The organism is Vibrio sp. 10N.247.311.51, assembly GCF_041467855.1.
Classification (GTDB): domain Bacteria; phylum Pseudomonadota; class Gammaproteobacteria; order Enterobacterales; family Vibrionaceae; genus Vibrio; species Vibrio coralliirubri.
The window spans coordinates 57672-112511 of record NZ_JBFSVK010000020.1; the positions used below are offsets into that span (position 1 = coordinate 57672).

46 protein-coding genes and 1 pseudogene (1 of these 47 cut by a window edge) are annotated in these 54840 nt (G+C 43.5%); 25 read left to right on the forward strand and 22 right to left on the reverse strand.

The annotated features are described in order from the left end of the window. From AB6E85_RS17245 to argR, 3 genes are all read right to left on the reverse strand, one after another. On the reverse strand, positions 1-289 hold the start of the coding sequence (locus tag AB6E85_RS17245) for a TRAP transporter permease (protein WP_048609642.1). The gene continues 2291 nt to the left of window position 1, outside the view; only the first 289 of its 2580 coding nucleotides appear in the window; it begins with the start codon at positions 287-289; its stop codon lies off the left edge, out of view. A 255-nt stretch (positions 290-544) separates the two neighbouring features. Beyond that, the gene (locus tag AB6E85_RS17250) at positions 545-1513 is read right to left on the reverse strand and encodes a TAXI family TRAP transporter solute-binding subunit (RefSeq protein WP_017061374.1); all 969 of its coding nucleotides are present in this window, start codon (positions 1511-1513) and stop codon (positions 545-547) included. Positions 1514-1855: 342 nt separating this feature from the next. After that, on the reverse strand, positions 1856-2326 hold the full coding sequence (gene argR / locus AB6E85_RS17255; RefSeq protein ID WP_004740827.1) for a transcriptional regulator ArgR: 471 nt from the start codon (positions 2324-2326) through the stop codon (positions 1856-1858). Between the two features lie 332 nt (positions 2327-2658). Between argR and mdh the strand changes: the two genes are divergently transcribed. Together mdh and AB6E85_RS17265 are read left to right on the forward strand one after the other, a co-directional pair. Continuing rightward, on the forward strand, positions 2659-3594 hold the full coding sequence (mdh, locus tag AB6E85_RS17260; protein ID WP_372143350.1) for a malate dehydrogenase: 936 nt from the start codon (positions 2659-2661) through the stop codon (positions 3592-3594). 124 nt (positions 3595-3718) lie between these two features. Continuing rightward, positions 3719-3910 carry a hypothetical protein gene (locus tag AB6E85_RS17265; protein ID WP_017061375.1) on the forward strand — a complete coding sequence of 64 codons (192 nt, stop codon included), beginning with the start codon at positions 3719-3721 and terminating at the stop codon, positions 3908-3910. A gap of 109 nt (positions 3911-4019) precedes the next feature. Here AB6E85_RS17265 and ispB read toward each other — a convergent pair whose 3' ends face one another. Next, positions 4020-4991: an octaprenyl diphosphate synthase gene (ispB, locus tag AB6E85_RS17270; RefSeq protein WP_017061376.1), complete on the reverse strand. Its 972-nt coding sequence runs from the start codon at positions 4989-4991 to the stop codon at positions 4020-4022. A 268-nt stretch (positions 4992-5259) separates the two neighbouring features. Between ispB and rplU the strand changes: the two genes are divergently transcribed. From rplU to folA, 6 genes are all read left to right on the forward strand, one after another. After that, positions 5260-5571, forward strand: coding sequence for a 50S ribosomal protein L21 (gene rplU / locus AB6E85_RS17275; protein WP_004740823.1), 312 nt, complete (start codon positions 5260-5262; stop codon positions 5569-5571). A gap of 19 nt (positions 5572-5590) precedes the next feature. Then, on the forward strand, positions 5591-5848 hold the full coding sequence (gene rpmA, locus AB6E85_RS17280) for a 50S ribosomal protein L27 (protein ID WP_004735905.1): 258 nt from the start codon (positions 5591-5593) through the stop codon (positions 5846-5848). A 323-nt stretch (positions 5849-6171) separates the two neighbouring features. Further along, positions 6172-7344, forward strand: coding sequence for an Obg family GTPase CgtA (gene cgtA, locus AB6E85_RS17285; protein WP_017061377.1), 1173 nt, complete (start codon positions 6172-6174; stop codon positions 7342-7344). A 327-nt stretch (positions 7345-7671) separates the two neighbouring features. Then, complete coding sequence (locus AB6E85_RS17290; protein WP_048657975.1) at positions 7672-8439, forward strand: threonine/serine exporter ThrE family protein; 768 nt, start codon at positions 7672-7674, stop codon at positions 8437-8439. Beyond that, positions 8439-8912: a threonine/serine exporter family protein gene (locus tag AB6E85_RS17295; RefSeq protein ID WP_017062945.1), complete on the forward strand. Its 474-nt coding sequence runs from the start codon at positions 8439-8441 to the stop codon at positions 8910-8912. Before AB6E85_RS17290 ends, AB6E85_RS17295 begins: the two co-directional genes overlap by 1 nt. A gap of 36 nt (positions 8913-8948) precedes the next feature. Continuing rightward, the gene (gene folA, locus AB6E85_RS17300) at positions 8949-9428 is read left to right on the forward strand and encodes a type 3 dihydrofolate reductase (RefSeq protein WP_065676151.1); all 480 of its coding nucleotides are present in this window, start codon (positions 8949-8951) and stop codon (positions 9426-9428) included. Between the two features lie 56 nt (positions 9429-9484). Here folA and AB6E85_RS17305 read toward each other — a convergent pair whose 3' ends face one another. The 6 genes from AB6E85_RS17305 to lptD all read right to left on the reverse strand — a co-directional run bounded on the left by AB6E85_RS17305 (position 9485) and on the right by lptD (position 16265). After that, the gene (locus AB6E85_RS17305; protein ID WP_372143351.1) at positions 9485-10288 is read right to left on the reverse strand and encodes a symmetrical bis(5'-nucleosyl)-tetraphosphatase; all 804 of its coding nucleotides are present in this window, start codon (positions 10286-10288) and stop codon (positions 9485-9487) included. 29 nt (positions 10289-10317) lie between these two features. After that, positions 10318-10698 carry a Co2+/Mg2+ efflux protein ApaG gene (gene apaG, locus AB6E85_RS17310; RefSeq protein WP_372143353.1) on the reverse strand — a complete coding sequence of 127 codons (381 nt, stop codon included), beginning with the start codon at positions 10696-10698 and terminating at the stop codon, positions 10318-10320. 88 nt (positions 10699-10786) lie between these two features. Next, complete coding sequence (gene rsmA / locus AB6E85_RS17315; RefSeq protein WP_017062942.1) at positions 10787-11602, reverse strand: 16S rRNA (adenine(1518)-N(6)/adenine(1519)-N(6))-dimethyltransferase RsmA; 816 nt, start codon at positions 11600-11602, stop codon at positions 10787-10789. Then, positions 11599-12591 (reverse strand): 4-hydroxythreonine-4-phosphate dehydrogenase PdxA, encoded by a 993-nt coding sequence (pdxA, locus tag AB6E85_RS17320; protein WP_050651960.1) that lies wholly within the window; start codon positions 12589-12591, stop codon positions 11599-11601. Before pdxA ends, rsmA begins: the two co-directional genes overlap by 4 nt. Further along, positions 12578-13876 (reverse strand): peptidylprolyl isomerase SurA, encoded by a 1299-nt coding sequence (gene surA, locus AB6E85_RS17325; protein ID WP_050651959.1) that lies wholly within the window; start codon positions 13874-13876, stop codon positions 12578-12580. Before surA ends, pdxA begins: the two co-directional genes overlap by 14 nt. Positions 13877-13919: 43 nt before the next feature. Continuing rightward, positions 13920-16265, reverse strand: coding sequence for an LPS assembly protein LptD (gene lptD, locus AB6E85_RS17330; protein ID WP_372143355.1), 2346 nt, complete (start codon positions 16263-16265; stop codon positions 13920-13922). A 149-nt stretch (positions 16266-16414) separates the two neighbouring features. Between lptD and djlA the strand changes: the two genes are divergently transcribed. Together djlA and AB6E85_RS17340 are read left to right on the forward strand one after the other, a co-directional pair. Next, complete coding sequence (djlA, locus tag AB6E85_RS17335; RefSeq protein WP_372143357.1) at positions 16415-17269, forward strand: co-chaperone DjlA; 855 nt, start codon at positions 16415-16417, stop codon at positions 17267-17269. A 56-nt stretch (positions 17270-17325) separates the two neighbouring features. Next, positions 17326-17871 (forward strand): DUF924 family protein, encoded by a 546-nt coding sequence (locus AB6E85_RS17340; RefSeq protein ID WP_372143358.1) that lies wholly within the window; start codon positions 17326-17328, stop codon positions 17869-17871. 95 nt (positions 17872-17966) lie between these two features. Here AB6E85_RS17340 and AB6E85_RS17345 read toward each other — a convergent pair whose 3' ends face one another. From AB6E85_RS17345 to leuA, 5 genes are all read right to left on the reverse strand, one after another. Further along, a complete protein-coding gene (locus tag AB6E85_RS17345) occupies positions 17967-18749 on the reverse strand; it encodes a DUF547 domain-containing protein (protein WP_372143360.1) in 783 nt (260 codons plus the stop codon). Positions 18750-18905: 156 nt separating this feature from the next. Beyond that, on the reverse strand, positions 18906-19508 hold the full coding sequence (gene leuD / locus AB6E85_RS17350; protein WP_017061388.1) for a 3-isopropylmalate dehydratase small subunit: 603 nt from the start codon (positions 19506-19508) through the stop codon (positions 18906-18908). A 14-nt stretch (positions 19509-19522) separates the two neighbouring features. Next, complete coding sequence (gene leuC, locus AB6E85_RS17355) at positions 19523-20935, reverse strand: 3-isopropylmalate dehydratase large subunit (RefSeq protein WP_059021564.1); 1413 nt, start codon at positions 20933-20935, stop codon at positions 19523-19525. Positions 20936-21052: 117 nt separating this feature from the next. Further along, positions 21053-22144, reverse strand: coding sequence for a 3-isopropylmalate dehydrogenase (gene leuB / locus AB6E85_RS17360; protein ID WP_017061390.1), 1092 nt, complete (start codon positions 22142-22144; stop codon positions 21053-21055). Positions 22145-22241: 97 nt separating this feature from the next. Further along, positions 22242-23789 carry a 2-isopropylmalate synthase gene (gene leuA, locus AB6E85_RS17365; protein ID WP_048614879.1) on the reverse strand — a complete coding sequence of 516 codons (1548 nt, stop codon included), beginning with the start codon at positions 23787-23789 and terminating at the stop codon, positions 22242-22244. A gap of 568 nt (positions 23790-24357) precedes the next feature. Between leuA and AB6E85_RS17370 the strand changes: the two genes are divergently transcribed. The 10 genes from AB6E85_RS17370 (at position 24358) to AB6E85_RS17415 (ending at position 39418) form a co-directional block, all read left to right on the forward strand. After that, positions 24358-25017, forward strand: coding sequence for a TetR/AcrR family transcriptional regulator (locus AB6E85_RS17370; protein WP_048609655.1), 660 nt, complete (start codon positions 24358-24360; stop codon positions 25015-25017). Then, the gene (locus AB6E85_RS17375) at positions 25017-26354 is read left to right on the forward strand and encodes an efflux RND transporter periplasmic adaptor subunit (RefSeq protein ID WP_372143363.1); all 1338 of its coding nucleotides are present in this window, start codon (positions 25017-25019) and stop codon (positions 26352-26354) included. The genes AB6E85_RS17370 and AB6E85_RS17375 overlap by 1 nt, the downstream gene beginning before the upstream one ends. Continuing rightward, on the forward strand, positions 26351-29458 hold the full coding sequence (locus tag AB6E85_RS17380) for an efflux RND transporter permease subunit (protein WP_372143365.1): 3108 nt from the start codon (positions 26351-26353) through the stop codon (positions 29456-29458). The genes AB6E85_RS17375 and AB6E85_RS17380 overlap by 4 nt, the downstream gene beginning before the upstream one ends. Before the next feature lie 316 nt (positions 29459-29774). After that, positions 29775-30299: a phosphatase PAP2 family protein gene (locus AB6E85_RS17385; RefSeq protein ID WP_017068816.1), complete on the forward strand. Its 525-nt coding sequence runs from the start codon at positions 29775-29777 to the stop codon at positions 30297-30299. A gap of 54 nt (positions 30300-30353) precedes the next feature. Then, complete coding sequence (locus AB6E85_RS17390; RefSeq protein WP_048609658.1) at positions 30354-31409, forward strand: MJ1255/VC2487 family glycosyltransferase; 1056 nt, start codon at positions 30354-30356, stop codon at positions 31407-31409. Between the two features lie 346 nt (positions 31410-31755). Beyond that, positions 31756-32715 (forward strand): transcriptional regulator LeuO, encoded by a 960-nt coding sequence (gene leuO, locus AB6E85_RS17395; RefSeq protein WP_019826889.1) that lies wholly within the window; start codon positions 31756-31758, stop codon positions 32713-32715. Positions 32716-32916: 201 nt separating this feature from the next. Beyond that, entirely contained in the window at positions 32917-34725 is a 1809-nt protein-coding gene (locus AB6E85_RS17400; protein WP_372143367.1) for a long-chain fatty acid--CoA ligase, read from the forward strand. 460 nt (positions 34726-35185) lie between these two features. After that, positions 35186-36925: an acetolactate synthase 3 large subunit gene (locus AB6E85_RS17405; protein WP_048618189.1), complete on the forward strand. Its 1740-nt coding sequence runs from the start codon at positions 35186-35188 to the stop codon at positions 36923-36925. 1 nt (position 36926) lies between these two features. Continuing rightward, positions 36927-37421, forward strand: coding sequence for an acetolactate synthase small subunit (ilvN, locus tag AB6E85_RS17410; protein ID WP_008219984.1), 495 nt, complete (start codon positions 36927-36929; stop codon positions 37419-37421). A 113-nt stretch (positions 37422-37534) separates the two neighbouring features. Further along, the gene (locus AB6E85_RS17415; RefSeq protein ID WP_372143369.1) at positions 37535-39418 is read left to right on the forward strand and encodes a diguanylate cyclase; all 1884 of its coding nucleotides are present in this window, start codon (positions 37535-37537) and stop codon (positions 39416-39418) included. 583 nt (positions 39419-40001) lie between these two features. Here AB6E85_RS17415 and AB6E85_RS17420 read toward each other — a convergent pair. Both AB6E85_RS17420 and pykF read right to left on the reverse strand, forming a co-directional pair. Next, the gene (locus AB6E85_RS17420) at positions 40002-40673 is read right to left on the reverse strand and encodes a GntR family transcriptional regulator (protein WP_080582236.1); all 672 of its coding nucleotides are present in this window, start codon (positions 40671-40673) and stop codon (positions 40002-40004) included. Positions 40674-40849: 176 nt separating this feature from the next. Beyond that, the gene (gene pykF / locus AB6E85_RS17425) at positions 40850-42262 is read right to left on the reverse strand and encodes a pyruvate kinase PykF (protein ID WP_017061403.1); all 1413 of its coding nucleotides are present in this window, start codon (positions 42260-42262) and stop codon (positions 40850-40852) included. Positions 42263-42691: 429 nt separating this feature from the next. Between pykF and AB6E85_RS17430 the strand changes: the two genes are divergently transcribed. Continuing rightward, entirely contained in the window at positions 42692-43462 is a 771-nt protein-coding gene (locus AB6E85_RS17430) for a DeoR/GlpR family DNA-binding transcription regulator (protein ID WP_248384559.1), read from the forward strand. 107 nt (positions 43463-43569) lie between these two features. Beyond that, the gene (gene glmS, locus AB6E85_RS17435) at positions 43570-45402 is read left to right on the forward strand and encodes a glutamine--fructose-6-phosphate transaminase (isomerizing) (protein ID WP_048614889.1); all 1833 of its coding nucleotides are present in this window, start codon (positions 43570-43572) and stop codon (positions 45400-45402) included. A gap of 102 nt (positions 45403-45504) precedes the next feature. On the opposite strand, the gene AB6E85_RS17440 is transcribed toward glmS, so the two are convergent. Both AB6E85_RS17440 and AB6E85_RS17445 read right to left on the reverse strand, forming a co-directional pair. Further along, positions 45505-46773 (reverse strand): O-acetylhomoserine aminocarboxypropyltransferase/cysteine synthase family protein, encoded by a 1269-nt coding sequence (locus AB6E85_RS17440; protein ID WP_372143370.1) that lies wholly within the window; start codon positions 46771-46773, stop codon positions 45505-45507. An 819-nt stretch (positions 46774-47592) separates the two neighbouring features. Beyond that, the gene (locus tag AB6E85_RS17445; protein ID WP_372143371.1) at positions 47593-48753 is read right to left on the reverse strand and encodes a hypothetical protein; all 1161 of its coding nucleotides are present in this window, start codon (positions 48751-48753) and stop codon (positions 47593-47595) included. A gap of 618 nt (positions 48754-49371) precedes the next feature. Here AB6E85_RS17445 and AB6E85_RS17450 point away from each other — a divergent pair. Then, complete coding sequence (locus AB6E85_RS17450) at positions 49372-50049, forward strand: inovirus Gp2 family protein (protein WP_372143372.1); 678 nt, start codon at positions 49372-49374, stop codon at positions 50047-50049. 75 nt (positions 50050-50124) lie between these two features. Then, positions 50125-50307: an AlpA family transcriptional regulator gene (locus tag AB6E85_RS17455; RefSeq protein ID WP_372040552.1), complete on the forward strand. Its 183-nt coding sequence runs from the start codon at positions 50125-50127 to the stop codon at positions 50305-50307. Between the two features lie 444 nt (positions 50308-50751). Here AB6E85_RS17455 and AB6E85_RS17460 read toward each other — a convergent pair whose 3' ends face one another. The 3 genes from AB6E85_RS17460 to AB6E85_RS17470 form a co-directional block, all read right to left on the reverse strand. Beyond that, on the reverse strand, positions 50752-51414 hold the full coding sequence (locus AB6E85_RS17460; RefSeq protein WP_333012274.1) for a DNA alkylation repair protein: 663 nt from the start codon (positions 51412-51414) through the stop codon (positions 50752-50754). A gap of 144 nt (positions 51415-51558) precedes the next feature. Next, positions 51559-51927, reverse strand: coding sequence for a VOC family protein (locus AB6E85_RS17465; protein ID WP_333012272.1), 369 nt, complete (start codon positions 51925-51927; stop codon positions 51559-51561). Between the two features lie 694 nt (positions 51928-52621). After that, positions 52622-54142, reverse strand: coding sequence for an ISNCY family transposase (locus tag AB6E85_RS17470; protein WP_372143375.1), 1521 nt, complete (start codon positions 54140-54142; stop codon positions 52622-52624). A gap of 481 nt (positions 54143-54623) precedes the next feature. Between AB6E85_RS17470 and AB6E85_RS17475 the strand changes: the two are divergent. Then, positions 54624-54840: pseudogene (locus AB6E85_RS17475) on the forward strand (DUF1611 domain-containing protein); the annotation flags it as partial.

Consider the following 54840-nt stretch of genomic DNA (forward strand, 5'->3'; position numbering starts at 1 on the left):
AATCGACTGCGGGGATGCGATCCCTAGGCGAATTCTTCATGGCTGGATAAGCGGTAAAGGCTAGGAAAATAGCAAACGTGAGGTGAATTGCTCGAGCTTCAGTGTCGTTTAAAATTGCGAAGTTAAAAATGAACGGCAGCGGAGATGCATACCAAAGTTGGAACAGTGACCAACATAGAGGCACAAACCATAAAATACGGCCTTGGATACCACGAGGGCTACGCGCACCAGTATCTGATTGTGCCACCATTTCTTGCACATCTGGAGACGGTGATGTTGTCTGCGTCATGTACTTTATCCTTATTATTGATGGTCTGCCTTTTCTTACGAACAACCAAACGTTATTTATTTCCTATCTAGTGTAGTGAATGGATAGGGAAATGCGTTTTTTGTTCGTCTTTGTCTTAGGCTTGATACGAAGGTAAGTCCTCCAAATTGGAGAAACTTAAAGGGCTGTTCTTTTCACTTAAATTATTTTTATAAAACGTGAAAAGCCAATAAGGAGGGCTAGCCTCCTTATTGGTGTAGTAGGCTTAAAGTAGAGTTACTTTAGAAGGCCCACTTCTTTGTAGTATTTTGCTGCGCCTGGGTGAAGAGGGATAGAGATACCCGCTTTAACCATGTCTTCTTTTTTCAGGTTAGCAAATGCTGGGTGTAGGCGTTTGAAAGTGTCAAAGTTTTCAAATACTGCCTTAGCAACGTTGTATGCAACTTCTTCAGAAACGTCTGAAGTTGTTACCATAGTTGCTGCAACACCGAAGCTGTTTACGTCAGCGTCAGTACCACGGTACATACCAGCAGGAACTGTGCTGTAAGCGTAGTATGGGTTTTCAGCTACGATCTTGTCGATCTGTGGACCTGTTGCTGAAACCAGTTTTGCATCACAAGAAGTTGTTGCTTCTTTGATTGATCCGTTCGGGTGACCAACCATGTAGATGAATGCATCAATCTTGTTATCACAAAGTGCTTGTGAACGCTCAGAACCTTTAAGCTCAGAAGCAAGCTTGAAGCTGTCGTTAGTCCAGCCCATAGCGTCCATTACAACACCCATCGTTGCACGGTCACCAGAACCTGGGTTACCAATGTTTACACGCTTACCTGCTAGGTCAGACACATTGTTGATGCCAGCATCAGTACGAGCGATGATGTTGAACGGTTCTGTATGTAGAGAGAACATCGCGCGAAGTTTCTTGTATTCGCCCTGATCTTTGAACTTACTTGTACCGTTGTAGCCGTGGTATTGCCAGTCCGATTGAACAACACCGAAATCTAGTTCACCAGCACGGATGGTGTTAACGTTGTAGATTGAACCACCAGTAGACTCTACAGAACAACGAATGTTGTGGTCTTTGCGGCCCTTGTTCACTAGCTTACAAATCGCACCACCAGTTGGGTAGTAAACACCCGTAACTGAACCAGTACCAATTGTGATGAACTCTTGAGCGTTAACAGCGCCAGCGCCCATTACAGCAGCTGCAATAGCACCAACTTTAATAAGTTTGGTAAATGCCATGAATTTCCCTTCCTTTATTCATTATTAACCCTGAAACAAGTGTAGTTGCTTCTGGAGTTTCCTATTTGGAAACGGCACCTTTTTCAATCCATGTGATGAAAAAGTGGCTGAATAATATCAAAAATTGGCAGAAAATTACTCGAATGTTAAAAGATATAGCTAAAAAATCTAACAAATGATGTCTGGATCTCGTGTTTGATTTGCTACTGAGTTTTTTAAAATCAATAGTTTAGTGTGATTTTAGAAGGGAGGTATGGATATTCTAGGATGTGATTTGGATCACGAAGCGAATAGATGCTCGTGATCCATTAATAAGGCTGATAGTTATGAAACAGCGATCAATTATCCAGCGTATTCAAACAGTTCGCACACTGAATCAAACAGTTGCTTAGTGGTAACCGATAACGTTGGAGTAATGAAGATAGTGTCATCACCTGCGACTACGCCCAGTATGCCTTCCGACTTACCTAGTGAGTCTAATAAACGAGCAATCAGCTGCGCCGCACCAGGGCCTGTGTGTATCACCACCAATGCATTGTTGTGGTCAATATCTAGTACTAATTCTCTTAGAGAGCTAGAAACGGTCGGAACACCTAGCTCAGCAGGAAGACAGTAAACCATCTCCATTTTTGCGTTACGAGTTCGAACGGCACCAAACTTGGTTAACATACGCGAGACTTTAGATTGGTTGATGCTTTCAAAACCTTCGTGTTTTAGGGCATCCACAATTTCGCCTTGTGAGCCAAAACGTTCTTCTTTTAGTAAGGCTTTAAATGCACGAACTAAGTTGTCTTGCTTTTCTGTATTGCGCATATGTCATTCTTATTCATTAACAAAGATGTTTGCATATTCTCGCATACATATTCAATTTTAGCCAAAACATCCCTGTAATTTGTTAGTCATATCACTGTAAATATTTAATAGAATAATGTGTTATTTGCGACGACTTATTTTGTTATTTCAGTCGATTATCGCCATAATGCGAACTTGCTGTGTAGCACGGTTTTATTGACTTGCGCGAAGTCGCAAAGCTAGCGTTAATTGATTGTAATCACTTTGTGATTAATATAGTTTTTTAACTTAGATTTAGCTCAAGAATTACCCTACAAAGAATCTATAAGAGAAAGCTCTCAAGGAGAATAACAATGAAAGTAGCTGTTATTGGTGCCGCTGGTGGCATCGGTCAAGCCCTAGCCCTACTACTCAAGAACCGCCTACCTGCTGGTTCAGATCTTGCACTTTACGACATCGCTCCGGTAACACCGGGTGTTGCTGCCGATCTTAGCCATATCCCAACGCCTGTTTCGATCAAAGGTTACGCGGGTGAAGATCCAACACCAGCACTAGAAGGTGCGGATGTTGTGCTTATTTCTGCGGGTGTTGCTCGTAAGCCTGGTATGGATCGTGCGGATCTTTTCAATGTGAACGCTGGCATTGTTAAGTCTCTTGCAGAGAAAATCGCAGTTACTTGTCCGACTGCTTGTGTTGGTATCATCACGAACCCAGTAAACACAACTGTGCCAATCGCGGCTGAAGTACTGAAGAAAGCGGGCGTTTACGACGAGCGTCGTCTATTCGGTATTACGACTCTTGATGTGATTCGTTCTGAAACGTTCGTTGCTGAACTAAAAGACAAAGATCCAGGAGACATCCGTGTTCCTGTTATCGGTGGTCACTCAGGCGTAACGATTCTTCCACTACTTTCTCAAGTTGAAGGCGTAGAGTTCACTGACGAAGAAATCGCAGCACTAACGACTCGTATCCAAAATGCAGGTACAGAAGTAGTAGAAGCTAAAGCTGGCGGCGGCAGTGCGACACTGTCTATGGGTCAAGCGGCTTGTCGTTTCGGTCTTGCTCTAGTGAAAGCGCTTCAAGGTGAAGAGAACGTGATTGAATGTGCATACGTTGAAGGTGAAGGCGAGCACGCTCCATTCTTCGCACAGCCAGTTAAACTAGGCAAAGAGGGCGCTGAAGCGATCCTTAGCTACGGTGAGCTGAGCGACTTCGAACGTAACGCTTTAGATAGCATGCTTGAAACGCTAAATGGCGACATCGAGATTGGTGTTGAATTCGCTAAATAAGCGAGACGCTATTTAACTCAGCCTTAAGCTAATTAATAAAGGCCGGTCATTATGATCGGCTTTTTTGATCCTGAAGTTCAAGCTACTCGTATTTAGCTTTACAACTAATGTAAAGGTAAATGTTATGGCTACTGTTCAGAAGGGTATGAATGTCGAATATTTGGGGCACTTAGGAAAAGTATTGGTAATTGATGAGCAAGAGCAGTACGCGTTAGTAGAGACTTACAACGGACATGAGCAATACGCAGTGCCAATGGAAGAGCTTGAAGAAATTGAAGCTCAACTGCCGTTATCATTAGAAGCGAGCCGATATTGAATTTGGCGCTCTTACAAATATTTGTTCAAAACCGAAAAAAGAGCCCTGAGGCTCTTTTTGTTATTTATATAGAAACTAGAAGCTAGAAGCGAGTTGTCTATTAACCTGCTTACTTGCTGCGTTTAACAGCTAAGTGTGCGAGCGTGGTTAGCGCTTGCTTATATTCAGAGTCAGGAAGTACAGAAAGCTCAGCGATGGCTTTATCGGCCTCTTCGTAGGCTTTATTTGTTGTGTACTCTAAAGAGCCTGTCTCTTTCATTACAGCCATAATGTCGTCAAGACGTTCCATGCCGTTCGCTTTTTCAATCGCTTCACGAATCATGCTTGCTTGTTCAGGAGAGCCATTATGCATTGCGTAAAGCAGAGGCAGTGTTGGTTTGCCTTCGGCAAGATCGTCACCAACGTTTTTACCCATCTCTTTACCATCTGCAGTGTAATCCATCACATCGTCTATCAGCTGGAATGCGGTGCCTAGGTATTTACCATAGTTCTGCATTGCTGTTTCGATCTCTGGTGATGACTCAGTAAGAATCGCACCGATTTGGGTCGCAGCTTCGAACAAACGAGCAGTTTTAGAGTAGATCACCTGCATGTAGCTTTCTTCTGTGGTGTCTGGGTTATTACAGTTCATTAATTGTTGAACTTCACCCTCGGCAATCACGTTTACCGCTTCACTCATTAGCTCAAGGATCTTTAAAGATCCTAGCGTTGTCATCATTTGGAATGAGCGTGTGTAGATAAAGTCACCCACCAAAACGCTAGCGGCATTACCAAAAGCGGCATTGGCCGTCGCTTTACCGCGTCTCATGTCCGATTCATCGACAACGTCGTCGTGAAGCAGGGTTGCGGTGTGAATAAACTCGATAAAGGCTGCAGAGGTGATATGAGCTTCACCTTGGTAACCGAGTGCGCGAGCAGATAAAAGAGCAAGCAAAGGGCGTAGGCGTTTGCCACCACCGCTAACGATATAAAAACCAAGCTGGTTGATTAAACTTACGTCAGAATTAAGTTGGGCTTGAATTGTTTCATTCACTTTTGCCATATCATTGGCAGTAAGCGTTTGGATAGCTTTAAAATCCATTGTTCATCCGGCTGAAGTTAGACCCTGTAAGGCTTATACGTTGTATTTAATTGTTGAATAATACACTAAAAAACGTTGATTAATACATCGCTAAAGGGCATGATTGCCGCACTTTTCTTTGGCGAACAGGTTTTCGCCAATTTTTTAAAAATATGGCTTGTCATAGCGCCATGATTCCCGTAGAATCTGCGCCCTATTGATTAGTTTAGCGCACACCCGAGTTGTACAATTAACAACCATAGGCTGTGCGGAAAAAGCGGAGTAAAATATGTACGCTGTTTTCCAATCTGGTGGCAAACAACACCGAGTAAGCGAAGGTCAAACACTTCGTTTAGAGAAATTAGACGTTGAAACTGGTGCAACTGTTGAATTTGATAAAGTTCTTCTTGTTGCTAACGGCGAAGAAATCGCTGTTGGTGCACCTCTTGTTGAAGGTGGCAAGGTTACTGCAGAAGTAGTACAACACGGTCGTGGCGATAAAGTAAAAATCGTTAAGTTCCGTCGTCGTAAGCACTCGCGTAAGCAAGCTGGTCACCGTCAGTGGTTCACTGAAGTGAAAATCACTGGCATTAACGCTTAAGTATTAGGAGAGTTTAACAATGGCACATAAAAAAGCTGGCGGTTCTACTAATAACGGCCGCGATTCAGAAAGCAAACGTCTTGGTGTTAAGCGTTTTGGTGGTGAATCTGTTCTTGCAGGTAACATCATCGTTCGTCAACGTGGTACTAAGTTCCACGCTGGCACAAACGTTGGCATCGGTAAAGACCACACTCTTTTCGCTCTTACTGAAGGTAAAGTGAAATTTGCTGTTAAAGGTCCTAAAAACCGTAAGTTTGTAAGCATCGAAGCTGAGTAATTTAATCTTTAATTAGATTATTTTATTAGCTTTCAAGCTGAATTCAAAAGCCCTGCCGATTCGGCAGGGTTTTTTATTTATAGCAAGAATAAAAAAGCAGACGCTCTTGTTTTGGTTTTGAGAAGCCGTTTTATTTTTTGATAAACAGATTAGTTTTTAAGAAGCCGTTTGTTTTTAAGAAATAAGAAGCAAAGAACCTCTCCTTATTTGTTCCTTGGTTGCAGGTCGGCCTAGATCTTAGGTGATCGATCTAAACACGGATCTGCTAGAATTTATATCACTCCTTGATGAGTGGTAACGCAACGTAAGTGCGGAGTTAAAAAATGAAATTCGTTGATGAAGCGGTAGTAAAAATAGAAGCCGGTGATGGCGGTAATGGTACAGTAAGCTTTTGGCGCGAAAAATTCGTCGCTAAAGGTGGTCCTGATGGCGGCGACGGCGGTGACGGTGGTGACGTTTATATCCAAGCGGATGAGAACTTAAACACGCTGATCGATTATCGTTTCCAACGTTTTTACAACGCAGAGCGTGGTGAGAACGGTCGCGGTGGTAACTGTACTGGCAAACGTGGTAAAGACATTACACTGAAAGTGCCTGTAGGTACTCGTGCAGTTGATATCCACACCAACGAAATCGTTGCTGAAGTTGCTGAACACGGCAAGAAAGTGATGGTTGGTAAAGGTGGTTGGCACGGTCTTGGTAACACGCGTTTTAAATCGTCTGTTAACCGTGCTCCTCGTCAAAAGACAATGGGTACTAAAGGCGAAGTTCGTGAACTGCGTTTAGAGCTTCTTCTATTAGCTGATGTTGGTATGCTTGGCCTACCAAACGCAGGTAAATCTACTTTTATTCGTTCAGTATCTGCTGCGAAACCAAAAGTGGCTGACTACCCGTTCACTACCTTGATCCCAAGCTTGGGTGTAGTGAGTGTTGTTCCTGAAAAGAGCTTCGTTGTTGCCGATATCCCTGGTCTAATCGAAGGCGCAGCTGATGGCGCAGGCCTTGGTATTCGTTTCCTTAAGCACCTTGAGCGCTGCCGTGTTCTTCTGCATATGATCGATATTATGCCGATCGATCAATCTGATCCTATTCAGAATGCACTGACGATCATTGATGAGCTTGAGCAATACAGTGAAAAAGTTTCACAAAAACCTCGTTGGTTAGTGTTCAACAAAGTTGACCTAATGCCAGAAGACGAAGCAGACGAAAAGATTCAAGAAATCATCGATGCTTTGGGCTGGGAAGGCGAGTACTTCAAGATATCTGCAGTGAATAAAATCGGCACCAAAGATCTTTGCTTCAAACTAGGTGAGTTTATGGAAAACCTACCTCGTGAAGTTGTAGAAGTTGAAGAAGAAGAGAAAGTAGACTTTATGTGGGATGACTACCATAAAGATGCGATGAGCGGCAAGAATGTCGTTACTGAAGATGACGACGATTGGGATGATTGGGATGACGAAGAAGATGACGGTCATGTTATCTATGTTCGTGACTAACCCCTCTTAACTTCTCATAAATCATCGGTCGCTTCTTCCAAGTAGACTGATAGTTTTATTAAACCGCAATGAAAATTGCGGTTTTTTTGTATCTAAATCATTATGTACTGTCGAATTTTAATGCAGAATTTATTTCTAGATAATTAATACCAATCGTAGTAAATAACTGGTCACCCTAGCTTGTTAAAACGCTCGATAACTGCGTTAGAGGTTTTGATTGTAGAATAACTATTTATCGAAAATCTCTGCCTTGTTCTCAAGCTTTTTCCTGCGCTATTTCTGAACACTTACTTACTGTGATGGTATAACGCCTATGGGAAGGAAATCATGGCATCAAAGCAAAGAGCGATCTCAAGACTTGTCGCTCAATCGGGACAAATGTTACTGGCTCACGGGGCTGAGAGCACACTGGTCGGCGATATCATGCGCCGTATCGGCATTGCTTGTGGGGTGAATGAGGTTGAAGTCGCACTGTCAGCCAATGCGCTTGTTGTTACTACTGTGATGGATGATCACTGTATTACCACCACTCGAAGTTGTGCTGATCGTGGCATTAACATGCAGGTTATCACTGACATTCAACGCATTTGCATCATGATGGAGAAGGGAATTCTTGATTATGATTTGGCGTATAAAAAGATTCAAAACATCAGCCCCGAGCGCTACAACCGTTGGCTAGTGGTTGTGATGATAGGATTATCATGTGCCTCTTTTAGCCGTCTTGCGGGCGGAGATTGGCAGGTATTCATGATGACTTTTATTGCTTCAGCCTGTGGCATGATCGTCAGACAAGAAATTGGCCATCGTCATTTCAATCCTTTATTAAATTTTGCGATCACCGCATTCGTTACCACTACCATCTCTGCTCAAGCCGTACTTTACAATATTGGCGGACAGCCCACGATCGTGATGGCTTCATCGGTATTGATGTTAGTACCCGGCTTCCCTCTGATTAACTCTGTCGCTGATATGCTTAAAGGCCATATTAATATGGGGTTAGCGCGCTTTACCATGGCCAGCTTATTAACTTTGGCGACGAGCTTGGGTATTGTGGCAGCGATGAGTTTATCTGATGTTTGGGGATGGGCGAGCTAATGAGTATTTTCGAACTGTTTTTAGGTTTGCTCAATGATATGTTTTTCGCCGCGATTCCTGCGGTTGGATTCGCATTGGTGTTTAACGTCCCGCAACGCGCTTTAATTTATTGTGCACTTGGCGGCTCTATCGGCCATGGTAGCCGTTATCTGATGATGCACTTTGGTATTCCAATCGAATGGGCAACGTTCTTTGCCGCGACGGTGGTTGGCATGATAGGGGTTCATTGGTCACATAAACTGTTAGCGCATCCTAAGGTATTTACGGTTGCAGCCTTGATTCCTATGGTCCCAGGCGTGTTTGCCTTCAAGGCAATGATTGCTATGGTAGAGATTAACAGGGCAGGCTATACGCCTGAGTTACTGGCAATGTTGATGGAGAACTTTTTGAAATCAATGTTTATTATCGCTGGACTGGCGGTTGGCTTAGCTGTACCAGGGCTGTTATTCTACCGACGCAGACCTATCGTCTAGCGTTAATTTTCTTTTTAGGGACAGGACTTTCGATTTATGATCATCAGTATGATTGCAGCAATGGCCAATAACCGTGTAATAGGTAAAGACAACCAGATGCCTTGGCACTTGCCTGCGGATTTTGCATGGTTTAAACGCTCGACTATGGGTAAGCCTGTAGTCATGGGGCGTAAAACCTATGATTCGATCGGGCGTCCTTTACCTGGTCGATTAAACGTTGTGATTAGCCGTGATGCGAGCTTGGAAATTGAAGGGGTGACGACTGTTACTTCGATTGATAAAGCACTAGAGCTGGTCAACGATGTCGATGAAGTGATGATTATCGGTGGTGGTTCAATCTATGAAACTTGCCTACCTAAAGCAGACAAGTTGTATCTGACTTATATCGATTTTGATGTCGATGGTGATACGCAATTTCCAGACTGGGGAGAAGGTTGGAAGCAGAGCTTTAACGAGAGCTATCAAGCTGACGAGAAAAACAAACACAACATGGAGTTTGTGATTCTCGAGCGTTAACTCCTAATTTAAAAACACTTGCGCTGCTGCACGAGTAGCGCAAGTGTTTCGTATATCTATAACGCTTTTTGAGTAAAAAACTGTTTGTCTTCCCAGCGAAGTGCGGTTAAGTCTCCTCCCCAAACGCAGCCAGTATCTAGTCCAATCACGTCTTTTCCGTTATAGCCTTCAAGTGCAGCCCAGTGTCCAAAAACAACGGTTTTATCGAGCTTTATGCGTTGTGGAAGGTCAAACCACGGTACTAATGGTTCATCGGTAATTTCATTGGGTGGTAGCTTACATGCCATGTCGAGTCGACCGTCTTCAAAACAGAAGCGCATTCTTGTAAGGCTATTGATTGCATAGCGATAGCGCTCAATATCATGTAAATCCTGATGCCATAAATCAGGCGTGTTGCTGTACATGTTTTCGATAAGCCATTGCCATCTTTCCGACTTCAGCAAGGATACAACCTCTTGATTTTCGATACGTGCTGTTTCTATACTCCATTGCGGCGAGATACCCGCATGGCACATCACGAACTCCGGGTGTTCCTGAAGCAAAGGTTGTTGCCTTAACCATTCGAGTAGTAGTTCACGATCTTCAGCATCAAGAATCGTTTGAGTCTTATCTTTTGGTTTCGCTGGAAATAGCCCTAAGGACACCGCCAGAAGGTGCAAGTCGTGGTTGCCTAATACAACCTTAGCTGCGTCACCAAGGGTACGAATAAAGCGTAGAGTTTCCAATGATTTTGGGCCTCGAGCGACTAGGTCTCCAGCTACCCATAAGGTATCTTGGTGTTTATCAAAGTTAATAGCTTCAAGCAGTAATTGAAGTTCGTCGAAGCACCCTTGGATGTCTCCGACAATATAATTCGACACAATAATTTCCTGTAGATACGGATGTAAGGCTAATTAAGAATATTAGGGATTGCGAGTCTGAATGGGTCAACTTCGGTAATAAAATCAATGCCCTTGTTATCGGTCATCATATAGTGACCTTGCATAACGCCAACAGGGGTTTCGATGACAGTGCCACTTGTGTAGGTGTATTCGTCGTTGGCTTCAATCACGGGTTGTTGCCCAACCACACCATCACCCTCAATGGTGAGTTGCTTGCCGTTAGAGTCGGTAATTAACCAGCGGCGAGACATAAGCTGTACCGTTGTTTTACTTAGGTTTTTGATGGTAATAATGTAGGCGAAGACGTAACGATTCTTCGTTGGCTCAGATTGTTCTTCTATGTACTTAGAGTGAACCTGGCATTTGATACAAGGCGTAGATATATCCATATTCGCACCTTTTGTTGTTGATATACTTAATGTAATTAAAGTATTACATAAAAAAGGCTCCTAACCGAAGTGTAGGAGCCTTTTTTATTTATTTGTCAGCGTTGTGACTGTCGTACAACCAGTTTGCCATGTCGACAAACTGCTCGAGCGTTAAGTTCTCAGGGCGCATGCTTGGGTTGATACCAAGCTCTTCCAGTACTTCCTTATCGATCAAGCTCTTGTAGCAGTTACGAACCGTTTTACGACGCTGGTTAAAGCCTTCACGACATACGCGATCAAGCCATTTCAGATCTTTTGCCGGGTAAGGCAGCACTTCGTATGGCTGTAGGCGAACAACTGCAGAGTCTACTTTCGGTGGCGGAACGAAGGCCGTTGGTGGCACTTCTAGCACAGGTGTCACTTTACAGTAGTACTGAGCCATCACAGTAAGACGGCCGTAAGCTTTACTGCCAGGGCCAGCGGCTAGACGGTTAACCACTTCTTTTTGAAGCATAAAGTGCATGTCTTGTACGTCTTTATGGAATTCAAAAAGGTGGAACATCAATGGTGTAGAGATGTTGTATGGCAAGTTACCAAAGATGCGTAGCTTATTGTTCGGTTTAACCAGTTCTTGGAAATCGAACTTCATCGCATCGCCTTCGCGGATCGTTAGCTTGTCCGCAAGATCTGGATGGTTACGCAGACGTTCTGCAAGGTCTCTATCCAATTCGATAACGGTAAATTTATCGACAAGCTTACCCACAGGCTCAGTAATTGCGCCTAGACCAGGGCCGATCTCTACCAAGTTTTGACCTGGTAGTGGGTTAATGCTCGATACGATGCCATCAATAATGTATGGATCGTTAAGGAAGTTTTGACCAAAACGTTTACGCGCTTTGTGCCCTAAGTGGACATCATTTCTCATTGCTTTTTCTCTACTAATTCAATGGCGTGCGTGAGCGCTGTTCTAAAGCTCCCTGTATCGGCTTGGCCTTTCCCTGCCAAGTCTAAGGCGGTACCGTGGTCGACTGATGTGCGAATAAACGGTAAGCCAAGCGTGATGTTCACTGAGCGACCAAACCCTTTGTATTTCAATACCGGGAGTACTTGGTCGTGATACATACCTAAAACAGCATCTGCATCTTGCAAATATTTTTCATTAAAGATGGTATCTGCTGGCAATGGGCCAACTAAATTGATGCCATCTTTTTGGCGAATTTTTTCTAGCGTCGGGGTGATGGTTTCAATTTCTTCACGCCCTAAACAACCATCTTCACCAGCATGTGGATTCAAGCCACATACGTAGATAGTTGGTTTCTCAATCGCAAATTTCTCAACCAAATCTTTATTCAGAATAGCAATAATTTGTTCTAATCTGTCTTCGGTCACAGCTTGAGATACATAAGCTAGTGGGATGTGCGTTGTTACTAGCGCAACACGCAGCCCTTCAGTTGCCAACATCATCACCACCAGTGGTGTATTGGACTTCTCTGCAAAGAACTCGGTATGGCCGCTAAAAGCAACGCCAGCTCGGTTAATTACACCCTTGTGAACGGGGCCGGTGACAATAGCATCAAATTCATCATTCATACAGCCAATTGCTGCGGTTTCTAAAGTATTTAATACGTAATGACCATTAGCCTCGTTGAGTTGACCTGCAACTGCCGTTTCAGCAAGTGGAACGTGTTTCACTACCAGTGTACCAGCGCGTTGCGGTTGCTTAGTTGCGTTTGCGTCATAATCTAGCAGATCGACTTCGATACCAAGAATTTTAGCTCGCTCGGATAGCAGTGTTTTATCAGCACAAACCACGAGTTGATGAGGCCAACTTTCTTGAGATAGAGCCAGAGTTAAATCTGGACCTATCCCTGCTGGTTCACCTGCGGTTATGACAATACGTTTAGTTGTTGTCATCTTGGTCGTCCTCAACCATTTCAACAAAGGCACTTGCTCTTACTTCTTGCAGCCAAGCACCAGCTTCTTCGTTGAATTTACGGTTAAATAGAATTTGGTAAGCCTTATTTTTCAGAGCTGAATCGGTGCGGTCTACTTCGCGACGGTCTAGTACTTCAACAATGTGCCAACCGTGTACTGTTTTGAATGGTGCACTGATCTTGCCTTCAGGCAGGGTTTCTACTTGGTGTTTGAACTCTGGTACATACAAATCTGGTGTTTGGTAGCCTAGCTCACCATCTTGTACTGCAGAACCTGGATCTTGGCTGTATTGCTGTGCAAGGTCGCCAAAGCTCGCTTCACCTGCGTTTACGCGGCGTGTGATTTCTTCAAGTTGTTCCTTCGCGCCATCGTCACTCAAGATGACAGTTGGCTTAATCAGGATATGACGAGCATTCACTTCCGTTACTGCTACGGTTTCTAGGCCTTTCACATCTTCAATTTTCAGGATGTGGAAGCCTACACCGCTGCGGAAAGGACCGATGATGCTGCCTTTATTCTGCATTTTGATTTGGTCAGCGAAAATGGTTGGCATCTCTTCTTTACGCATCCATCCCCAATCACCACCTTGCAGTGCTTTAGGACCCTTAGAGTAAGTATACGCCATGGTGCTGAAATCTTTGCCTGAGTTCAGTTCTTCAACCAGCTCAGTAGCTTGAGCCTCTAACTCTTCTTTGGTTTGGTCATCATTAAAGCGCAGCTGAATGTGGCCAATTTTGTATTGAACGGTCGCGTTAGTCTCTTGAGCTAAGATATCCGCTAGGTTATCGACCTCCGCAGGAAGAATATTGATACGGCGACGAACTAAGGCGTTACGAGCTTCACTTGCTGCAATCTCTTTTCTTACTTGCTCACGAAATGCATTGTAGCTAAGGCCTTCTTCCGCAACCGATGCGGTAAGTTGTTCAACTGTTTGGTTGTTGTCTTTCGCGATGCCTTCGATTGCTTGATCAAGTCTAGCATCATCAATACGAACGCCAATACGTTCCGCTTCTTGAGTTTGAATAGTATCGATGATCAGTTTTTCGAGCACTTGCTCATTGAGCACGTCTTGCGATGGCAGTGTTTGACCGCTTTTTTTAGCGTTTGCGCGCAGCGTCTTCATCGAGGCATCGATGTCGCTTTGTAAGATAACGCCTTCGTTAACGATAACTTTTACGCTGTCTAGTTCGACCGGCGCTGCAAAGCTTGTTGATAAAGTACAAGCCGCTGCAATGGCAATTAATGTGCGTTTCCACAATGTCATGTGTAATCCTTTAAATTTACTGACGTTTTATCAGTAAAGAAAATTAGTTGTTTAAGAAGAATGGGCGGCCGTACTCTAAAGAGTTTCCAGAGCTATCGAAGCCCGAAACGTTTGACCTAGATCCAGCTGATGTACCGAAGCCTACAATACCAAAATTAACACTAAAGTTGTTTTCGTAAACAGGATCAGCATTTATGTCTGAGTAGCCATTACCAGTCCAGCTTCGGAGTTCGTTGCTGTAGGTAACTCCTACATACCAGCAGTCATCTTTATAGCGTAGGTTTGCTAACCACTCGATAGCGATGTTTTCATTCAGATCATGATAATACTGAGCGCTTGCATACCACTTCGGAGTAAATTGGTATCCGCTCACAATACCTGCCTGTGAAATGCCTTCACGTGTAATATCATCGATATTGTTGATTGATTCACCAACGTTAGCATCAATATACTCTTTAGTGACATAACGATAATTAGCCTGAACAAAACCGTTATTGTCGATACGATATTCAATCGTACTATTGGCTAATTGCATTTCTGCTGAGTCGATATCGTATTGAACGCCGCCATGGTAAAAAAGGTAGTCATCATAGTTAAAATCGACCTCAACAGCCCAGGATGAATAATTAGAGTTTTCTGATGAATCGTTGCTGCCAGATGATTGCTTTGTTTCTTTATCGATATAAAAAATTTGACCAAAAGAGATATTAAGTCGCTCTTTGTATTCGTCATCAAAGAAACGTGAGGATGCTCCATAACTGACTTGATTTGCTGCTGCTATATAGTCGACGCCGCTGTATTTACGACTTCTAAAAAGACCATAATAATCTGTTTGTAGAAGTGTAGTGTCATACAGGCCTATATCACTTTGGTCTTGTTCTGGAACATAAAGGTACTGAACTTGAGGTTCTAGAGTTTGTGTATAACCATTTAAGTAACTAGTGTCACGCTCAAGCACTAAACCTGCGTGAGTTCTAAACTCAGGAATAACCCTGCTAACGCTTTCTTCTAGCTCTAAATATTCAGCATCTACGCCATTTAAATCTTGGTTATAGTATGTTCCAAGTAGGCGAGCCTCGGTTGTCCATGTTCCCCAGGTTGTGCTTAGTGGTACTTTTAATCCTGGTTCTATGTGCAATCGTGTTGCTGTCGGTTTTCCTTTTGCATCTGTATCAAATTGAGAGACATGACTAATCATATCAACCTCTACAGAGTCCCATAGAATAGGAGCGTAATAGTTAAACGTTAGCTGTGGCATTAAGCGATAAGCTTGGGTATTTCCATCGGTGAGTACTTGGAAGTCACGAACGGCGAGAGAAGCATCCCAATTCAATGCTCGATAACTTATTTGGCCAGACTGCATTAGTTGACCATCTTCACGATTACCTATGTTCGAATCCACGTCTGAAAAATAGTTAACATCACTTACCTTCGAGTAATCGATATCAAACTTCCATGCTTGTTGATAGATACCTTCAAAGTTGAACTGTCCTCCCCAGCGACTGCCTTGTTCTGGATATTTATCATCGCTTTCTAGGAACTCGAATTTTAAATTGCTTTCACCAAAAGCACTTAAATGACGGAACTCATTGTTTAGTTGTGTGCCGCGCTCGGCCATATATTTAGTTGTGAAAAGTAGATCGTAGTTTGGTGCTATATTCCAATAGAAAGGCACCTCGGTTTCAAAACCGTCACTTGAACCGTACGAAATCGTAGGGTACAAAAAGCCAGTTTTACGCTTATCTCCTACTGGAACAGTGAGATATGGCATGTAGAAAACAGGAACATCTAGAATCTCAAAACGTGGGTTGTAGAATGTGGCTTGTTCTTCATCTTGGTCTAGCTCGATACTAGAAGCTTTTAGCCTCCATGACTTATCTCCTAGTGGGCAAGAAGTGATAGATCCATCTTCCATGGTATAAACCGCTTTACCAGTGCGGGATATATATTGGGCATCCCCTCGGCCTGGTTCACAAAGGAACTGGTATTGGGTGTTCTCTAGTTCGATTTGATCTGTATTTAGATTATTGGTCGCTTTGTCTGAGACCGATTTGATTTGACCATCACTAAAGTTTACGTTGCCTTCAGCTACAACGATATTTTCTTGTTGGTGCAGGGTTACGTTATCGGCAAGGATGGTCTTGTTCCCTTGCGTAACGACTACGTCACCTGAATATATTGCTTTGTCACCATTGATAGCCTCTAAGCGATCTGACTCAACATGAGCGGGTAGCTGTGTCTCGTTTTCTGCAGCGGGCTCGATCAAGCATTGATCTATAGAGGGCATTTCCTGCACACTACTATCGGTGATTGTTTCAGCTTGAGTTGTCGACACGTATAACGCCGTACTTATAGACGCGGCTAACAAGGTGCGGGAAAAAGATTGCATGAAGTTGAACTATCCTGTGTCACTAGATGAAGGGTTGATCTAGTATCAATCCAATTAATAAAGCATTTTCCTTATGATAAAGGAAATAATAGCATTCAGCATCATCAGACAGCATTACTCAGATAAAATTCATAGATAGAGAACACATAATGCAAATATTTGGCAAAATTTTGGGCGCGTTTTTTGGCTTTTTATTTGGAGGGCCACTCGGTTTAGTTTTTGGTCTGTTTTTAGGACACCAATTCGATAAAGCTCGCCGATTGAACCAATCAGGCTTCAATAGCTCTGGTTTTGGTCGAGGTCCAAGCCAAGCAGAAAGACAGAACGAGTTTTTTAAATCCGCTTTTGCGGTTATGGGGCACGTTGCTAAAGCGAAAGGACAGGTAACGCCAGAAGAGATTCAACTCGCTTCTACCATGATGGAGCGCATGAATCTGCACGGCGAACAACGCAAAGCGGCGCAAGATGCATTCCGTGACGGCAAAGAGAGCGACTTCCCACTGAGCGACGTACTTGAGCGAGTGAAAATCTCATCGGGTGGTCGTTTTGATCTTCTGCAGTTCTTTTTAGAGCTTCAGGTATCTGCCGCATTTGCGGATGGAAGTTTGCACCCGAGTGAGCGCCAAGTTCTGCATAAAATAGCGCAAGGGCTTGGGTTTTCGGCAGAGCAACTAGAACGCCGCTTGCAGATGCAAGAAGCTGCGTTCCGTTTCCAACAGCAAGGTGGAAGCTTTGGTGGCCATCAAAACCATGGACACTCATCAGGTTGGCAACAGGCTTCACAACAGAACCAGCTAGGCGATGCATATAAGGTTCTTGGTGTGAGTGAAAGTGCTGACGGTAAAGAGGTGAAGAAAGCCTACCGCAAGCTGATGAATGAGCATCACCCAGATAAACTGATGGCGAAGGGTTTACCGCCTGAGATGATGAATGTTGCGAAAGAGAAATCGCAAGAAATTCAAAATGCTTATGACCTGATAAAGAAGGTCAAAGGTTTTAAGTAATCGAACACTAAACCGAGTAATAACAAAGTTACTCGGTTTTTATTAAAGGGAATTATATGACGGTACTGTATCAGGATGTTCTAGAGTTTTGGTTCGATGAGTTGACGCCTAAAGATTGGTTTACTGGCGGCGCCGAGATTGACACTTTGATAGAGTCTCGATTTTCTGAACTGCATAAAGCAGCCATTCAAGGCGAGCTATTTGAATGGCGACAAAACGCACAAGGGCGATTGGCAGAGATTATCGTACTTGATCAGTTTTCTCGAAATATAGGCAGAAACAGTCCGACAGCTTTTTCGGCTGATCCGATGGCGTTGGCTCTAGCCCAAGAAGCGGTAGCGGGTGGTTTTGATCACCAGCTTAACGAGCAACAAAAAAGCTTTCTGTATATGCCTTATATGCACAGTGAGTCTTTGTTAGTCCATGAACAAGCCGTGGAACTCTTTTCTCAAACGGGATTAGAACATAATCTGGATTTTGAGTTTAAGCACAAGGTTATCATTGAGCGATTTGGTCGCTATCCGCACCGTAATGAGGTGCTAGGGCGAGCTTCGACTCTCGAAGAAATTGAATTCTTGCAGCAACCGGGCTCAAGCTTTTAATTGTAGAGATATAGTCCAATAGATAAAAAAGAGGCAAGGTTAATAAAAACCTCTAGCCTATTTTTTTGCTTTAGTGATGAACTTTAGCCTTAGAGCTAGTTTGCTTGGTTAAGTGACCAATCGTATTCATAACTGATGTTTTGAGTATTCATTACAGGTTGAGTTCGATATTGGTCTAAGTGCTGAATAAGTTGTTTCTCTGTACCAAAATCCACAGCAAACCATTCGTAAATCGATGATAGTTGAAGCTTACTGTTTGTAACCAGCACGCCTTTGTCACTGCTTACAAACTCAGTTGCAGCTTGCTCTAGCAAGGCTTCAGTATTGTCAGAGGTAAAAGCGTCAGGTTGTAAGTTAGGGCAACCTAGGCTGGCACAGTTCACTGCATAATGCGTACGAGGGTCTTGCCAAATCGGTCTTAGGATTCGATGTTCAATGTCGTTGAGTGTCAGTGATTTTCCGTTAACGACTACCACATCATCTCCCCACGGCCCAAAACTAAATAGTCCGCCAAGTTTAGTGATGGATTTGATCGGATAAGCATCAAGAATCAAATCGACAGTCACGGCGTTGTATAGGTTAACCCAATAGGCATACTGCTCCGCTTTTGAATAGTCGAGCGGATTAACCTGTTCGAGTTGCTTGATGTATTGATTGAGTTTTGTCTTATCGGCAGTGTTCACTGCTTTATAGCGAACTAGGGTATTTTGCCCTTGTTTAACTAAGTAGTTATCGAGAAATTGCTGCCAATTTTGATGAGAAATTTGTTCCGAGTTGACCTCATTACTTTGATTCCAGTACGGCCACAGTTCTGATTTCGGCGCCGACCAAGCTAAGGTTGAGAAAAGTAGGCTGACAATAAAAAGTAGTTGTTTCATGGCATTCTCCTGATGACTGACTACTAAGACCTTATGGCTTACCATTTTCTTTCACAGCTCTTCATTTAAATAAACATATGAAGTTAAGTTAAAAGCTTAGCCAAATAAAAAAGGTTGGCACTTGGCCAACCTTTAGATTTATTCAGAAACGTCTCATTATTTTAGGAAGCTAGGAATCTTAGCTTCAAACTCTGAGATCTTATCGGCGTGTTGAAGTGTAAGGCCGATATTATCTAAACCATTCAGTAAGCAGTGACGACGGAACTCATCAATTTCAAACGAGTACTCTTTGCCGTTCGCGCTAACTTTCATCGCTTCTAGATCAACCGTGATTTCTGCTCCTTCATTCGCTTCAACGAATTGGAATAGCTCGTCCACTTCTTGCTCAGTCAATCGAACTGGCACCATTTGGTTGTTGATCGAGTTACCATAGAAAATGTCGGCAAAGCTTGGTGCGATCATTACTTGGATACCATAATCGGCAAGCGCCCAAGGTGCGTGTTCACGAGATGAACCACAACCGAAGTTTTCACGAGCTAGAAGAATTGAAGCGCCTTGGTAGCGTGCTTCGTTCATTACAAACTCAGGGTTTGGTTGTTGGCCAGCATCGTCTAGGAAGCGCCAATCGTGGAACAAGTGCTTACCAAAACCGATGCGGTTTACTTTCTGTAGAAACTGCTTTGGAATGATCGCATCAGTATCGATGTTGGCCGTATCTAGAGGAACGACTAATCCGGTGTGTTGTTGAAAACCTGACATGTTAAATCCTCTAATTAAAGTTCACGAATATCGACAAAGTGACCAGCGATTGCCGCTGCGGCAGCCATTGCTGGGCTAACTAGGTGCGTACGACCATCACGGCCTTGGCGACCTTCAAAGTTACGGTTTGATGTAGAAGCACAGCGCTCTTGTGGACCTAGACGGTCATTGTTCATTGCAAGACACATAGAGCAACCCGGTAGGCGCCATTCAAAGCCTGCTTCGATGAAGATCTTATCTAGGCCTTCAGCTTCAGCTTGTGCTTTAACTTGCTCTGAACCAGGAACGATAAGCGCTTGAACGTGTTTCGCTACTTGACGGCCTTTCGCTACCGCTGCTGCTGCACGCATGTCTTCGATACGAGAGTTAGTACAAGAACCAACGAAGACCTTATCAACGTTGTAATCAGATAGAGATTTACCGGCTTCAAGGCCCATGTAAGCCAGCGCTTTTTCAGCCGACGCTTTTTCTACAGGGTCTGCGAAGCTTTCTGGTGCTGGGATTGGTGTGTCTACTGAGATAACCTGACCTGGGTTTGTGCCCCAAGTGACTTGTGGTTTGATGTCTGCCGCTTCTAGTGTGACAACCGCATCGAACTCAGCGTCAGCATCGGTTTTCAATGTGTCCCAGTATTCGATTGCCGCTTCTAAGTCTTCACCTTGTGGAGAGAACTTACGACCTTTGATGTACTCGTATGTCGTTGCATCAGGGGCAATTAAACCCGCTTTAGCACCTAGCTCGATTGCCATGTTACATACCGTCATACGACCTTCCATCGTAAGGTCGGTAATTGCCTCACCACAGAATTCAACCACGTAGCCAGTACCGCCAGCAGCCGTTGTTTTACCGATGATCGCTAGCACGATGTCTTTTGCCGTGATTCCCGGAGCAACCTTGCCTTTTACCTCGATTTTCATGGTTTTTGCGCGAGCTTGTTTTAGCGTTTGAGTAGCTAGAACGTGCTCAACTTCTGAAGTACCGATACCGAATGCTAGTGAACCAAATGCACCGTGTGTAGCCGTGTGTGAGTCACCACATACGATGGTCATGCCCGGTAGCGTAATACCTAGCTCAGGGCCCATTACGTGCACAATACCTTGGTATTTGTGGTTTAGGTCGTAAAGCGTGACACCAAACTCTTCACAGTTTTTCGATAGCGTTTCCATTTGGATACGAGCCATCTCACCAGAAGCGTTGATGTCTTTAGTTTGTGTTGATACGTTGTGATCCATCGTCGCAAAAGTTTTGCCTACTTGGCGAACTTTACGGCCTTTTTCACGCAGACCATCAAAGGCTTGTGGCGACGTTACTTCGTGGACTAAGTGACGATCGATATAAAGAATTGGCGTTTCGCCTTTCGCTGCAACCGCAACGTGAGCGTCATAAACTTTTTCGTATAAGGTTTTTGCTTGCTGGTTTGTCGACATAGCTTTTCTTCCTTGGGAGCATCAGTCCCAGTGTTTGTTTCGAGCCAAGTCATGCGGTTAACGCTGACTTGGCTTGATATTATTCTTATGTACTTGCTTCTAATCGGAGCATTTAGCTTATGAAGCTAAGATGTACTCGGCGATCTTGTCACCCATTTCAGAGGTAGTCAGTGCTTGGTTCTTGCCTGCAAGGTCTGCCGTTAGCTCGCCTGCAGAAAGTGCTTTAGAAACCGCTGCTTCGATGTCTTGTGCTGCCGCTTCTTCGCCTAGGCTGTAACGAAGCATTAGCGCTGCAGAAAGGATTTGCGCGACTGGGTTCGCAATGTTCTTACCTGCGATATCTGGTGCGCTGCCACCTGCTGGTTCGTATAGGCCGAAGTTGCTTTCATTTAAGCTTGCAGAAGGAAGCATACCCATAGAGCCTGTGATCATTGCACATTCATCAGAGATGATGTCACCAAAGATGTTTGAACATAGCATCACGTCAAACTGAGATGGGTCTTTGATTAACTGCATGGTCGCGTTGTCGATGTACATATGGTTTAGCGTGACATCTGGGTAATCTTTTGCGATCTCTTCAACCACTTCACGCCATAAGATAGAGCTCTGCAGAACGTTTGCTTTGTCGATTGAGTAAACGTTTTTGTTACGTAGACGTGCAGATTCAAATGCAATCTTTGCAATACGTTCGATCTCGTAACGGTGGTAAACCTCTGTATCAAAAGCTTTCTCAGTTGCGCCTTCGCCTTCACGACCTTTAGGTTGGCCGAAGTAGATGCCGCCGGTTAGTTCACGAACTACAACGATGTCGAAGCCGTTACCTGAAATGTCAGCACGCAAAGGAGAGAAAGACTCTAGACCTTTATGGATTTGTGCAGGACGTAGGTTACAGAACAATTGGAAGTGTTTACGGAGAGGAAGTAGGGCACCACGCTCTGGTTGATCGTTTGGTGGAAGGTGTTCCCATTTAGGGCCGCCAACCGAACCAAATAGTACCGCGTCAGATTCTTCACAACCCGTTACTGTCGCTTCTGGAAGTGGACAGCCATGGTTATCAATTGCGATACCACCAACATCATACTCTTCACGAGAGAAGCTAATCGCGTGCTTCTTTTCAATCGCGTCTAGCACTTTGTGTGCTTGCTGCATTACTTCTGGGCCAATGCCATCACCAGGTAGTACGGCAATCTTGTATGATTTATCAGTCATGTTAATCCTTTAATTCTTGTTACTGAGCTCTTTCGCTCGTTTTAAATTTTGTCCCTAAAGCCAACAACATCGGCTCTAGGGCTCTGTTATTGGGTGTTTAAACTGTTGCGATTCTTTGCTGTTTCATTTCAGCTATGGTGTCTGCGCGTTGAATGCTATTAATAACGTGCAGTAGCGCCTGACCAGAGGCCTCAACGATATCCGTTGAAACGCCCGTACCGTGGTACTTGCGACCTTTATAGTTAGCAATAATATCAGCTTGGCCTAAGCCATCTTCGCCTTCACCTTTCGCGGTAAGGTCGAATTTATCCAATGCAATTTCGTAACCTGTTAAGCGGTAGATACATTGGTATAAAGCATCAACCGGGCCGTTACCGACAGCCGCTTCGCATTTCTCTTCATCACCACATTGCAGCTTGATGCTGGTGGTAGACATAACACTACCAGATTGTACGCTTAGGTAGTTAAGTTTATAGAAGTCATCTTCGTCACGTAGATTTGCGAAGTGCATTAGTGCTTCTAGGTCGTAATCGAATACTTGGCCTTTACGGTCAGCCAACTTCAAGAAGTCTTCGTACAATGAATCTAGGTTGTACTCATTGTCTTTGTAGCCCATTGCGTCCATGTGGCTCTTAACGGCTGCACGACCACTGCGGCTAGTTAGGTTCAATGCTTTGTTTTTCAAGCCAATAGACTCAGGCGTCATGATCTCGTAAGTGTTCTTGTTCTTAAGCATGCCGTCTTGGTGGATACCTGAAGAGTGGCTGAATGCGTTAGCACCAACGATTGCTTTGTTGTCTTGAATTGGCATGTGGCAAAGCTGGCTAACCAACTTACTGGTACGGTGAATCTCTTTATGGTCCAAACCAGTATGAACACCTAATAGCTCCTGACGAGTTTTGATGATCATTGCGATTTCTTCTAAAGAACAGTTACCCGCACGCTCACCAATACCATTGATTGTGCCTTCAATTTGTCGAGCGCCCGCTTGAACGGCAGCAATTGAGTTAGCAACCGACATGCCTAAGTCATCGTGACAGTGAACAGAGATGATCGCTTGATCGATGTTGGGTACGCGATCAAATAGCGTTTGGATAATGCCACCGAATTCATTCGGTACTGTGTAGCCTACGGTGTCTGGAATATTGATGGTTTTTGCGCCAGCGTTAATCGCGGCTTCAACCATACGACATAGGTTGTCGATAGGTGTACGACCGGCATCTTCACAAGAGAACTCAACATCATCGGTATAGTTACGCGCATGTTTTACTGCTTTCACTGCCATCTCGACAACATCGTCGTAGCTGCGGCGTAATTTGTCTTGAACGTGAACCGTCGATGTAGAAATGAAGGTATGAATACGGAACTGCTCAGCCACTTTTAGCGCTTCTGCAGCGGCATCGATATCTTTTGCAACTGCACGAGAAAGCGCACAGATACGGCTATCTTTAATATTTTTTGCGATGGTTTGTACTGATTCGAAATCGCCTGGCGATGACACAGGGAAACCCGCTTCAATAACATCTACACCCAGTCGTTCAAGTGCATAAGCGATCTGTAATTTCTCTTTTACCGTAAGGCTTGCTGCCAACGCTTGCTCGCCATCACGTAAGGTCGTGTCAAAAATTATCACTTGATCGTTCATGGGTGCTTCCTTATATCGATAATGAATCGATTGCTATCCAAATTATTATTAAGAATGATGTTCTTTTAAAAGTGCCAGTTACAAAAAAACCCGCTCAGCGCGGGTTTTAATATTTGTGTAGTTCTTGACCCACAACTTACCCGCGCGATTGGTTCACGATAAGGAGAAGTTTCAGCAGTCGAGAAGAAGAAAAAATCATTACACAAATATCCGTAAATAAACTGTTAACACCATATTTACCGCAATTTATTCTGAGCGTCAAACAAGAAAATCCAATATCAGCGTGCATTGGCGACGTTTTGGTTTGGTTTGTGCTGTTTTGTACTGTGTTATTGGCTAAATCATCTGATTGGTGGTTTTGTATTGGGGGGTTAGTTTATCGTTTGGCTTATGTGTAGGTTAAAACTTTGTAGTAAATCTTTTTGATGGAACGATTCACCAAAAAAATCACAAGCGTGACCAGATTAATTAATCACTTGATTAAATAGTGAGTAATTAATCTTCTACTGTTACGCCTGTTTATCTCTATAATTAATCAGATGATTAATTATAGGGATGGATTTTTGCCATGACGGCACGAAAAGCGGGGCGACCTCAAAAGAACTTAGATGTTCGACAGTTATTGATTGAGCATGCTCGTGATCTGTTTGTCGTTCAGCCATACGACAAGGTCTCGACACGCCTGATTGCTGAGCGTGCGGGTGTGAACATTGCGATGATCCGTTATTACTTTGGCAGTAAGGCCGGGTTGTTTGAAGCGATGCTGCGTGAAACGCTACGACCGATGCAATTGCAGATGCAAAGGTTGGTTGAAGAAAGCAGTCATGAGAACTTTCTTGATTTAATGCGGACTTACTACAAAGAGATGGTCAAGGTGCCGAAGTTTCCGCGCTTGATAGCCCAAGTGATGAATATGCCTCCCTCTGAAGTGCAAAGAGAGTTGCTCGAAAAGGTTTTCCTCGATGTTGCAAAGCCAGCCCAAGATGTCATTTTTGAAAAGTTGGTTGAACAAGGCATCTTAAAACAGAACATGGATCCAAAATTGTGCCGTGTTTCGTATGTAAGCTTGATGGTGTTTCCTTTCATCGCTCCGCCGCCTTTATTGGCAATCCATGGGATTGAAATTAATGAAGAATTTCTTAATCGTTTAATCGAACACAACATTCAACTGATGACTGAAGGCTTTATCAACGCGCCGAGCCCTTCTTCCGTGCAGGACCAAAGATAATGAAAATAAATAAAAAACTACTCTTCTTTCCAGCACTTGCGGTTGGTGTGATTGGCCTTGTCGCCGCGATTAACTTGAAGCCGGATCTTCCAACCAAACCTGCGGGTGATAGGGCTCGCTTAGTTGATACTGTGAGCCTAGAACAACAACTGATAGCGCCGTTAGCGGTCGGCTTTGGCAAAGTGGTGCCTAAAGTTGAATGGAAAGCGATTGCTGAGGTGACAGGACAGATCGTGTATCGACATCCAGATCTTGAAAAAGGCCAGGTGATTCCTGAAGGAACGGTTGTGCTCAAGGTTGATCCATTGGATTACGAATTGAAACTGATACAAGCAGAGGCGGATCTAAAATCAAGCCAAACCTCATTAGCGAAATTGAATCAAGAAGAAGACAACCTGAATCAGACTCTTAAGATCGAAAAGAATCGCTTAGTGATCAGCAATAAAGAGCTACAGCGGAAACAGGATCTGCGTAAGAAAGGGCTGACTTCTCAGTCTGATGTCGACCTGCAACAACAAAGCGCATTGTCTCAACAGAAGCTAGTGTTGGATATCGCGAACCAAATCGCGTTAATGCCAGATGAAAAACGCGTCGCGGAAGCGGTGATTAAGGTCAATGTATCTAAAGTGAAAGAGGCGCAACGCTCTCTCGATAAGACCACCATCACTTTGCCAAGAGCGATGCGAATTGCTCAGGTTGATATCGAACAAAATCAAGTGGTTAATCTTCAACAAGAGATGTTTATTGCTCACGGGATTAATGTCATGGAAGTGGAGGCGCAACTTTCTATTCACGATATGCAAACTTTAGCCTCCAGCTTTAACCAGTTTCCTCGCGATGCTGCAGGGATCCCTAATCCTTATGAAGCGCCGATCAAAGCAAGCATTCAACTTAACAGCGGCAACTTGAACCTTAGCTGGCCTGCGAAGGTGGCAAGAATCAGCGAAACGGTTGATGAAAACCAAGCGACGGCGGGGATTATTCTTGAGATCGCTCAAGATTACTCGCAATTGCAACCAGACAGCGCAACGCCTTTGGTTAACGGTATGTTTGTCAAAGCCGAGATTGAGGGTGTCGCGAATCTAAGTTGGGTGGTTCCAGAGCGAGCACTGCATGGTGATAAGGTTTATCTGATGGATGACAATCAGCGTTTGCAAGTGGTCAATGTTGAAGTGCTTTATCGCAGAGACAATCAAGTGGTTGTGAGTGGCGAGCTACAAGCTGGAGATAAACTGGTTCTCAATGATGTCCTGCCAGCAATCGAAGGCATGTTACTGAGAGAGTCCAACTCTGAAGAGGCTGAACTTGAGTCTGATACTCAGGAGAATGCGTCATGATCAAGTTTTTCTCTCGGCACCCAACAGCAGCAAACTTGTTGATGCTTGGGTTGTTGATCTTGGGTATAAGCTCACTATCAACCATCAAACGTGAAACCTTCCCCGCTTACGATCCGCCTTACATCATGGCTGCGATTGTCTATCCCGGCGCTTCTCCACAAGAAGTGGAAGAGAGCTTGTGTGTGCGAATGGAAGATGCAGTAGACGGCTTAGCCAACATTGAAGAAACTCAGTGTGAAGCGATCGAAGGCAGCGCCCGTTTAATTCTCAAGTTAAATGAGAAAGCGGACATCGGCCGAATGCTGGTGGATGTGCAAACCCAGATCAACTCGATCAATGACTTCCCAACTGAGATTGAATCGCCTGTTGTTCAAGAGCTAGATTGGAATGAACCGGTTGTTGATATCGCTATAACAGCTGAAACGTCATGGCCAGAACTTAAGGCTTATGCGGAAGATCTTAAGCGTACTATGAAGCTTGATTACGATGTCTCTTTGGTCGAGGTAAGCGGCTTCTCTGATCATCAATATCGAGTGGAACTGGATACCCAAGCCATTCGTCAGCTGGGTTTGAGCGTCGGTGATATTGCGGATCAAATTGGTCGACAGAATGTAAAACTGCCGAGTGGTAACGTTGAAACACCAGACAAAAACTTCTTGATTCGTTTCGACGAGAGACGAATTACGCCCGTTGAACTGGAAAGCATCGTGGTTGGATCTGCGCCTAATGGCTCGGTGATCCGTTTGAGAGACATAGCCAAAATAACCGACCGCTTTGAGCTTGATGAACAGAAGGTGTTGTTTGATGGCAAGCCTTCAGCACTGCTTAAGATCAGTAAGAATAAAGAAGACGATGCGCTGCGAATCAAAGAGAACGTAACACGATTCGTTGAAGATCAAAGCGCGATTGCTCCTGATGGCGTGACACTACAAATGACCAACGATCTCTCATCTGTACTTTGGGATCGTCTAACCATGATGGTGAGCAATGGCTGGCAAGGTATTGTGCTGGTGTTCGCCACCATGTGGTTGTTCTTCAGCTTACGTTATTCATTTTGGGTGGCGGCGGGGTTGCCGGTGGCCTTCCTTGGTGGCTTGTTCTTAATGGCCAACCTTGGTTTGTCGATTAACATTATGTCGTTGGTCGGGTTGTTGATGGCAATCGGTATTATGATGGATGACGCCATCGTGATCGCCGAATCGATAGCGTCCCATTTAGACCGGGGGCAGAGTGTTGATGATGCGGTGTACAACGGCGTTAAGAAAGTGCTTCCCGGAGTACTGTCTTCTTTCCTAACCACGGTGTGTATTTTCGGTAGTTTACTGTTTCTTGATGGTGAGATGGGCGCGGTGCTTAAGGCCGTTCCTCAAGTCTTGATTTTGGTGCTGTCGTTGAGCTTGATTGAAGCCTTCTTGATTCTACCTAATCACTTATCTCATTCATTACATAAAGAAAAAAATGATAAGCCAGCGCTGCGCTTTAAAGTGGTGTTGCTTGAGAAGTTTGAGAACTTTCGTAATACCACTTTGATGAACATGGTTGAGAAAGTCGTGACCTTCCGCTACGCCTTTATGGGCGGAGTGATTACGCTGTTGTTGCTTTCGGTCGCCTTGATTGCGGGTGGCGTTGTTAAGTTTCAACCTTTCCCGGAGCTGGATGGCGATATTGCCGAGGCGCGTATCATTCTTCCGCCGGGCGCATCACTGTCTCAAACCGAGAAAGTGGTCGACAAAATTGTCGCGTCTGCTGAGCGTTTGAACAAGCAATGGAGCGAAGAGGTTGAAGAAGGCAATACACTGGTCGAGCACATAACTAGCCAATTCAATGCTAACGCCGATGCCAATGAATCTGGCCCGCACTTAGCCACAGTGCGCTTAGATTTACGCGGAGCAGAGAGCCGTAATACGGTTATCGATGACTTCATTGATGTGTGGCGTGAAGATATTGGCGATTTAGCGGATCCTATTTCATTGGTGTTCAAGCAACCCACGATGGGGCCAGGCGGTCGTGCTATCGAGATCCGAGCCAAGCATGATGACTTGAGCGCGTTGAAATCTGCTTCTTTGGATATTCAGGAGTACCTTAATCAATTTGATGGCGTGCATGGTGTGCTTGATGACATGCGCATGGGTAAAGAAGAGATCTTAGTTAAACTTCGTCCAGGTGCGGAAACCTACAATGTGAATGGGCAGATGATTGCATCTCAGTTACGAGCGGCTTTCTTTGGGCAAACGGCGGATGAGATTCAAATCGGCGTTGAGAATATTTCGATTGAAGTGCGTCTTGATAAGGAGCAAGCGGGCGACATACAGCAGCTAGCTAACTTCCCAATCATTACCTCAGATGGCAGTCAGATCCCGCTAGCAACGTTGGCGACATTAGATTTCCAACGTAACTACGTACGAATTCAACGTATTGATGGGCTGAGAACCATCAGTATCTTTGGTGATATTGATAATAAGAAAGCGAGTTCATCCGCGATTTTGGCTCAGTTCCAAAAAGATGAAGCCGCCAAACTTATTCAGAAGTACCCGGGTTTACGCTTTGATTTCGAAGGTGAGGCCAAGGATGCAGCCAAGACGGGCGCTTCGATGGGCAAAGGGTTCTTGCTTGGCTTATTCGGTGTATTTGCGATTCTTAGCTATCAGTTTAGAAGCTACTTAGAACCTGTGGTCGTGATGTTGGCCATTCCACTCGCCTTTATTGGGGTGGTCGTTGGTCACTGGATACTTGGCCATTCTTTGAGTATGCCAAGCATGATGGGCTTTGTGTCGCTTGCCGGGATTGTGGTTAATGATTCCATCTTGTTGGTGCAGTACATTCGTCACCATGTCGATGAGGGAGATAGCGTGCATGACTCGGTGGTGAAAGCCAGTCGCGAGCGTTTCCGAGCGGTATTCTTGACCTCAATGACGACAGCGGCAGGTTTGCTACCGCTGTTGACGGAAACCAGCTTACAGGCTCAGGTTATCCAGCCATTGGTTATTTCGATCGTATTCGGCATATTTGCCTCGACCTTACTGGTGCTGTTTATGATCCCTGCGGCCTACGCGATATTGGCGGATTTCGGTTTGGTGAAAAAGCACGAGCCATTAGCGCTATAGCCTTTAGCGCTATTATCATTTGCGAGCACTACTACTATTATTAGCGAGCTCTATTATCATTAGCGAACGCTATAACCATTAACACGATAGAAGTAGCGTTTGCTTGCTTATATAACGAAGTGAAAACATAGAAGAATAAAGCGGCCTTGGGTCGCTTTATTTTTATCGGTCGCTTCTGTCTCCATCCTGACTTGATCCATTGACCAGCCTATCAAGCATGGGAAATTTCATTTTAGTTCATTCAAAACGTCACTTAACTGTCATTTGTTGGGCATAACTTGAGCCTTAACTGAATAAGGATTGTTAAGGAGATCGTATGCGTACTATCGAACCTATTGTCCGCTGGGATGTGGCATTTTCTGTTTTCTGTTTAAACAACCGCTATGGCGGGCAACATGCAACGCTCAGTAAAGCGGTGTCTCATACTGGAGATGGACACCTTTATGTTTTGATTGCCTTGATTGCTCTGCTGGCCGATAGCAACACTGGTCGAGACTTTCTATTGGTGGGCTTAACCGCCTTCGCAATCGAGTTACCTATTTACTGGTTTGCTAAAAACACCCTCAAGCGCCGCAGACCAGCTGAATTCTCTTCACTGCTTCACTCTCATATTGTGCCATCCGATAAATACAGCCTGCCTTCAGGGCATTCCGCTGCGGCTTTTGTTATGGCGACCTTAATTGGACATTTCTATCCGAGCTTGTACCTCTTTAGCTTGGTATGGGCAACTGCGATTGCAGGCTCTCGAATCCTGCTCGGTGTGCACTTTTTAACGGACGTACTGATTGGCGCAGCCTTGGGCATCGCTTGTACCAGCCTCGCTATCAGCTTCATCCTGTAATTATTTTGTTGGCAACCACTGCCGAGCTTAAGTAGCAAATTTAAAGGAACATGCATGAAAATTTTATATGGCGTACAAGGCACAGGAAATGGGCACATCGCTCGAGCGAGAGCAATGGCCGTCGCTTTTCGTCAGCAAAATATTGATGTCGACTTTCTGTTCTCTGGGCGAGATGAGAGCAAATACTTTTCGATGGAAGCGTTTGGCAACTATCAGACCCGCAGCGGCTTAACTTTTTACAGCGAGCAGGGGCAGGTTAAATACGGCAAAACATTCATGAAGAACAACATCTGGCGATTTCTCCGTGAGATTAACCAGATCGATCTTACGCCTTATGACTTAGTGATTAATGATTTTGAGCCTGTCACTGCATGGGCGGCTAAGAGACAAGGTGTGCCATGCATTGGGATAAGCCACCAGAATGCGTTTCGTTATGATGTACCTAAAGAAGGGGGCAACTGGATTGAACATTCAGTTATTCAACATTTCGCCCCAACCGAGCACTCTATTGGCTTGCACTGGTATCACTTTGAACAGCCGATTTTGCCGCCTATCGTTCACACGCTGGTTGGTGAGCAACAAACCAAAACAGCACAAGACTTTACGTTGGTCTATTTGCCATTTGAGGATCTTGAGTCGATCTCAGAGCTGCTGATGAAGTTTATTTCGCACAACTTTGTCTGTTACCACCCGGATGTTATTGAGCACAGCCGAGTCGAAAATATTGAGTTCAAACCACTCAGTCATGCTGGCTTCCAATTCGACCTCAATCAGTGCTCTGGTGTGGTCGCAAATGGCGGCTTTGAATTGCCATCTGAAGCCCTCACTTTGGGGAAGAAATTGCTTCTCAAACCACTCGAAGGGCAGTTCGAACAACAGAGTAATGTGGCGACGCTAGAGGCTCTTGGATTAGCTCAAACCATGACCTTTTTAGATGCGGCTATCTTGCGTGCTTGGCTCAGTGAAAAACAGGCTGAAGTGGTCACCTATCCAGACGTGGCAAGTGCACTCGTTGAGTGGGTATTAGCAGGGAATTGGTCTAATCAAGATGACTTAAGAAAGCAACTTTGGGACAAGGTAGACTTTCCAAGTTATGCATCGCTCACCTAACTCATAAGTGTTATTTCTGAATCAGATGGCCAACTAATTCATCGGTTCAATAAATTGTAACAATTGTAACCAAAAGATAGAACAGCTAAATAAGTCGAAATCAAACTCATAAGTTACGCTTTTTATATTTTTTTATAACTCTATAAATTACTGATTTTTAGATGTTATTTAATCATTAAGATAAAATAAAATTATTCTTTATCAATCTTGTTGGTAGCTCGAGATGTATTGGTTAATAGTAATGTCAATCCGAAAAACATCGGTCTGATAAATATAAGAATTAGTGGTTATCTATTCTCATACCATTACCAATTTAACGCTGTCGAACCGACAAGAGGCAACTTGAATGTTAGATAAAAAAGACGCAATGAGTGCTATTGCAAGCTACAGAATGGAAAGCACACTTCGTGGAGTCGACTTAAATCTTTTGACTGTATTTGATGCAGTTATGCAAGAGCAAAACATTACACGTGCAGCTCACAATCTGGGTATGTCTCAGCCTGCTGTAAGTAACGCTGTTGCTCGTCTAAAAGTGATGTTTAACGACGAACTATTCATGCGTCAAGGTCGTGGTATTCAACCGACTCAACGTGCTCGTCAGTTGTTTGGTCCAATCCGCCAAGCGCTACAATTAGTGCGTAACGAACTACCAAGTTCTGTGTTCTCTCCAGAGTCGTCTTCTCGCCTGTTCAAACTTGCGATTTGCAGCCCTTGTGACATGCGTTTTGCTCCTAAGATTATGTCGACAATCAACGACCAAGCACCTAGCGTTAAACTGCATATGGATGCTGAATTCGATCGTCAACTTTCTGAGCGTATGCGTTACCAAGAAATCGACTTCGTTATCGATTACGCTCGTTTTGATGAGCAAGGCTTCTCAAGCACTGAAATCTTCCAAGACGAATTAGTTGTGGTTGCTTCTGCTTCTCACCCACGTATCAACGGTGAAGTTTCTGCGGCAGAGCTGCTTAACGAAAAGCACGCAAAACTGTCTCGCATCCATGGTCAACGTAGCTTCTCTGAGCAAGCTTACCGTGACCTAGATTGCACGCCTTTCTACGAAGGTACGAGCTTAAGCAACGTTCTTTACGTTGTAGGCCAATCTGAACTAGTAACAATTGCTCCTCGTTGGATGGTTGAACATGCAGCAAACAAAGAGCAACTTCAGATTCTAGATTTCCCATTCGATAATGCGGCGATTTCTGGCTTCCTAAGCTGGCACGAATCAAGTGAAAAGGATAAAGGACACATTTGGTTACGAGATCAGTTAATGATGATCTGTGGCGAAGTCGTGGCACTTAACTAGACACTAATCCCTATGATTTATAAGCCCTAAGCTAGGAGACTGGCTTAGGGCTTTTTTATGCGCGCTATTTTAGTGGGTAGAAAACTTAGCGTTAGACGTACTATTACTGATAACTTTGAGCTTCATCAGTTGCCTTTTCCATGATCAGAGGTACACTTGTGCGCTCAAAAAAGCTTACAGGTGTAAGCCAAAGGTAAAGAGATGGCCAATTTAGATTTTCATATCGTAAAAAGACTTCGTGACCAAATTGCCCAAGGCGGCAACCATACAGCTTTGAAGCACAAAGTAGACAATGTATGGCAAGGCATTAGCTGGGAACAGTTTGGACAACAAATCGATACGCTTTCATTAGCACTGTTGGCTCAAGGACTGAGAGTTCAGGATAAGATCGGTATCTATTCGAACAATATGCCTCAATGGACCGTGGCAGATTTTGCATCTTTACAAGCACGCCTTGTGACTGTGCCGATTTATCCAACGAACACAGCAGCACAGTCTTCTTACATCATCCAAAATGCAGATGTGAAGATCTTATTCGTTGGTGAGCAAGTTCAATTCGATGCGGCGGTTAGCCTGTTTGAAGAGTGCGAGCAGCTAGAGGTGGTTGTGGCTATGTCTGATGACATCGACCTGCAAGGACACAGCTTTGCCGTATCTTGGAATGACTTCATGGCGCGTGGCGTTGAAGCACAACAAGCTGAACTTGACGTGCGTCTTGCTGATGCAAGCATGGACGACTTGCTGACTCTTATCTATACCTCTGGTACCACAGGTCAGCCAAAAGGCGTAATGCTTGATTACACCAATATTGGCTATCAGTTAGAAGGCCACGATGAGCGCCTTAGCTTAAGCAAAGATGATGTCTCATTGTGTTTCCTACCGTTATCACACGTATTTGAGCGTGCTTGGACGTTCTACGTTCTCTATAAAGGCGCAACCAACTGCTACCTGCAAGATACGATGCAAGTGCGTGATGCGCTAAGCGATGTGAAACCGACCGTAATGTGTGCGGTTCCACGCTTCTACGAGAAGATCTTCTCTGCGATTCACGAGAAGGTATCTAAAGCGCCATTTATTCGTAAAGTGCTATTTACTTGGGCGGTGAACATGGGAGCAAAGCTTTCAGTTTGTCACCAAGAAGGTCGTACGCCATCGTTGATGCTGAAGAAGAGCCATGCGCTAGCCGATAAGCTTGTGCTATCTAAACTGCGCGCTCTACTCGGCGGTAACATCAACTTCATGCCATGTGGTGGCGCGAAGCTTGATGAGACTATTGGTCGCTTCTTCCATGCTATCGGCATCAACGTAAAACTTGGCTACGGCATGACAGAAACCACAGCAACAGTATCTTGTTGGGATGACCGCTGTTTTAACCCTGATTCGATTGGTATGTCGATGCCGGGCGCAGAAGTAAAAATTGGTGCGAAGGACGAGATTCTTGTTCGTGGTCCAATGGTGATGCGCGGCTACTACAAGATGCCAGAAGAGACCGCTAAGACATTCGATGAGCACGGTTTCTTGAAAACCGGTGATGCGGGCCATTTTGATGAAAATGGTAACCTGTTCATTACCGATCGTATCAAAGAGCTGATGAAAACCTCTGGTGGTAAGTACATTGCACCGCAAGTGGTTGAAGGCGCGATTGGTAAAGATCACTTTATTGAACAGATTGCTGTTATCGCTGATACACGCAAATTCGTTTCTGCGCTGATTGTTCCTTGTTATGACTCGCTAGAAGAGTACGCCAAAGAGCTTAATATCAAGTATCACGATCGCGTTGAGCTTGTTAAGCATCACCAAATCGTCGAGATGCTAGAAAAGCGTGTGAATGACCTACAGCAAGAACTGGCTAAGTTTGAGCAAGTGAAGAAATTCAAACTGCTACCAAAAGCATTTTCTATGGATGATGGTGAGCTGACACCAACTCAGAAATTGCGTCGTAAAGTTATCAACGATAAGTATCAAGACGAAATCGAAGAAATGTACAACGAAAAGCCTAAAGATAAGTAGTTTTCTGCTTAGATAAATTTTCAGTTGTTTAAAAATCCCCCTACGAATGTGATTGCATTTTTAGGGGGATTTTTTGTATCTAATGACACAGCACAATGTGCGAAAGCGCACACCAGCAAGCTCGCGGTTTATCGATAAATAGCGATCTATTGAAATATTAAGTGCTTTTTTTTGTCTGGTAACTAGTTTTTAAACCTAGTATAGGGGGCTGGGGTGGGTTTTATTTGATGCTTTGAGCTAATAGTTGGTTTTTTGGCACAGTTGCCGAATAACAGGTGTTAGACCAGATGATAATAAAGCGTTAAAGTTGTTTCGTATTACTGTTTGTTGTTATCACGACAGACAGCCATAGCCGAAAAAGTGGAAGTATTTCGAATTAGGCTACGAATAAGCCCTAGACTATGAAAAACCAGCCCAACATGTTCACCAAATATGATTGGAAACTGGTGAGGAGAGCAATATGACAACAAAACCTGAAACAGCAATGTTATCCGGCGCTGAGATGGTGGTGCAGTCTCTAATTGAAGAGGGTGTAGAACAAATCTTTGGTTACCCAGGTGGTTCTGTACTTGATATCTACGATGCGCTGCATGCTAAAACTGCTGAAATTAAACACGTATTAGTGCGACACGAACAAGCTGCTACCCACATGGCAGATGGCTATACTCGTTCTACCGGTAAACCGGGTGTAGTACTTGTGTGTTCTGGTCCAGGTGCGACCAATACCGTTACTGGTATTGCAACAGCCTACATGGACTCAATCCCAATGATTGTTATTTCTGGTAACGTACCAAATAACCTTATTGGTAACGACGCCTTCCAAGAGTGTGACATCGTTGGTGTATCACGCCCGATCGTTAAACACAGCTTCTTAGTTAAGAAAGCAGAAGATATCCCAGAAGTCGTTAAAAAAGCATTCTATATTTCAACGACAGGACGTCCCGGTCCTGTGGTTATTGATCTGCCGAAAGACATCTTAAACCCACAAATCAAGCTTCCTTATGAATACCCAGAAACGATTAAAATGCGTTCGTATAACCCAACGGTTACGGGTCATAAAGGTCAGATCAAAAAGGCACTAAAAGCCCTTCTTGAAGCGAAGAAGCCGGTACTTTATGTCGGTGGTGGTGCGGTTATTTCTGAGGCAGATAAGCCGCTGTTAAAATTAGCAGAAGCACTGAATTTACCCGTGGTAAGCACCCTAATGGGGCTTGGCGCTTTCCCTGGCACCCATAAGAACTCTTTGGGTATGTTGGGCATGCATGGTTTGTATGAAGCCAATATGGCGATGCACAATGCGGATTTGATCTTTGGTATTGGCGTGCGTTTCGATGATCGAACGACCAATAACCTAGATAAGTACTGCCCTGATGCGAAGATCATGCACATTGATATCGACCCATCTTCAATCTCTAAGAACGTAAAAGTGGATCTACCGATTGTAGGTTCTGCTGAAAAAGTTCTAGAGAGCATGGTGAACTTGCTCGTTGAGCAAGGCGGCACTAATGATGCAGAAGCGATTGAAAGCTGGTGGAGTGAAATCAAGCAGTGGCAAGAGCGTGACTGCCTAGCTTACGAGAAATCGTCTGAGCGCATCAAACCACAGCAAGTAATTGAAACGCTGCATAAAGTAACCAATGGCGATGCCTATGTTGCTTCTGATGTAGGTCAACACCAAATGTTTGCTGCTTTGTACTACCCGTTTAACAAGCCACGTCGTTGGATTAACTCTGGTGGTCTAGGCACAATGGGCTTTGGCCTGCCAGCTGGTATGGGCGTTAAGTTTGCTAAGCCAGATGAAGAAGTGGTTGTGGTAACCGGTGACGGCAGTATTCAAATGAATATCCAAGAGCTGTCGACTGCGCTGCAATACAATATTCCTGTTAAGATTATTAACCTTAACAACCGTTTCCTAGGCATGGTAAAACAGTGGCAAGACATTGTTTATCAAGGTCGTTACTCTAACTCATATATGGACTCTGTTCCTGATTTTGCTGCTATCGCTGAGGCTTATGGCCACGTTGGTATGCGTATTTCATCTCCGGATGAACTGGAATCAGGTTTGGAAAAAGCACTGGCGATGAAAGACCGTTTGGTATTTGTCGATATTAGTGTGGATGACACCGAGCACGTATACCCAATGCAAATCAAAGGCGAGGGTATGGATAACATGTGGCTAAGCAAAACGGAGAGAACATAATATGAGACACATTATTTCACTACTAATGGAAAACCAACCTGGTGCGCTTTCTCGTGTGGTTGGCTTGTTTTCTCAGCGTGGCTACAACATCGAGTCTTTGAACGTATCTCCAACCGATGATCCGACGCTGTCTCGTTTGAACGTCACTACTAACTCGAGCGAAATGCAGCTTGAGCAGATTCAGAAACAACTGCATAAGCTAATCGACGTACTTAAAGTACAAGAAGTGTCTGAGCTTGAGCACATTGAACGTGAGCTGTTGATGGTAAAAGTACGTGCGAGCGGCTTTGCTCGAGCAGAAGTGAAGCGCACAGCAGATATCTTCCGTGGTCAGATTGTTGATGTCACGGCTTCTCAATATACGGTTCAAATGGCGGGTACGAGCGAGAAACTGGATGCCTTCATTCAGGCACTGTCTGAAGTGACGGAAGTGCTTGAAGTAGCTCGAAGTGGTGTTGTTGGCATCGCACGAGGCGAACGTGCGTTGAAAGCCTAGACGATAAGTCTTTAAAAAATAACTTTAAAGCCGCTTTTTTAAGCGGCTTTTATTTTGTTAATTTTTTAGAGTGCTATAATCCCGCGCTGCACTTCCATTCATCTGAGTTAGCAATGCGAAATAAAAAATCAATAATTACATTGCTGATTATCTCTATCATATTGTCTTCTGCAGTATGTCTGTATTATTTGCAGCGTTACAAAGAAGTAAAACAACAGAGCTTTGACTACTCGGCTAAGCAAGCTGTTCATCAGTTAGTGTATGCCAAGCGAGATTACGATCTTCTCAAGACTCAGTTAGTCTCGGTAATGGAGCTACTCAGTCATAGCCAGAGCTTGGTTAACTTTGCTTCCTCTCCCTCAGAGCAGACCAAACATCTACTTGAAGAGGTCTGGCAATCTGTTCTGGTGAACCAGAAGTGGTATACACAAATCCATCTGTTAGATATCACAGGCAAAGAATTGGTGCGCGTTAACTACTCCTCTGATACCGGTAGAGTGACGTTTCCTCAACAACTGCAAGATAGGTCGGATTCTAACTACTTCCAATACGCTCAAAAACTAGAGGCCGAACAGATTGGCGGTTGGGGTATTGAGCTTGAAACGGAGCATGGTGAAGTCACCTTCCCTTATTCGCCGGTAATCCGTGTCTTTACCCCCGTAGAAACCCCTGACGAAAGAGTAGGCTATCTCGTCATCAATCTCGATGTATGGGGCTTATCGTCGCGTCTGAGTTTTTCACCAGATAACGATCTTAGAGCAGAAGTTCTCAATGACGCGGGTTACTTCATCGCGAGTAATAACAGCGGTAAGTTGTTCGGAGACTCTATTCCTGAAAGAAAAGGCTACAATCTGAAAAATATCGCGCCTAAGACGTGGGATGCGATCTCCAATGATCAGGTGGGACACGTTTTTGAAGATGGTAATTTGTTTGCCTTTAACACGGTTATGCTCGCGAACAGTCAAAAGGTTCATTTGCTGATTCAACTTAATCAGAAGCAATTGATGGATAGGGCTGAACCGAGCTTAAGTGACCTCTCTCAAGAAGAAGTGTTTGTATTGCTAACGGTGCTGATTTTCGCCTTCCCATTTGCTTACCTGGTGACGCACTACCGACGCCGAAGCCTGGAGAGTAAATTGGCACGCGCTGCATTGAATGGCATGTCGGCAGTGATGATCTCTGACAAGCAGCACCGCACAATGATGATCAACAACGAATTTGAGAACATGACTGGGTACTGCAAAAAACAAGTGATCGGTCAGAATGCATTGCAACTGTTGCTTGAGAATACCGACCAAGTGCTCTCAAGCTCGGCTATTTGGAGTCATTTAGAGCAAGAAGAAGTATGGGAAGGGGAGGTTCAGTGTAAGAACAAGCTGCGTATTCCTTTTACTGCGATCATGCGAGTGCATGCGGTCAAAAACAATTCAGGCAAAGTCAGTTACTACATCACCTCGTTGGTTGATATTTCCGTAAGGAAGGAGCTTGAGGTACGTTTGAGGATCTTAAGTGAACGTGACTCTTTGACTAACCTCTGGAACCGACGAAAGTTCGAAGAGCAGTTGGCCTACTATTCTCGCTTGGTTGAGCGTTACCCGAACGAAGCGACCACGTGCTTAGCCTTAGTCGACATCGATAACTTCAAGCGAATCAACGACGAACTTGGCCACGACGAAGGCGACCGTGTGATCTCTGGTGTTGCTAAGCTTCTGCAAGACAGTCTTCGTGGGACGGATTTTGTTGCACGTGTCGGAGGAGAAGAGTTTGCACTCTTGATGCCACACACCTCACTGCCAGAAGCAAAGCGCGTATTGGATCGCTTACGAATCGAGATTGAGCTAGCGGCCGGAACTAAGGTAACAGTGAGTGTTGGCTTTACGGATTTAACCAGTAACAGTACTCGCTCGTACAAGTGTGCGGATGTTGCGCTTTACGAATCTAAATCGTCTGGTCGTAATACGGTCTCTATGTGTCCTAGCTATGATGATGTCGCTTAGGCTCGCTTCTATCTAGTCCTGTCTTCTATTTGCTTCACCTCTTCAAGTCGCGCCCCGACTCCTTTTTCCTTTCCCTCTTTTTATTAGGAATCTCACTTTTGAGCGACCTATGTCACAAAATCTATACAGTTAGACTAAAGTCTAATGCTGGTGAAAATTTGAGCTAAAATGAACAATAAGTAAACTACTTTGCTTCAGATTACTTCGTGTTAAACGATGTAATAAATAGAGTGTTTACCAGATGTAAAAGGATGACACCGTTAACTTAATTCAGCTGGTTAGCTAGTCTTATCAATAACTTGAAAGGCAGCAGTAGAATTAGGTTAGCTGGAGCAAGAGTTTGGGGATCATACAGTCTGGTTAAAAGAGGCGTGGTATGTTTGTCGATTTTTTAGTGAGGTTAACCATAGGCACATTAGCCATTCTTGGCTTTCAACTTAGTGCATTGTATTTTTTACCTATGGTTGTGCTGCTCAATACTCATCACAAAGAGTTTTTTGGGTGGTAGTTCAGTCGTGGTACTGGAAACAAAAAAACGGAGCCGTTGGGCTCCGTTTTTATTTGGTTAGAATCTATCTTGGCATCATGCCGCTTCGATAACTTCTTCAATTCGTTTCATTGAACCTAGTAAGTGTTGATCAAGCAGTTCTGTTGCTTGTTCTACATTCTTAGAGAGTACTAGTTTCATGATCATTTCGTGCTCATCAATATTGAACAGATCATCAGATGCGCTTTCTGCAGACATAGCGAGGAAGCGGTAACGTTTCACTTGGTTAATTAGGTCATCAAAGAACTTAAACATGTTCTCTGAATCTGCCCCTTCAAGTAGTGCGACATGGAATTGCTGGTGGCGCTCTTCCCATTCTACACAGTCAAACTCTTCAGATACGTACTGTACTCGCGATAGCTTATGGTAAGACGTTAGTACATCCAGTTCCCAGCTCTCATCACCTGCTGCAATCGCTTTTTTAAGCAGAACCGATGATACAACACGAAGGCTTTCGTATAGGTCATTCAGTTCTTTCTTTGATACAGGAGATACCCAGCAGCCTTTTTGTGGCTCTAGCTTTACGTATTTGCTCCAAGATAACTGTACCAAGGCTTCGCGAATAGGGGATGCGCCAACGTTGTAGCGTGCTTTTAGATCAGCAACAACAAGCTTTTGGCCTGGGGTTAACTCACCATTAAGAATATCTTGGCGAATCATCTTTGATACTTTGTCAGTGAGCGTAGGACTAGACATTACAAACCTCATCTATATATGATTTCTAGTCTGCTAATCCGTCTCTTAGAAAGAGCCAATTGGAAGTTAACAGTACGTAGTTCTATTGTGATTGATAATACAGCGTACTGAAAAGTTAGGCAAGATTTTGTTTCATAAAAAAAGAGGGCCGAAGCCCTCTTTTATATTTTATGCGAATCGGTTCATTCTTATAGAACGTGAACAGATGCCGTGTTTGTAGTACCAGAAGCTACTAGAGCACCAGAAACCATAACTACGATGTCGCCTTTGTTACCTAGGCCAGATTGTAGAGCGATTTCTTTACCGTTGATGTAGAACGCGTCTGTGTTCTCGATAGAGTCAACAAGAACTGGCTTAACACCTTTAGTAAGAACTAGCTGTGCAGCTGTCTTTTCGTTAGTTGTTAGAGCTAGGATGTTTGCAGTTGGGAAGTACTTACGTACTGAACGTGCAGACTTACCGCCTTCAGTTGCAACAACAATTAGAGGAGCAGCTAGCTTCTCTGCTGTGTCTACAGCGCCTTTACATACTGCTTCAGTGATACGTAGACGTGGGCTGTCTAGACGAGAACCTAGCTCAGCTTTAAGAGCTGAATCAGTACGGTTCGCGATTTGAGCCATGATAGTAACAGCTTCAACTGGGTACTTACCTTTAGCAGTTTCACCAGAAAGCATTACTGCATCAGTACCATCCATGATTGCGTTCGCAACGTCACCCGCTTCTGCACGAGTTGGACGTGGGTTGCTGATCATAGAGTCAAGCATTTGAGTTGCAGTGATAACCATCTTACGTGCACGGTTACACTTCTCGATCATCATCTTCTGAGCGAAGATTACTTCTTCAGCTGGGATTTCAACACCTAGGTCACCACGAGCAACCATGATGCCGTCAGAAGCTTCAAGGATTGAATCGAAGTTATCTACACCTTCTTGGTTTTCAATCTTAGAAATGATGTGGATGTTCTCGCCGCCGTTAGCGTTTAGAAGCTCACGGATTTCTTTAACGTCTTCTTCTTTACGGATGAAAGAAGCAGCAACGAAATCAACGCCTTGCTCACAACCAAACTTAAGGTCAGCTTTGTCTTTCTCAGAAAGAGCTGGTAGTTGAACAGAAACGCCAGGAAGGTTAACACCTTTGTTTTCGCCTAGAGCACCGTTGTTAAGAACTTTACACTTAACTTCAGTTTCTGTTGTTGCGATAACTTCCATTTCGATTAGGCCGTCATCAACAAGGATAGTGTTACCTGCTGTTAGGTCTTTAGCGAAACCTAGGTAAGTTACTGCTACTACGTCTTTGTTACCAACAACTGTTGCGTCAGTTGTGAAAGTGAACTCTTGACCAGCGACTAGATCTACGTCGTTACCATCTTCAAGTTTGATAGTACGGATTTCTGGACCTTTAGTATCTAGAAGGATAGCAAGTTGCTCACCTTTGTTTTCCATTACTTTACGGAAGTTCGCGATACGAGTGCCGTGCTCTGCGAAATCACCGTGAGAGAAGTTAAGGCGCATAACGTTCATGCCAGCATCTACTAGTTCAGTTAGCTTCTCTACAGATTCAGTTTTAGGGCCAATCGTACATACGATTTTGGTCTTTTTCATGGAAGGTACTCTCCGGTAAGTATTGTTACAATTTGAAATTTATTTAAGTTCTGAAGATTGGTCCGCTACATCAACATTTTGTGCCTGTTGTGTAAAAGCGCGGGACTTCCAATATGTCCTTCAGAGTTGTAAGTCTTTCATCAATTTTAGTCATTTTATGACTAAAAGATTTTGATTCAATATCGGTTTTCTGTGACTTACCCCACTATATAGGGGGTAAGTTGCAAAAAAATAACAGTCAGTTTTGTAATTTTTTTTCTTTTCGGGTGCGGATTCTACCACCTAATGAGTTCAATATCACTGCTTAACAATTGTCTTAGGACAAGGTTTTATCGCTATTTATTAATTTTTTGGATCAAAATAAATGGACTAAATAGTTTCGTTGTAACTATAATATGTTTCACATCGAAACTTAATGGCCTTTTTTAAATGTCGAAACGAAACACCCAGCTTAGAAGACATGCAATTTCTAACCTAGTGAATGAAAAAGGGGAGGTTAGTGTTGATGAATTATCCGCTAAGTTCGAAACCTCAGAGGTCACTATTAGAAAGGACTTGGCGTCTTTAGAGAAAAACGGTCAGCTTTTACGCCGTTATGGTGGTGCGATTTCGTTACCGAAAGAGGTTGTCAACGAAGAACTGGGTCAACAAGTTTCGACTCGAAAGGTTTCATTGGCAAAAGCCGCTGCAGATTTAATTCGCGACCATAACCGTATCGTGATCGATAGTGGCAGTACTACCGGTGCCCTAATTCAGCAGCTTAATGCTAAGCGTGGCTTGGTTGTGATGACCAACTCATTGCACGTCGCTAATGCGCTTAATGAGCTTGAAAGTGAGCCGACGTTATTAATGACTGGCGGCACTTGGGATACCCATTCGGACTCTTTCCAGGGCAAAGTCGCAGAGTCGGTGCTTCGCGCTTACGATTTTGACCAACTATTTATTGGGGCCGATGGTATCGACCTCGATAGAGGCACAACCACGTTTAACGAACTGGTTGGCCTGAGCAAAGTAATGGCTGAAGTGTCACGAGAAGTGATCGTGATGGTTGAGTCGGAAAAAGTGGGACGAAAGATCCCGAACTTAGAGCTGGCGTGGGAACACATTGACATCTTGATTACTGATACAGACTTAGGCGAAGAATCTCAAGCAAGTATCGAATCACATGATGTTCGAGTGATCCTGACCGATCCAGCGTAAAAACAAATTTAAGTATTATGCATTTACCTTCCTATAATTGATCTTAATGAAGATCTGGCCTTTGCTTGCTGCCAATAGGAATAAAACAAAATTGATGGAGTGAAACTATGTGTGGAATTGTTGGTGCAGTAGCACAGCGTGATGTAGCTGAAATTTTAGTAGAAGGCCTTCGTCGTCTAGAATACCGTGGCTACGATTCAGCTGGTGTCGCTGTCGTCGATACTGAATCTAACCTAACTCGTGTACGCCGCCTAGGTAAAGTACAAGAGCTAGCTGACGCAGTAGAAGAGCAACAAGTGATTGGCGGTACAGGTATCGCTCATACTCGTTGGGCGACACACGGTGAGCCATCTGAAGCGAACGCACACCCACACATGTCTGGTGATATTGCCGTTGTACACAATGGTATTATCGAAAACCACGAAGCACTGCGCGCTATGCTGCAAGAGCGTGGTTACGTATTTACTTCACAAACGGATACAGAAGTTATTGCTCACTTAGTTGAGTGGGAACTTCGCACTTCAGCTTCTTTGGTTGAAGCACTACAGAAAACAGCAAAACAATTAGACGGTGCATACGGCACGGTAGCGGTTGATCGCAAAGATCCTAGCCGCATTGTTGTGGCTCGTTCTGGTAGCCCTATCGTTATCGGTTTTGGTGTCGGTGAGAACTTCTTGGCATCAGACCAACTTGCACTGCTAAGCGTAACTCGTCGCTTCATGTACCTAGAAGAAGGTGATGTTGCTGAGGTAACTCGTCGTGATGTTACTGTATTTGATGTCGCGGGCGAGCGTGTTGAGCGTGAAATCGTTGAATCAAACGCTGAACACGACGCTGGTGACAAAGGTCAATACCGCCACTTCATGCAGAAAGAGATCTTCGAGCAGCCAACAGCGCTGATCAACACAATGGAAGGTCGCATCTCTGACACTTCTGTAATCACTAATGCAATCGGTGTTAAAGCGGAAGAGATCTTAAGCAAGGTTGAACACGTGCAGATCATCGCATGTGGTACGTCTTACAACTCAGGCATGGCAGCGCGTTACTGGTTTGAATCTCTAGCTGGCGTAAGCTGTGACGTAGAGATTGCTTCTGAATTCCGTTACCGTGATTTCGTTGTTCGTCCGAACAGCCTATTGGTGACTCTGTCTCAATCTGGTGAAACGGCGGATACGCTTGCTGCACTTCGTCTTGCAAAAGAGAAGGGTTACATGTCAGCAATGACTATCTGTAACGTTGCGGGTTCTTCACTGGTTCGTGAATCTGATTTTGCATTCATGACTCGCGCAGGAACAGAGATCGGTGTTGCTTCTACTAAAGCTTTCACAACTCAACTAGCAGCGATGCTGATGATGGTAACGTCAATTGGTCGTCTACAAGGTCGCATCAATGAAGAGAAAGAAGCTGAAATCGTTCAAGCACTTCACCAACTGCCTGCTGATATCGAGAAAGCATTAGCGTTTGATAAAGAGATCGAAGCGCTAGCTCCTGATTTTGCTGATAAGCATCACACACTGTTCTTGGGTCGTGGTGAGTTCTACCCAATCGCGATGGAAGCGTCTCTTAAACTGAAAGAGATCTCTTACATCCACGCAGAAGCATACGCTGCTGGTGAGCTTAAGCACGGTCCTTTGGCTCTTATCGATGCAGATATGCCTGTAGTCGTTATTGCACCAAGCAACGACTTGCTAGAGAAGCTGAAATCAAACGTTGAAGAAGTACGTGCTCGTGGCGGTCTACTTTACGTATTCGCTGACCAAGACGCTGGCTTTGAAAGTGATGAGAACATGAAGATCATCAAGATGCCTCACGTAAGTGAAGTAACAGCGCCTATCTACTACACTGTACCGATGCAACTGTTGTCTTACCACGTAGCGTTAATCAAAGGTACCGACGTTGACCAACCTCGTAACCTAGCGAAAGCGGTAACAGTTGAGTAATCGACAGCTTATCTAAGACATAGATAATAAGAAGCCCATCCTGTGATGGGCTTTTTTATGTCTGTTAGTTAACGAGCAGTGTTAGAGCTAGCTGTAGCGTCATTAAGCGCTCAGTGCTTGCTCTAGGTCGGCCAAGATATCGTCGATGTGTTCAATACCTACAGAGAGGCGGATCATCTCTGGTGACACGCCTGCTTGTTTTTGTTCCGCTTCGCTTAATTGACGGTGTGTTGTAGAAGCAGGGTGACAAGCGAGAGATTTGGCATCGCCGATGTTCACCAAGCGCTTGAAGATTTGTAGCGCATCATAGAAACGAACACCTGCTTCATAACCATCTTTCAAGCCAAAAGATAAAATCGCCGATGGCTTACCTTGCATGTATTTCTCAGCCAACGGATAGAACTCAGACGTGGGTAAACCAGCGTAGCTCACCCAACTCACTTTCTCATGTTGCTGAAGGTACTCCGCTACTTTCAGTGCGTTCTCTGTGTGTCGCTCCATGCGTAGCGATAAAGTTTCTAGACCTTGCATTAGCATGAAGGCATTCATGGGCGACAGTGCTGCGCCTGTATTACGAAGTGGAACCGTTCGAGCACGGCCAATAAATGCGGCTTCACCAAAGGCTTCGGTATATACCACACCGTGATAAGAAGGCTCTGGCTGATTAAAGACCGGGAAGCGATCTTTGTGCTCTGCCCATGGGAATTTGCCTGAATCGATAATCACGCCACCCAATGTTGTTCCGTGACCACCAACGTATTTTGTTAGCGAGTGCACCACGATATCGGCACCAAAATCGATAGGCTTACACAGCACTGGAGTCGCTACTGTGTTATCGACAATCACAGGCACACCTTGTGCGTGAGCAAGCTCAGCAACACGTTCTAAGTCGATAATATTGCCTGCTGGGTTACCGATACTTTCACAATAAACCGCTTTGGTTTTTTCATCGATCAGTGCCGCTAAGCTTTCTGGTTTGTCGTCTTTAGCAAAGCGAACTTCAATCCCTTGGTTTGGCAGCATGTGAGCAAATAGGGTGTAAGTACCACCGTAAAGCTGAGGTGTTGAAACAATGTTGTCACCGATTTGCGCCAACGTCTGAATCGCATAGTTAATTGCAGCACTGCCTGCACTTACCACTAAGCCTGCAATACCCCCTTCTAAGGCTGCCATGCGCTTTTCTAGCACATCATTGGTTGGGTTCATTATGCGAGTGTAGATATTACCTGGCACAGCAAGGTTGAAGAGGTCGGCGCCGTGTTGTGCGTCATCGAATTCGTAAGCAACGGTTTGGTAAATAGGAGTCGCAACCGATTTGGTTGTTGGATCAGTGTCGTAGCCGAAGTGAATCGAGAGCGTTTCGTCTTTCATGAGTCTTCCCTGAACTATTGAATGATTTGTGTACTCTCATATTGCCGATTTTTTTATAAAAGAAAAGTATGTTTAGTCACATAGAAGAAACTGGACGAATGGGGCTGAGCGTTAAGCTAGAAGATAAAGGGCTAGAAAAGCAAAAAGCCAGAGCAGCGTGAACTGTTCTGGCTTTTCTAATTTGGTGGCCCTCCCAGATTTGAACTGGATTTATATCTATTTGTTATTGTTTATTTTTGTCGGTTGAAATTTTTATTGTTGTTACAACTGTTGTTACTAAAATTATTTGTTATGATTGAAGGGTATGGTGCATGTTAATTTTGTAAAGGCCAATAGCTGCGTATTATTTCACCACCTAACGTGAGCCCTGATAATGACCGCAGTCATTACTCATACAAGTTCAATCATGGCTCCACACCAACATCGTATCGATGCGTGGCAACAAACTCAACTCACTCAAGCACAATACTGCTGCTCTCACCAATTCGCCCCTTTCAGTAATCTTATAGGGTGTCGTATTGAGCTGTGATGTTAACTAAATGCATACGTTAGTGAGGAGTTTAGTCTTGACGGTAACATACTGATATTAAAATAATTGTGCTTTAATTTTTCTTGGAATATCTATGTGTTACGTGACTAAAATTACATAATAGATATCAACGTCGTACCTACTCGGTTAATAGGTTTGAGAGCTTGAGTCGTTATTCTATTTTGAGCAAACTTAGATAACAGTAAAACACGATTGCTTTCAACGTTCTGTACGCCCTCACTTACTATCATTTCTACGATTTTAATCGTTATTGAGTAACCGTAAGCAATCTATGTTTTTTTATTAAAACGATCCTTGTAAGCCGCCTTGAGTAGCTTGTTGATTGTGCGGTTGATTTTGGGTTTGGTATCACCATTAGCTAGTTCTACAAGCATATCCCATTGCTTTTGATTTAAAGCTATTTGGAAATCTTCGCTATTTGCTTTATCCAACGAAAACTTATCCGTTAAAAGCTTTAGACGGTGAGGGAAGTTAGCCGAGGTAGTGAACAAGAGGTCTAATGTCGTCACCATGCATTTTTTCTTAATGCTGGTATCCTCTACTGGAAAAAACAGGTTATAGATTTGATACTGACTCTGTAATCGGCCATAAGTCTTGTCTATCAGTTTGTCGTTTTCTGTTTTTAGAATGTCCCAACTTAAAGAGACATTTTTGCAAGCTTCGATATACATAGTTCTGATTCTTAACAAAAGGTCCTGTGCTGTTTTGAGTTTTATATCTCCAGCGATACAGTGATAAGTGAGATAGTTGATAATGATTATGTGGCTATCTTTATCAATAGCAGGGCACAACTTACAAACTAATTTCACCGCATCTAGAGTTGGATCGAGACAGATATTATCGAGCTTTTCTTTCTTTCCTTTCTCTATTCTTTCTTCCCATTCTTGAAGGATTTTTTCAGCTTCTTCCGTTGCATATTCAGTATCGGACACTCTTTCGAAAGCTCTATCCTTAGCCAATCCTTTGCGTATTTCTATCTCTTTTAAATACTGCTTATCTTTCAGTTGAGGCCATAATATCTCACCAATGGCTTTTGTATCATTTGGTCTTTCCACTAGATTTACTTTAGCGATCACCATCACCTTGAGCATGGAGTGGAAGAAGTACTTTTCTCTATCGTTTTTTAGCCAAGAAGTAAACTCACTCGTGAGCAGATTATCAACGGACTCATCGTGCAACCTATTTAGCAAGAGATCTAATTCTCGCTCTTTTTTATCTACCAGTTCTCCTTTCTCTAGCGCGGTTACACTTTCTTTAAGATTAAAAGAAAGTATCTCAAGAAAGCGATGCTGTAACTCTTGATAATTGAATAAGGCGAGATCACGAAAGTCACTGTATTCTTTTTTATCCATGTATGAGAGGAGAAGAACATAAAAGCGAAGATGTGTTTCAGTCTCATTGAGAAAACGATTTAACCTTTTTTTGTGCATAATTATTCTCAGGTGGTTATGAGCAGGTTTTTAGAAAGGTTTCTGACAGTATTACGATATTAAATCACCATAAAAGCACAGGAATTTAGCAAGGAAATTTCTTGAATTTACTTTCGTTATTGAGTTTTTCTTTGTTTTTATTTGTACAAATTACAGTAGCACCTTCTTAAGGTGGTAGTCACCTTTCTTTAAGTGAAACTGTGAGTGGTTAGGAGTTAAATAAAGTAAATTATGCATAATTAAATGCCAATGGTGCTTGAGGGATATTTCGATAAACGGATAGGTGTGAGCAAAATTCCATCTCGAACTACTCATCAAGATCATTTAACTTGCAAGCAATCCAAATCTTATTATTGGCCGTATGGAGTGCATGGTTGAGATACACTTCCTCAATGAGCGGCCAATAAGAGGGACCTATTTAAGTAAAAAGAGAACGTCATGAATATAGCGAAACATCACCAATGTCTGTTTGGTTAGTATTACTAATTACTAATCAATCAATCTATCACCTCATCACAACGTAACTCATATCACTGAGTCACACCAAGTGACTCACAGTACAGAATTAAAAATAACAGCATCAGCTTATCTATGAACTCAAACACAGGAGTAGATAAGATGAATCAACGTTCGAAGAAAAACAAAAATCTCAAACTCACCACGAAAAAAACGTTTCTGGGGCATCCGATCCAAACGGCTCATGGACCACTCTATATTCCATATCTAAATAAGATTTATGACACGATTGATAAAGCACTTAAAGCCTACCCAAGGACGATGGCCTTACGAGTGGATTTAAGATTTCCTAAGCTTAGATCTAAAGAAGAGTGCGGTAATGTGATGACAAACTTCATTCGTTCTTTACAGTCTCAGATTGATTACTCAGAACGCAGAAAAAAAAGGGAAGGGGTAAGAGTGCATCCGTGCACAGTTCGTTATGTATGGGTCAAGGAGCGCTCTACGTCGTTAGTCGATCACTACCACTTGCTATTACTTTTTAACAAAGACCGATTCAACTGGACGGGGAAGACGAAAGACCAACAAGACAGCCTAGGCTCCTCCATTGTAGAGGCGTGGGCTCGTGCTATTGGTGTTGATTACGATGAAGCCAATGGGTTGGCGTATTTCTCAAAGGACAAAGAGAACGATCGCATTGTTATCCATCGCTTAAATCGTTATTCAGATGATTTTGATGATGATTTCGATAGGCTGTTTAAGCACGTGAGTTATTTAGCTAAAGAAGAGACGAAACACTTTGGTAGCCGTAACAATAACATTGGGAGTAGTCAGCGTTAACTCAGATTAGAGCCACTGCATTTTTTTACAGTAGTGGCTTATCCCATGGGTATATACAAACAGGAGACAATTCCCATGAGATTTTTAAGACTAAAAGAAGTAATAGCGTTAACGGGATTAGGTCGTTCAAGTATCTATAAGTTTATGGACGAGAATACCTTTCCTAAAACGGTATCACTAGGTGGGCGTGCTGTCGCATGGGTAGAGAGTGAAATAGAAGAATGGATGGAGCAACGTTTAGCACTGCGAGATAGTTAATAATCCAAGCAACAGCGAGCACATCTATCGCATGAACAGGGAGCCCACGAAGGCTCTCTTTCGGTGGCTCAGTGAAAGATACCTGAATCCGCCTACGGTTGAGAGTGAGGTTATCCGAACCGTAGGGCGTCACTGGAGGGAAGGAAGTAAACAGAGTGCATGCGACCAACAGATGGATAACTTGTTTAAACGAGTCAGCTATTTAGCTAAGCTGAGACCAAGCACTACGGCGATAGGTCACGAAGTTTTGGGTACTCTCGATCTCAAGGGAATAGGGCAGCATTTTAGGGGCAAGTGCAGGTAGGAGTAGTTTGTTAAACCACTTTAGTGCATAGCTTATCATTAGACAAAAATCGCTTAATGGTATTGCTCTAGACGACTTGCACCAGATTGGAAAATTTGAGTAAGATAAATTGTGCTGTAGTCGTTTTCTTATGCCAATTTTTAAAGTGACATAAGAGCTTGTTGTATATGCTTATCTAGGTTCTCTAGAGCATAACGAAAAGCTGTTCTAGACATTTCAGCATGATTGTTTCTCAGATACTCTATGACCAGTTGAGGTTCTTTTTTTGAGAGTACTTTCAATAGCCAGCCATAACCTTTTTGTACCAAATGATGTTCGTTTTTGAACAAAAGATCAGCGACTAGACACGGGTTTAAACCAGCATATGAGTTTTTATTAATTGGATATATTAGTACTACAGCCGTAGCCCTTTGTACTGCGAAATTATCGTGCTTAGCCCATTTTAGTGTTTTATCAGACAACTCATTGTATTGTCTGAGTAGTTCGCCAAAAGCATGAGTACAAAAGTCATCACAATCGTTCCAGTCTGTAACGTACTCGAATAACCAATTTTCAAAGACTGCATACGTATCTAGCGTGTATTGTGTTTTTACTCGAAATGCCCAATCATAAGCAACGACGCCATATGCCCAGTCTCTAGTGTTGAGTAATTCTTCGCACATAGCAAATACATTAGAAATATCTTTATTCTCAATACTTTTAAAGATTTTCGCAGATATTCTACGAACTTGATTCGTACGAATTCGTTGCTCGGGATAACCAATATCTCGCAACTCTTGCTCAATTGAACCAACTATATTCACATTTATACCTTTCAAATAATTTCACAACAACACGTGTTGGCATGTAGCTGAGTTAAGTGATGAGTAACGCAGGTTTTTGTTTCGTACGAACTTAAGCTGAGCGTTAGGAGTCCGTTCTAAATGCTTTGTATATTCATGTTAAGGCTATGTTATGACTGCTTCAATTTTGTTTCCATCCAGATCTCGAATAAATGCGGCATAATAGGTTTCACCATACTCTGGCCTAAACCCCGGCTTACCTTCGCATATACCACCTAGTTTAATTGCAGTGGTATAGAATTGTTCAACAGATTCTTTAGAAGGAGCATTGAAAGCTATATGTAAACCATTACTGGGAGTCGCTTTTCCTTTACAAGGACTGCCAACCCAAAACTCAAAATTTTCACCATAAGCAGCAGCAATATTTTCTATATAGTGAGTACGTTTGATGGACAATATAGACAGAACTGAATCGTAAAATTTAACGGCTCTTACAACATCAGAAGTACCAATTGAGATGTGATTTAAAATCATTTGAAGTCCTTTATATTGTTAGAAAACCTAAAGCATGGGGCAAAAGCTTCGTGAATCCCCACTATTTAGTTCCTACCGCAGATTTAATTATTTTTGAACAATGTCATTCAGTACAAATTTCGTCTTCATTTTCACAAATGCAAACTGGCATCTTTTCTTTGCATGTATCACAGTATTCACAAGAGCAATTATCTTCAAATTCCTTGCAGTGTTCACAAACAACGCAAATGCAATCACTAGTTTTTTCACCACAGTTTTCGCAATCACCACATTCTCAAGCACTCATCATGTGGCCGCATATATCACAAATTTTATCCATTGGATCCATCATATTCCCTTAATGCTTCGTTTTTAATAGAGATCAAAAATGATGAGGGTTAGGTCTTTCTTTTACCTCAATTAGTTCAAGTATCGCAAATATTGATATTAAAAAACTAATTTCACTTCGCATTAATTCATAATGGTTTAGATGTCAGCTACTTAACCAAGCACTACGGCGATAGATCACGAAGTTTTGGGTGCTCTCGAACTTAAAAAAAGAGGGTAGTATTCTAGGGGCAAGTGCAGGTAGGAGTAGTTTGTTAAACCACACACGGGTAGGAATTCAGTGTCATTACTGAGGGATCTTGACGGGATAAGTACCAACCGATTCTGTCATGCTCTTACATTCTAGTCAGGATTGATACTTCTCGCCTTACACGTCGATATTCAGTGATTGTGATTTTTTAATCCTAAGTTCTCTAGTGCTGAGGTTTTCTTCCTTCCAGATGTTTTTAATCGTACCAATACTCACATTGATATCGTGTTGTTTTAGCTCAATCGTGAGTTGCATCAAAGTCAGGTGTGGGTTCTGCAACGTCAGCTCAATAATCTTGTCTTCTGCATACTCTGGTATGCGATTCTTACTGCGGTTCAGGGGCTTATTGATCCGCTTCAGCCCCATAGGCCCTTCCTCAGCCATTATTTTCTGATAGGTGTAAAGGGATTGGCGAGAACAACCAAGGATACGGGCTGCTTTAGATATACTACCCAACTGCTCTACTAGCTCTAAGGCTTCTATTTTCCGCTGAACCTCTTTACCGTATTCACTGCATTTACGAGGCTCAACCAGCTCGGTAATATCTAGCCTACGGTGCCCAAAATAGGCGGAAAATGTGCCATCGAACTGGCATCTAATCTCTACTTTTTGGTTTTCAATGGAATAGCGGATAGGCGAGTCGATAATATACCTTTTGTTACCAAAGCCAAACGTATGATCACGTCGTATGGTTCGATACTCTTTCTGTACGCAGATGCTGTTCAGGTCTAAATCAGGCGGTAAGCGCTTAAAGGCAGACCGTGAACTTTTGGGCTGAACACGAACATGTTCATCCCAATAATTGAGTATGAACTCTTCTTGTAAATAACGATTCGCGCCTTCCATATCGGTAATGTTGTGCAGCCTTAGTTCTGGTACAAGCCTATCTTGGAAGGTATCGAATGAGCGTTCAATGCGTCCCTTTCCTTGTGGTGAGTTAGCAAAGATAATTTCAATTCCAAGCTCCTCACAAGCTCGTTGCATCTGGGAGAAGTTGCTTCGCTTGGGACCACCGAAGATACCTGCTCTATCGACGTAGAGCGTCTTAAATATCCCTCGTTTCTCAATATAGGCTCTCATCACCCTCATACAGCCTTCGGTGGTCTCAGAGGGGAAAAACTGAGCGTGAATATCACTAGTAGCATCATCAATCATAGCAATCAAACAAGATTTCTCATCACCAAACCAGCGATGAGGGCTCCCATCCATTTGAAGCATTAATCCAGGTAACTCCATCCGCTCCCGATACTTCCTGACGCGAGTTCTGCGTCGCTTAGCACGTTTAACATGATGGATATCGTGTGCCCAAGAGCGTAATGTTTCACGCTTAATAGCGATCCCTTCGTTTTTTTTGAGGACTTCAGAGAGATGCTGCAAATTGAAATCGAAGTACTTAGTTTGTATGAGGCTTTGGACTTCTTTCTTGATCGAATCAGGGATCTTATTGACTGGAGAGCGCCCCTGATTACCATGAATGATGAAGCGAATACCTTCTTTCCGATATCGGCTTAGATAACGTTCAACAGTTCGCCGAGACTTGTTGAGCAAGGTAGTGGCACTATTGATACTGATTTTACCTTCGATAATTTTGCAAATGATATCGACAGTAAACTGAGATTTAGAATCCATATAGAACATCCTTAGCCCCTTCTAAAGTTTAATTAATTACTTTAAAAGGTAAGCCAATTTAGTTCCGTCAAAATCCCTCGGTAGTTATAGTAATGACAAAGTCGCTTGGTAGTTACGATACGACAGAATCGCTTGGTGATCACACACGGGTAGGAATTCAGTCTGTGAAGGTTTTGGACAAAAACGCGTTAAATTCAAAACTCTAATTCACTTAACTGATATTAGAAAAAGTATCTTGAAACCTTAAAGCTGAGAGGTTGCTACGGCGACGTTGAACAATGAGTCTTAGATCTCTAATCAGTCACGTTAGTATGGGTGAAGCCTGAAAGTGATAGACTTAGAAAGCGTATTAATAATAACCAACAAAAGTCTGGTGAGTGTGTTACCTTGGTTGTTATCCCTACCGCTTAGTGGGGACTTCTTTTCTTTTCCGAACTCGCATCTCGGCACTCCTTAGTTGCCCTCCTAAGCCTCACCGCAGGCTTTAATTATGTCCATTTCAACCCAAAAGTTAAGAAACATCTTCAAACTCACTAGAATTGAAAATGTAGAAATCAACAACGACGTACCCCATTTTGCACCTTGGTTACCACTTGCTCAGAAAGTAAAACCTGTCATCCCTTCTGCGATTATATATTGCGAAGGTAATTTTGGTAAAATTGATGGTAAAACCGCTAATGGGTTAGTGAGACATTCGTTAAGCTATC

What these genes read in the sequence shown, in the direction of transcription:
- AB6E85_RS17250 (WP_017061374.1), bottom strand. Translation starts at nt 1,513, where the DNA reads ATGGCATTTACCAAACTTATTAAAGTTGGTGCTATTGCAGCTGCTGTA.
- argR (WP_004740827.1), bottom strand. Translation starts at nt 2,326, where the DNA reads ATGCGCAATACAGAAAAGCAAGACAACTTAGTTCGTGCATTTAAAGCC.
- mdh (WP_372143350.1), top strand. Translation starts at nt 2,659, where the DNA reads ATGAAAGTAGCTGTTATTGGTGCCGCTGGTGGCATCGGTCAAGCCCTA.
- AB6E85_RS17265 (WP_017061375.1), top strand. Translation starts at nt 3,719, where the DNA reads ATGGCTACTGTTCAGAAGGGTATGAATGTCGAATATTTGGGGCACTTA.
- ispB (WP_017061376.1), bottom strand. Translation starts at nt 4,991, where the DNA reads ATGGATTTTAAAGCTATCCAAACGCTTACTGCCAATGATATGGCAAAA.
- rplU (WP_004740823.1), top strand. Translation starts at nt 5,260, where the DNA reads ATGTACGCTGTTTTCCAATCTGGTGGCAAACAACACCGAGTAAGCGAA.
- rpmA (WP_004735905.1), top strand. Translation starts at nt 5,591, where the DNA reads ATGGCACATAAAAAAGCTGGCGGTTCTACTAATAACGGCCGCGATTCA.
- cgtA (WP_017061377.1), top strand. Translation starts at nt 6,172, where the DNA reads ATGAAATTCGTTGATGAAGCGGTAGTAAAAATAGAAGCCGGTGATGGC.
- AB6E85_RS17290 (WP_048657975.1), top strand. Translation starts at nt 7,672, where the DNA reads ATGGCATCAAAGCAAAGAGCGATCTCAAGACTTGTCGCTCAATCGGGA.
- AB6E85_RS17295 (WP_017062945.1), top strand. Translation starts at nt 8,439, where the DNA reads ATGAGTATTTTCGAACTGTTTTTAGGTTTGCTCAATGATATGTTTTTC.
- folA (WP_065676151.1), top strand. Translation starts at nt 8,949, where the DNA reads ATGATCATCAGTATGATTGCAGCAATGGCCAATAACCGTGTAATAGGT.
- apaG (WP_372143353.1), bottom strand. Translation starts at nt 10,698, where the DNA reads ATGGATATATCTACGCCTTGTATCAAATGCCAGGTTCACTCTAAGTAC.
- rsmA (WP_017062942.1), bottom strand. Translation starts at nt 11,602, where the DNA reads ATGAGAAATGATGTCCACTTAGGGCACAAAGCGCGTAAACGTTTTGGT.
- pdxA (WP_050651960.1), bottom strand. Translation starts at nt 12,591, where the DNA reads ATGACAACAACTAAACGTATTGTCATAACCGCAGGTGAACCAGCAGGG.
- surA (WP_050651959.1), bottom strand. Translation starts at nt 13,876, where the DNA reads ATGACATTGTGGAAACGCACATTAATTGCCATTGCAGCGGCTTGTACT.
- lptD (WP_372143355.1), bottom strand. Translation starts at nt 16,265, where the DNA reads ATGCAATCTTTTTCCCGCACCTTGTTAGCCGCGTCTATAAGTACGGCG.
- djlA (WP_372143357.1), top strand. Translation starts at nt 16,415, where the DNA reads ATGCAAATATTTGGCAAAATTTTGGGCGCGTTTTTTGGCTTTTTATTT.
- AB6E85_RS17340 (WP_372143358.1), top strand. Translation starts at nt 17,326, where the DNA reads ATGACGGTACTGTATCAGGATGTTCTAGAGTTTTGGTTCGATGAGTTG.
- AB6E85_RS17345 (WP_372143360.1), bottom strand. Translation starts at nt 18,749, where the DNA reads ATGAAACAACTACTTTTTATTGTCAGCCTACTTTTCTCAACCTTAGCT.
- leuD (WP_017061388.1), bottom strand. Translation starts at nt 19,508, where the DNA reads ATGTCAGGTTTTCAACAACACACCGGATTAGTCGTTCCTCTAGATACG.
- leuC (WP_059021564.1), bottom strand. Translation starts at nt 20,935, where the DNA reads ATGTCGACAAACCAGCAAGCAAAAACCTTATACGAAAAAGTTTATGAC.
- leuB (WP_017061390.1), bottom strand. Translation starts at nt 22,144, where the DNA reads ATGACTGATAAATCATACAAGATTGCCGTACTACCTGGTGATGGCATT.
- leuA (WP_048614879.1), bottom strand. Translation starts at nt 23,789, where the DNA reads ATGAACGATCAAGTGATAATTTTTGACACGACCTTACGTGATGGCGAG.
- AB6E85_RS17370 (WP_048609655.1), top strand. Translation starts at nt 24,358, where the DNA reads ATGACGGCACGAAAAGCGGGGCGACCTCAAAAGAACTTAGATGTTCGA.
- AB6E85_RS17375 (WP_372143363.1), top strand. Translation starts at nt 25,017, where the DNA reads ATGAAAATAAATAAAAAACTACTCTTCTTTCCAGCACTTGCGGTTGGT.
- AB6E85_RS17380 (WP_372143365.1), top strand. Translation starts at nt 26,351, where the DNA reads ATGATCAAGTTTTTCTCTCGGCACCCAACAGCAGCAAACTTGTTGATG.
- AB6E85_RS17385 (WP_017068816.1), top strand. Translation starts at nt 29,775, where the DNA reads ATGCGTACTATCGAACCTATTGTCCGCTGGGATGTGGCATTTTCTGTT.
- AB6E85_RS17390 (WP_048609658.1), top strand. Translation starts at nt 30,354, where the DNA reads ATGAAAATTTTATATGGCGTACAAGGCACAGGAAATGGGCACATCGCT.
- leuO (WP_019826889.1), top strand. Translation starts at nt 31,756, where the DNA reads ATGTTAGATAAAAAAGACGCAATGAGTGCTATTGCAAGCTACAGAATG.
- AB6E85_RS17400 (WP_372143367.1), top strand. Translation starts at nt 32,917, where the DNA reads ATGGCCAATTTAGATTTTCATATCGTAAAAAGACTTCGTGACCAAATT.
- AB6E85_RS17405 (WP_048618189.1), top strand. Translation starts at nt 35,186, where the DNA reads ATGACAACAAAACCTGAAACAGCAATGTTATCCGGCGCTGAGATGGTG.
- ilvN (WP_008219984.1), top strand. Translation starts at nt 36,927, where the DNA reads ATGAGACACATTATTTCACTACTAATGGAAAACCAACCTGGTGCGCTT.
- AB6E85_RS17415 (WP_372143369.1), top strand. Translation starts at nt 37,535, where the DNA reads ATGCGAAATAAAAAATCAATAATTACATTGCTGATTATCTCTATCATA.
- AB6E85_RS17420 (WP_080582236.1), bottom strand. Translation starts at nt 40,673, where the DNA reads ATGAGGTTTGTAATGTCTAGTCCTACGCTCACTGACAAAGTATCAAAG.
- pykF (WP_017061403.1), bottom strand. Translation starts at nt 42,262, where the DNA reads ATGAAAAAGACCAAAATCGTATGTACGATTGGCCCTAAAACTGAATCT.
- AB6E85_RS17430 (WP_248384559.1), top strand. Translation starts at nt 42,692, where the DNA reads ATGTCGAAACGAAACACCCAGCTTAGAAGACATGCAATTTCTAACCTA.
- glmS (WP_048614889.1), top strand. Translation starts at nt 43,570, where the DNA reads ATGTGTGGAATTGTTGGTGCAGTAGCACAGCGTGATGTAGCTGAAATT.
- AB6E85_RS17440 (WP_372143370.1), bottom strand. Translation starts at nt 46,773, where the DNA reads ATGAAAGACGAAACGCTCTCGATTCACTTCGGCTACGACACTGATCCA.
- AB6E85_RS17445 (WP_372143371.1), bottom strand. Translation starts at nt 48,753, where the DNA reads ATGCACAAAAAAAGGTTAAATCGTTTTCTCAATGAGACTGAAACACAT.
- AB6E85_RS17450 (WP_372143372.1), top strand. Translation starts at nt 49,372, where the DNA reads ATGAATCAACGTTCGAAGAAAAACAAAAATCTCAAACTCACCACGAAA.
- AB6E85_RS17455 (WP_372040552.1), top strand. Translation starts at nt 50,125, where the DNA reads ATGAGATTTTTAAGACTAAAAGAAGTAATAGCGTTAACGGGATTAGGT.
- AB6E85_RS17465 (WP_333012272.1), bottom strand. Translation starts at nt 51,927, where the DNA reads ATGATTTTAAATCACATCTCAATTGGTACTTCTGATGTTGTAAGAGCC.
- AB6E85_RS17470 (WP_372143375.1), bottom strand. Translation starts at nt 54,142, where the DNA reads ATGTTCTATATGGATTCTAAATCTCAGTTTACTGTCGATATCATTTGC.